This window comes from Myxococcus sp. CA051A, from assembly GCF_013336705.1.
Lineage (GTDB): Bacteria > Myxococcota > Myxococcia > Myxococcales > Myxococcaceae > Myxococcus > Myxococcus llanfairpwllgwyngyllgogerychwyrndrobwllllantysiliogogogochensis.
The window spans coordinates 1-57,671 of record NZ_JABUMS010000012.1; the positions used below are offsets into that span (position 1 = coordinate 1).

The following is a 57,671-nucleotide window of genomic DNA, read 5'->3' on the forward strand; positions in this document are numbered from 1 at the left end:
ACCAACGGCCTGGAGCGACTCCATGGCGAAGTCAAGCGCCGCATCCGCTCCGTGGGCGCCTTCCCGGACCGCGCCAGCGCACTGCGCCTCATCACCGCCGTCGCCCTCGAAGTCTCTGGCATCTGGGCTGACCGCCGCTACCTCGACATGGCCCTGCTGACTTCAAACCCAGACACCGCTGAATGAATCCGCCAAGGAGCCTTCCTCCCACGTTCCCCCCCCCCGAACCAACCACACACGATTCGGGACTTGACCGCGCACGAGGGGGCGGTGCTCTCGTAGACTTCCGCAGTTCGGGCGGTAGCGGATGAACTCCCAAATACGTTTGCGACAGCCTGGAGGCGTGGCTCAGAGCGGCCCCCGTCCACATTCAGGAGTAATGAGCAAGGTGCCGACACCAAGCGGGTGCGCGAGGCGCTGTCCGTCCCATCACCACGGAGCGCATAGGGGCTACTTGAAGGACTCCATCGCATTACGGACCTGCCTCGGCCATCCCCCGAAATGTACGTCAGAGTGGTATCCCGCCTGTAATCTTCCTGGTGCATTTCAATCCGACTCCGGGCTACTCTCGCAGGCAGAGTCGGAAAAACCTTGGGGACTCGCCAGCAAGATCAGATGGTTACCAATGCCAGAGTCGTGGGGGGCAGGCGAAGAGGTCGCACAGCACCTCGGAGGCGTGCGGAATTCCATTTACCGGTGGATTGAACGCCACGGCCTGCCCGCGCACCGAGTTGGACGCCTCTGGATGATCAAGCTTTCAGAGGTCGACGAGTGGGTCCGCGCCCAGGGGGCTGCACACGAAGAGAAGGGTGAACGTTGATGCTTCATTGCTCCCAGTGGTCCACTGCTGCTTCGAGTTCTTTGTCATCCATGCTGGCCTGCACCGGCAACGCAGGAGCAACGCGAAATGTTTGAACAGGCTTTCAAGCAGATTGACGATATTCTCTGGAAGGAGGCGGGCTGCACGACGGAACTCGACTACACCGAGCAGACCTCGTGGCTCCTGTTCCTGAAGTATCTCGACGGCTTGGAGCAAGACCGCGCTGCCGAGGCCGAGCTTGAGGGGAAGCGGTACGACTTCGTTCTCGACAAGCCGTACCGCTGGGATTCGTGGGCCGCCCCGAAGGACCGCTCCGGTAAGGTCGACCACAACAAGGCGAAGACCGGCCCGGATCTGACCGAGTTTGTCAATACGAAGCTCTTCCCCTACCTGCAACAATTTAAGGAGAAGGCGAGCAGTCCGAATACCATCGAGTACAAGATCGGGGAGATCTTCGGTGAGATAAAGAACAGAATCTCCAGCGGCTACAACCTCCGCGAGATCATCGACGTAATCGACACGCTCCGTTTCCGGTCGCAGGCCGAGAAGCACGAGTTGTCACACCTGTACGAAGCCAAGATTAAGAACATGGGCAACGCTGGGCGGAATGGTGGCGAGTACTATACGCCCCGTCCGCTCATCCGGGCCATCATCCAAGTCGTTGAGCCGAAGATCGGAGAACGCATCTACGATGGGGCTGTCGGATCCGCAGGCTTTCTTTGCGAAGCATTTGACTATTTGAAGAACTCGAAGAAGCCAGGCCTCACGATCAAGGACATGGAGACGCTCCAAGAGCGGACTTTCTACGGCAAGGAGAAGAAGAGTCTCGCCTACGTGATAGCGATCATGAACATGATCCTTCACGGGATCAACACACCGAACATCGTCCACACGAACACCCTTTCCGAGAATCTCGCTGACATCCAGGACAAGGACCGGTTCCACGTGGTCCTCGCCAACCCGCCGTTCGGCGGCAAGGAGCGGCAAGAGGTCCAGCAGAATTTCCCTATCCGCTCCGGCGAGACGGCGTTCCTGTTTCTCCAGCACTTCATTAAGACGCTGAAGGCTGGTGGACGGGCAGGCATTGTCATCAAAAACACGTTCCTTTCGAATACCGACAACGCGGCCAAGAGCCTGCGGAAACTGCTCCTCGAAACCTGCAACCTGCACACGGTGCTCGACTGCCCGAGCGGCACATTCCAGGGAGCCGGGGTCAAAACGGTCGTGCTGTTCTTCCAGAAGGGGGCACCGACCCGGAAGATCTGGTTCTACCAACTCGATCCGGGTCGCAGCCTTGGCAAGACAACCCCCCTTAACGACGATGACTTGGCGGAGTTTGTCCGGTTGCAGAAGACGTTCGCCGACTCGCCGAAGTCGTGGACCTTCGATCTCGCGACAATCGACAAGGATACGTTCGACCTCTCGGTGAAGAACCCGAACGGAGGCGAGGTCGTTGTCCACCGAAGCCCCGAGGACATTCTCGACGAGATCACCGCCTTGGATGCGGAGGGTGCCGAGGTGCTCAAGAGCATCCGGAGGCTTTTGTGAAGGCACAGTGGTCTACGCGCCCATTGGGCGAATTGTGCGACATCCTCGACAGTAAGCGAAAACCGATCACGAAGCGCGACCGTACCCCTGGTGACATCCCGTACTACGGGGCAACCGGCATTCAGGACTATGTCGCGGGGTACCTCTTCGACGAACCCCTTGTTTTGGTAGGTGAGGACGGGGCCAAGTGGGGGCCTGGCGAAAACACTGCATTCGCGGTCGAAGGCAAGTGTTGGGTCAATAATCACGCGCATGTTCTTCGACCACACCGTGCTTTTTTGCTAGATGCTTGGTTGATTCACTATCTGAACCACTTGGATCTTTCTGAGTTCGTGAGCGGTCTGACAGTTCCCAAGCTTAACCAGGGCCGCCTGTGTGAGATCCCGATTCCTGTTCCCCCCCTCCCTGAGCAGCATCGCATCGTCTCTGTCTTGGACAAAGCATTCGATGGGATTGCAAACGCCAAGGCCAACACCGAGAGGAGCCTGCAGAACGCTCGCGAACTTCTTGAATCAGCATTTGCTGCGCTCACCACCAACGCAGAGCAGGCCCAGTGGTTGAAAACGACAGTGGCAGCGCTCGCCGCCCCCAAGAGGGGAGCCATTCGCACAGGCCCGTTCGGAAGCCAGTTGCTTCACAGCGAGTTTGTAGAACAGGGTATAGCTGTTCTTGGTATCGACAATGCTGTCGCAAATGAGTTTCTCTGGGGGAAAAGCCGATTCATCACGCCAGAGAAGTACAGGCAGTTGGAGCGGTACAGAGTCTATCCGGGCGACGTCCTGATCACCATCATGGGAACGTGCGGCCGGTGCGCGGTCGTCCCTGATGACATCCCTGTTGCGATCAACACGAAGCATCTTTGTTGCATCACGCTCGACCACAGCAAGTGTCTCCCCGCTTACCTCCATGCCTATTTCCTTTACCATCCTGTCGCCCGTGAGTTTCTCCTGGCTCAAGCGGATGGAGCGATCATGGACGGGCTGAACATGGGGATCATTGAGAGACTCCCAGTGCACCTTCCGTCAATTACACGGCAGGCCAAGTTCATCTCTGATCTTGAGTCGTTTCGGCAGGATATCCGGCGCCTCGACACCCTCTACCGGCAGAAGCTCGAAGCTCTCGATGAGCTGAAGAAGTCGCTCCTACACCAAGCCTTCTCCGGAGGGATGTGATGGATCGCGTCCTTAATGAGGCCGAAACCCGAGCCGAGCACGTTGACCCAGCTTTGAGGGCTGCTGGTTGGGGTGTCGTCGAGGGAAGTCGCATCCTCCGCGAGTTCCAAATTACACAAGGTAGGCTGGAGGGCCACGGACGCCGCTCTAGGGCCGAGATTGCCGATTACGTCCTCGTCTACCGCAACAAGAAACTCGCCGTCATTGAGGCGAAGCGGTGGGCTTCCCCACTTACGGAAGGTGTTGGGCAAGCCAAGCACTACGCGAAGAAGCTCCCGGTTCGGTTCACTTACTGCACGAACGGCCAGGGTATCTACCGCATCGACATGTCCGATGGGATCGAGGGCGAGGTCGCCCGGTACCCGACGCCGGACGAGCTTTGGAACCTCACCTTCACCAAACAGAACGAGTGGAGAGACCGCTTCTCCACCGTCCCCTATGAGGACAAGGGTGGAGCCTGGGCCTCCCGGTACTACCAGGACACCGCCATCGACCGCGTATTGGAGGCCATTGCCGCCAAGAAGCCGCGCATTCTGCTCACTCTGGCGACGGGGACCGGCAAGACGGCTATCGCGTTTCAGATCGCGTGGAAGCTCTATCACAGCCGGTGGAACCTCTCCCGTGACGGTTCACGGCTGCCCCGCATTCTGTTTCTCGCCGACCGGAACATCCTCGCGGACCAAGCGTTTAATGCCTTCTCGGCCTTTCCCGAGGATGCCTTGGTGCGGATTTCGCCGGACGAGATTCGCAAGCGGAAGAAGGTGCCGAAGAATGGCAGCGTGTTCTTCACCATCTTCCAAACCTTCATGTCGGGGCCTTCGAAGGACGGCAAGCCGTCTCCCTCCTTCGGCGAATATCCACCCGACTTCTTCGACTTCATCATCATCGACGAGTGCCACCGGGGCGGAGCCAACGATGAGAGCACTTGGCGAGACATCCTGGAGTACTTCTCCCCCGCTGTGCAGCTTGGCCTCACGGCGACTCCGAAGCGGAAGGACAACGTCGATACCTATGCCTATTTCGGCGAACCGGTCTTCATCTACTCGCTCAAGGAGGGCATCAACGATGGCTTCCTCACTCCGTTCCGGGTGAAGGAGATTGCGACGACTCTCGATGAGTACGTCTACACGTCGGACGACACTGTGATTGAGGGTGAGATCGAGGCCGGCCGCCGCTACACCGAGAAGGACTTCGCCCGGCGGATCATCGAGATCAAGGAGCGGGAGCAGTACCGGGTCGAACTGTTCATGGGAATGATCGACCAAACAGAGAAGACTCTCGTGTTCTGTGCCACCCAGGACCAGGCATTAGGAGTCCGTGACCTCATCAACCAGACGAAGACCAGCAAGGAGCCGGAGTACTGCGTCCGCGTGACTGCTGCGGACGGCAAGATCGGCGACCAGCACCTTCGGGACTTCCAGGACAGTGAAAAGACGATCCCGACCGTTTTGACGACTTCGCAGAAGCTGTCGACTGGCGTGGATGCCCGCAACGTACGTAACATCGTGCTGATGCGGCCTGTGAACTCGATGATTGAGTTCAAACAGATTATCGGGCGGGGCACCCGGCTCTACCAGGGGAAGGATTACTTCACCATTTACGACTTCGTGAAGGCTCACCACCACTTCAACGATCCCGAGTGGGACGGTGAGCCTGTCGAGCCAGAACCTGGAACGGTAAGCCCAGGCCGCCAAGCGAGGGGTTACGAACACGAGCCGAATGATAATATCGGATGGGTGGAGGACAATGACATCCGCCCCACGCGGATCAAAGTGAAGCTCGCTGATGGGAAGGAACGCACCATCGACAGCATGGTGGCAACGACCTTTTGGAGTGCCGATGGCAGGCCCATGTCGGCGGTGCAGTTCCTTGAGAGCCTCTTCGGAAAGTTGCCCGAGTTGTTCAAAAGCGAGGACGAGCTGCGTGCACTCTGGAGTTCGCCGGAAACCCGCAAGGCCCTCCTCGAACAACTCGCCGAGAAGGGCTTTGGTCGTGAGCCACTTGCCGCCATGCAGAGGGTCGTATCGGCGGAGAACAGCGACATCTACGACGTGCTGGCCTTCGTTGCCTTCGCCTCGCCCCCGGTCGCACGAGAGGCCCGAGCCGCTCAGGCGGACAAGGAACTCCAGTCAAGCCTGAGCAACAAGCAACGGGCGTTCATCGCCTTCGTCCTTGAGCATTACGTGAAGGAGGGCGTCGAGCAGCTCGACGTGGAAAAGCTCGCCCCGCTTCTCCAGCTCAAATATGGCAGCATCGAGGATGCCAAAGAGAATCTCGGCCCCCCATCGGAAATCCGCCGGGTGTTTGTCGAGTTTCAGCGCTACCTGTACCAGCAGAAGAATGCGGCCTGATGAGTACCCGAGAATTTTTCGACACCAATGCGGCTACGGGGGCACGACGGCGCTGTCTCTACGCCGAATGCCCGCAGGCGTGGCAGATGGTCGCTCCATGCCGACTCGGGCTCCTGTCGTCGGTAACCGACCGACGGGCGGCGTCCGACGGGTGCACCCTTCCGTTCGCGCCGCGTGGTAGCCGCGCACGGAGTTCCTCGACGCCGAGGCCTGCGTGACTTCAGGATGAATCAGGCGCGGAGGAGGAGGACTGTTGCCAGCGGTGCGGCAGCAACTCGTCCAGACGTGACGCGGGGTGGCGTAACCGTCCGGCGAGCGACGTGGCGGGAGGCATTGCCGGGGTAGAAGTCGTGGTGGACCCTGTCTGGAATGTCGTATCCGTCCGACGGACGACGTGCTGCGGGGCGTTGTCGGGATGAGCGGGGCAGGTCATCCCTCGACGGATGAGGAAGAGAGCTGAGAAGCCGGAGTGGGTGCGCGTCGTGGAAGAGTTCGAAGCGAGCGGGCTGACGCAGCGGGAGTTCGCCGGACGCCGGGGGCTGAGGCTGAGCACCGTGCAGTCCTGGGTCTACCGCCGGCGACGTCAGGAGCGCACCGAGGCCGAGCCGCCCGTGCGTCTGATCCCAGTGCAGGTGAGCCGTGCGCCCGGACTCGAGGTGGTGATGCTGGAAGTCATTGGCGCCGCCGGAGCGCGCGTGCGTTTCGCCCCCGGCACGGACGTGGACTACGTGGCCCGACTGGTGGCGGCGCTGGAGCGCACCGCGTGCTGACACTGCCGGCCTCGGTGCGAATCCTGCTGGCCACCGGGCCGGTGGACATGCGCAAGTCCATTGATGGGCTCATGGCTCTGGTGCGCACCGCATGGGGCGAGGACGTCTACTCGGGCCACCTCTTCGCTTTCGTCAGTCGGCGCGGAGACCGGGTGAAAATCCTCACCTTCAGCCGGGGCGGCTTCGTCCTGTACTACAAGCGCCTGGAGACAGGCCGCTTCCGGCTGCCGCCGGTGGACGACGATGCACAGTCGGTGCAGTTGGACTACACGCAACTGGCGATGCTGCTGGATGGGATTGACGTGGCCGAGGTGAAGCGCCAGCCCGCCTGGTCACCCCCGGGGCGGGCAGGACGCTGAGCACCTCACGCGGGCAATGGTCCACCCGGCGGGTTGTTCCTCGCGGGTGCCCCGTCAGTTGCCACTCGACCACCATTGCCCCTGGCGCGAGGAAGCCGAGGAGCTCAAAGCGGAGGTGGGCCGTATCGGCGGGGAGCTGGGCGTCCTCAAGGGGCAGATGGCGGCCCTCCAGCGCCATGTCTTCGGCAAGAAGGCGGAGAAGTTGCCGACGATGGCAGCCGAGCTGCGCGGGGAACAGACGGGTGCGGAGGCGAAGGCAGCGCGGGACGAGGCGGCGCTGAAGAAGCGACGCGAGCGCGCGGCCCGCAGGGCCGAGGAGGCGCCCACCCGCGAGATTCGCCACGCCGTCCCAGCCGAGGAGCGCCACTGCCCCGCCTGCGGCAGCGAGGACCTGAAGCCGCTGGGTAAGGGCCGCACCACCGAGATGTACGAGTACCTGCCGGCCCGCTTCGAGCGACAGGTGCATGTGCAGGAAGTCCTCGCGTGCCAGTGCGGTGCGGGCGTGGTGACGGCACCCGCGCCCGCCAGGGTGGTGGACAGGGGCGAGTATGGCCCGGGCCTGCTGGCGCACGTGGTGGTCTCCCAGTGTGCCGACGACATGCCGCTGCACCGACTGGCGCAGCGGATGGAGCGGGGCGACGTCCCCATGAGCCGCAGCACGCTGACGGACCTCTTCCACCAGTCCGCCTCGGTGCTGCTGCCGCTGTCCGAGCATCTATTGCAGTGCATTGCCTCGGCCGAGGTGGTGTGGGCGGACGAGACGCCGCTGCATGTGCTGGACGTGAAGAAGACGAAGCGCGGCTACCTTTGGACATTCCTGACGCGCAACGAGCGAGGCGAGTGGCTCATCGGTTACCGCTTCAGCATGGGGCGCGCGGGCAAGACGCCCAAGCAGGTGCTGGGTGGCACCACGGGCGCGCTCGTGGTGGACGGGTACACTGGGTACAACGCGGTGACGCTGCCTGCAGGGCGCCTCCGCGTCGGATGTTGGGCGCATGTCCGCCGCCGCTTCTTCGACGCGCTCGCCACCGCCCCCGAGGCCCGCGAAGTCCTGGACCTCATCCTCGCGCTCTACCGGGTAGAGGCCCAGGCGCGTGACGCGGGCGTGGTACGCACCGCCGCGCACCGAGAACTCCGTCAGTACCATATCTGGCGCGACTGCGCGCCTGGCTCGAGGACGAGGCCCCACGCCACCTGCCGAAGGGCCCCCTGGGGCTGGCCATCTCCTACGCCATGAAGCAGTGGGACGCGCTGAGCCGCTTCGTCGAGGACGAGCGGTTGCCCCTCGACAACAATCGCTCGGAGGCGGCGCTCCGGAGGGCAGCCCTCGGACGTAAGAATTTTCTCTTTGTCGGCCACCAAGCCGCGGGAGAGAACCTCGCGGGCCTCTACGCGCTGGTAGCCACCTGCGAGGCCAACGGCGTCAATCCCGAGGCGTACCTGGCCGATGTCCTGCTCCGCGTGCAGTCGCATCCCAATTCGCGCATCGGTGAGTTGCTTCCTCACGAGTGGAAGCGCCAACAGACCACGGGCCCGCCCGAGTCACACCTCCAGCCCAACCTCTGAACACCCCCCGGTCGCGGCGCTCGCCGAGCACAGCACCCATCCGTCCTCAACCGCTCACGCCACGTCACTGACCGGACGGTTACAGATGGCCCCGGCCGATGTGCAAATCCTACCCGTCGATATCCAAGGGCATGCCGACCAGTTCTGCATACTGGTCGCGACCAAGCTCATTCAGTGCATTGATGATGCGGCATCCGAAGAGGTGGAATACTGGAAGCCAGAGGATGGGCGTCCAGAGAAAGCAGGGCAGTACCGCAAGGTTTCAGGACTGCGCATCGACCCGTCAAGAGTGGGCGACGCCCAAGTGTTTCGGACATGGGGATGGTCCGTTGTCCTCGTTGTCTCTGAAAGGCTCAAGGGCGCGTTGGAGCGAGTAGGGGCAACCGGAACGCTGTTCGAACCGGTCTAGCCCTCCCTCCTCGGAGCCCGCCCCAACACCGCGTCGCGTGGGGGCAGGCAGATCGCGCCAGCGGTATCCCGGGCTACGGCCCCACATCCACGTCGCGGCTGAGCCAGCCCACTCCGCCGCGTCCGTCGCGCGCCACCACGTAGACGGTGATGCGCTGGGGCGTGGCGGGCGTCTCGTACTTCGACGTCGGGTCTCCAGGCCTGTTGTCCACCGGCTCCTGCGAGCGGAACTCCTTCACCTCGCCGTCTCCCGTGGCGAACCAGCTGTAGAAGACCTGCTCCGTGCGCGGGCCGTCCTCCGCCGTGTACAGCTCCAGGCTGCCCTCCGTGAGCACCGGGCGGAAGACCACCTCCGCATCCAACGGCAAAGGCCCCGTCAGCGTGGCGTCATTCCAGAGGATGTCCGCCACCGCCGGATTCTGATTCGGCGCCGTCGTCGAGCGCACCAACACCTGCCTCACGCCCCGCTCCGTGCCCTCCGGCGTCCCCGAACCGTCCGATGCCTCGTAGCCCACGAAGAGCGGAATGCCCTTCTCCAGCGCCTCGCGCGTGCGCGGGTCATCCGGGTTCGGCGTCCCTCCTCCATTGGGATTCGCCGCGACCAGCGCCTCCTGGAGCACCACCTGCACGTTGGGGTCCTGGAGCGACAACATGCCGTCCGGCAGCGCCACACCGTTCACCCCGGGGCAACGGCCGTCGTACGGGTTGCCGTTGAAGCGACACAGCGCATACGAGACGGTGACGGGACGCGCGTCCGGCGTCACCGCCAGCGCGCTGAACGTCATCGGCCCGGGCAACGCCCCGGTGTCCGGGTCCAACACCAGCTCGGGCGGCTCCGCGCGGATGCCCAGCACCCGCACCCGGCGGATTTCACTCTGCAACTCGAAGTCGGGGCCGCAGGCAAGCAGCAGCGCGGCCAGTGTGACGAAGACTCGCGTGCGCATGCTCAGAAACTCCCCTTGGCGCCGATGACCGGGAGGATGGGCAGTCCCTCGAAGTAGGCGCTCTCGGTGTAGTTGTAGTTGTAGGCGATGCCTTCCACCGCCGCGTTGTTGTAGGCGTTCGTCAAATCCAGATAGAGGTCCAACGTCCACTTGTCGAAGACGAAAATCTTGTCCACGCGCACGTCCAACTGATTGAACGACGGCAGCCGCCGCGAGTTCACTCCCGCGAACAGCGGCAGGAACACGTCGGTGCCGTCATCCCTCACCGAGCCCACCACCGGCGTCGTCGGATTGCCCGACGCGAAGCGGAAGCGCGCCCCCACCTCCCAGCCCCTGGGCAGCTTGTACGAGGCAATGGCCGTCAGCACGTGCGTCTGGTCGTTGTCGAACAAGCGCCAGTTCGCCCCGGGCGCGTCCCGACGCTCGCTCCTGCTGAGCGTGTACGCAATCCAGCCGAACAGGCGCTCCGTCAGCGAGCGGCGGATGAGAATCTCCAGGCCATACACCCGGCCGATGCCCCCGTTCTTCAACCGCTCCGGCACCAGCTCCCCGTCCCGCTCCACCAGCGCGTCCGAGCGGCTGATGAGGTTGTCCAGGTCGTTGTAGAAGACCTCGCCGCTGACGAACCACTCCTGCCGCGGCTGCCACTCCGCGCCCACGCCGTACTGGAGCGAGCGCTTCGCCGACAGGTCCGGATTGCCGAACGCCAGGCTGGGTTCATCCTGCACCGGAGGCCCGTGGTACACGCCCGCGCCACCCTTCAGCGTCAGCGTGTCCGTCAGCGAATAGCGCACCGCGAGGCGCGGGTTGAGCGTGCGCTTCACTTCCTTCTGGTCCGTGAAGATATACCCCTCGTACCGCACGCCCGGCACCACCAGCAGCCCCTTGAACGGACGCCAACGCCCTTCAATCCACAGCGAAGGGAAGTACTGGAGGAAGTCTCCGTCGGTGGTGAGCAGGTCCTCGGTGATGAGCGGGCTGGGCGGCTCGCCCTCGCGCGGCGGACGCTGGATGCGCGCCTTGACGTTCGCGAAGTTGCTCGTCACGTCCACGCCACCCGCCAGGGTGAAGGGCTCGACCAGGGCATACTCCGCGGTGGCGCGCAGGTTCAGGTCCGTGGAGGCGATGCGCAGGTTGCGGTCGCCAATCTCGAACTCCACCAGCGTGTTGCCCACCAGCGCGTGCGTGTCCAACGTGAGCCGGTCCGCGCGGTACTGGTGACGCAGCCGCAGCTGGTTGAAGCCCGTGGTGACCTCCAGGTTGCCGTTGACGGTGGGGTCGTTGTCCGACGGCCGGTCGAACACCAGCCCCAATCTGTCGCGCGAGGTGATGCCCTGAAGCGTGAAGGTGTGGCGCGACAGCGGCTTCCACACCAGCTTGAGCTGCGCGTCGTAGTAGCGCGGCGCCACCTGGAGGCTCGGGCCGTCGCCCTCCGGAATCACGCCCAGCACGATGTCGATGTACGAACGCCGACCGCCAATCGCGAACCCCAGCGTGTCCGTAATCGGCCCTTCAATCACCGCGTTGGATTCAATGAGGCTCACGCCCACGGTGCCGTGGATGCGGTCCATCTTCGGCTCGCGGCTGTTCACGTTGATGACGCCGCCGGTGATGTCGCCGTAGTACGAGGAGAAGTTGCCGGGCAGGTAGTCCAGCGACTCCAGCAGCTCGGAGTTGTAGACGGAGGTCAGGCCGCCAAAGTGGAACAGCAGGGGGATGCGCTGGCCGTCCAGGAAGACGCCGGACTCCTGTGGGCTGGTGCCTCGAATCACGAGCGCGCCGCCGTTGAACGCGGGCCGCGCGACGCCGGGCAGGTTCTGCACCACCTTCAGCGTGTCGCCCTGCGTGCCGGGCACGCGCTGCACCTCCGCCACCTGGAGCGTGGTGCTCGTCACTTCCTTGCGCTCACGGTCGCTTCTCACCACCGTCTCGAAGGGGCTGAAGATGCGCTTCTGCACGTAGTACGTGGCGCGCGTCTCCAGGCCCTCGGACATCGTCTCCTTCGTCTTGAAGCGGTCATACCCGCCCTGCACCACCAGCACCTCGTGGGTGCCCAGGGGCACGCCCCGGAAGGAGAAGCGCCCCTCCGCGTCCGCGACGGTGGACAGGTCCAGCTCCGGCAACACGATTTCCGCGCCGTTGAGCGGCTTGCGCGTGCCGCGCTCCAGCGCCTGACCGCTGAAGTTCACCGGCGCCTCGGGCTGCGAGACACCTCCGTCCTCCGTGGGCTCGGGCGCCACGGGCCGGAAGACGAACTGGTACGCGTACTGGATGCGCACCGGCGACGGGACGTTGTCCACCTCGGCCGGGGAGAACTGGAACTGCTTCACCGCCTCCACCGCGGCCTCGTCGAAGCCGTGCCCCGCGGGCTGAGTGACTTCGACGTTCGTGACGGCGCCCGTCTCCGAGATGTCGATGAACATCACCACCGTCCCCTCCAACTGCTGGGCGGCGGCTTCGGCGGGATACGGCGCTTCCACCTGGCGCAGGAGCTCGGGTGGCTTCGTCAGCACACCGGTGGGGACTCCCGCATCGGGGTCGGCGACGCCGCCATCCGGGGCCTGGGCCAGCGCCCCGGTGGCAACGAGGAAGCAGAAGACGGTGAAGAGCGTTTTCATGAGGGAGGGGCGCACCTACGCGCGCCCTCCCGAAGCTCTCACAACTTGGGCGCGAGGACGATTTCGATGCGCCGGTTCAGGCTGCGGTTCTCCGGCGAATCATTGGCGGCGATCGGCTGGTACTGGCCGTACCCCGCCGCCGACAACGTCGTCGGGTCGACACCCGCGTCCTGGAGCGCCCGGACCACCGCCATGGCCCGCGCCAGGCTCAGCTCCCAGTTGGTGGGGAACTGACCGCCGCCCGTGGGCACGTCGTCCGTGTGGCCCTCCACTCGCACAATCTTCCCCTGCACCGTCTTGAGCGCGTCGGCGATCTTGTTCAGCGCCGCCACGCCCTCCTTGCCCACCCGCGCGGAGCCGGAGGCGAAGAGAATCTTGTCCTTGAGCTGCACCGTCATGCGGCCCTTGAGCTCGGACAGCTCGATTTTGCCTTCCGAAATCTCCGACTTGAGGCTCTGCGCCAGGTTCTCGTACTCGGAGCTCTTCTTCTCCAGCTCCTCCTTCGCCTGCGCCAGCTTCTTGGAGTTGCGCGCCAGCTCGTCATTGAGCGCGGCCAGCTGCGCGTTCTGCTCCTGCAACGCGCGGCGCTCGGCGGCGCCCGCCGTGAGGCGAGACTCGGAGGTGGTCAGCCGCGTCTCCAGCGCTGTCTTCTCCTGCTCCAGCGCGGAGATCTTCTCCTCCAGCTCCTTCACCTTGGCCTCGGCGGCCTCGCGAGCACCCTTCTCGTCGGTGAGTCCCTTGGTGAGCTGCTCCGCCTCCAGGGCCTTCGCGTCGAACTTGCCCTGCGAAACGCATCCCGTGGAGAGCGCGACGAATGCCGCCAGAATCAGCCGTGTCCGCATATGTATGGGTTCTCCCGACAACGATGGTTGGAGCACCACCTTACTGCTCGGGAGCGCCAAGGTCAGGAAGAACCCACACGGGCATTTCGCCAGCCCGGCGCCCTGGCGGGTGGGCCAGGGGGGCCACGGCGGCGCGGCCCTCAGCGCGGGAAGATGGGGTGCACGTCCAGCCAGACGGAGAAGAGCGCGTCGGCGAACGTCTTGCCGGGGATGAAGACGCCGCCGCTGGCCGCGCCGCCGATCTCCAGTCCGCCCCCGGGCGTGTAGGTGATGATGAGGTCCCCGCCCTTCTCCACGTCACGCATGGAGTCGAGCATGACGCCCAGCTGCTGGGACAAGGGCCCCTCGCGCAGCTCCGCGCTGCGGTTCAGGCCGTTGCGGAGGCTGTCCACGAGCTGCGAGCGGGTGATGTCGCGCAGGAAGCGGAAGTGCAGCCGCTTCACGGAGTTGGAGGCGATGGCCTCCGACGCGCTGCGTGGGCGGTCCTCCAGATAGAGGCTCCACACGTAGACCTTGAAGATGAAGCGCTTGTGCAGCTCCATGTGGGCGAGCTCCACCGTGCGCCCCTGGAGCGTCATCGAGTCCGGCATGCGGACCCCGCCCACCTGCTTCTGCCCTGCCTGCGCCACGCCCGTCGCCAGAACCAACCCCAGCACGAGCCACTGCGCGCTCTTCCGCCACGCCTGCTCTCTCATGCGTCCGACCCCCGCCCCGTCCGAGTACGGTGCCGGGATAGGTGCACACGCCCCCGCCCCACCGCCAGCAGATCCGTCCGTGCCCCTGTGGTCTGGTGGACGGAGAAGACCGCCGGTGAGTCCCAGCCCACGCCCGGTGTCAAACCCACGGAGGGACCGCCGGGGCACCAGGTCGGGAGCAGGAGGGGGATGTCGGGGTGATTCAGGGCCATGACGCTCGTTGGAGAACATACCAGTGCTCTCCGACGTGCGGGGCAGCAGGCTTCATGACAGGTCGGGTTCCGGGCATCCGGGCCGGCCAGGCGGGGGGGTCAGGGGGTGCCGGCGCTGGTGCGCTCGAGCAGGGCGCCGGCCCAGGTGAGGCCGCTGCCGACGACGCTGAGCACCACCGCGTCGCCCAGGGAGGCGTCGTCCCAGTGCTCGCTCAGCACGCCTGGAGCCCCGGCCGCGCCGGTGTTGCCCCGGAGGTGGACGTTGAAGCGGTGGCGGGACTCGGGCACCTCGCAGCGGCGCTGGACGGCCTCCAGCATGCGCAGGTTGGCCTGGTGGCCAATGAAGGTGACGTCCTCGTTGCCCTTGCCGGGGTGCTGGACCAGGTAGTGGGCGCGCAAATCCAGGAACGTCTCGCCCGCGCGGCGGATGGCGAACTTCTGCACCTCCGCGCCGTGCTGGGTGAAGTGGCCGATGCGCGGCACCCGCACCTTGTCCGCGCCCGACGGGTCTCCCGCCAGCCGCGTCTCGGTGATTCGCCACCGCCCGGGCACGCGAGGAGAGAGCACCGCCGCCGCCGAGCCGTCCCCCCACAGCACCGCGCTGGAGCGGTCCGTGTAGTCGACGACGCGCGTGGAGTTGTCCATGTTCACCACGAGCACGTACTCCGGCAGGCGCTCCGGCCGCATCCCCGTGAGGAAGTGCAGCTGCGTGCAGAACGAGGAGCAGGCGCTCTGGAGGTCCACCGCCGGAGCGTCGATGCCCAGCACCTGCGCCACGCGGTTGGACTCGGCGGGGATGCACTCGTCCGGACTGCAGCCGCCCGCGACGACGAGGCCGATGTCGGACGGCTTCAGCCCCGCGCGCTCGAGCGCCATCCGCGCCGCCCGCGCCCCGGTCTCCGCGTTGCTGAAGAGGGCCGCCTCTTGAGCGGCCCGCACGTCCCGGTTGCGCGTCTCCCGCAGGTACTCCAGCGGCAGCACCGTGTGACGGGAGCGGATGCCCACCCGCTCCAGAATCCACGCGTCCGAGGTCTCGAGCCCCAGCTCCTCGAGGAAGGCGTTGGTCAGGAGGTTGGGCGGATGGAAGTGGCCGAGCGCGTGCAGGAACATGTGAACCCTCTAACCACGAACCCTGCCCATTCTCTGTCAGCGCCCTGTCACGCCTTCGCCACTCCGCGGAGCAACCAGCCATTCATGCGGCGCGCCGGACCATTCCCGTCACACCTTCGACACGCCGCTGACGCGCCGTGTCGTCACTTCTTCGGCGGGGGAGGCAGGACCTTGGTGGTGAGCACGAGGCGCGAGTCGCCCTTGCCCGTGACGCGCATGCCCAGCTGGTACATCTCCGGAGTGGGGGTGAGCGTCATGGGACCCGCCAGGGAGATGCTGGTGGTCTCCGGTCCATCGGCCAGGACATTCATCGTCCCCTGGTAGGTGATCTCCATCGAGACGGGGCTCTCCTCGTCCGCCGCGAACACGAATGTGGCGGCTACGGAGAAGACACCCATGGGCCCGCGCGCATCCTGGCGAATCTCCGTGAGACGGACGCTGATGCCACGAAACGTCATCCCGTCGTCGGCCTCTCCCTTCTTCTGAAACTCCGCTTCGAACATCTTGGCGAGGCGCTCCACGCTGTCGCCGACCTTGAGCGGCTCGTCGGGAATGGCCGCGACCAGCGGGTTCTCCTTGCCCAACCCATCAAGGTCTTCGAGCACCGCCGTTTGCTCCTCCTTCTTCACCGGCTTGCCCTGGAGACTCGTCACCACGATGCGACCCTTCTTGTATTCCCCCAGGTAGGCCTTCCCATTGACGGGAGACAGCTTGCGCGTCTCCTTTCCTTCCTCCGTCGTCACCTCCACGACCTCGCCATAGGCGATCTTCGCTCGGGTGACGATGCGCCCCTTCGCCGCGAGCGGCGTGAGGACGTCCGTCTGGACCATCGTGCTCGTCCCCGAGATGGCCTCCGGCTCCATGTCCGGCGCGGTCATCGTGAAGTCCTGCTTCATCTCCACGAGCAATCGGTGCTCTTCGGCCTGCCCCACCACCGCGTCCTTCTTGGTGAAGCGCAGCGTCCTGGTCCTGCCCTGCTCCTCCCGGTCGCCCTTCACCTCGTCCCCCAGCGCGACGGACGACAGCGACACCCCCGCGACGGCGACCCACGACCACATTCGGCGCATTTGTTCCCCTCTCGCCGCAATCCTTTCATGTGCTTGCCGCCACCGTCAGCCCTGAAACCGCAGAGCGAAACGCGGCGCTGACAGGCATTGGCGCTCTCATGGGCGATGTAGAGTGCCGCGCATGAGCGCGACGGCTACGTCCCGGGTCCACTTCCGTACGTGCAACCTGTGCGAGGCCATGTGCGGCCTGCGCATCGAGCTGGAGGGCGAGAAAATCACCGCCATCCGAGGAGACGACGAGGACCCGTTCAGTCGGGGCCACGTGTGTCCCAAGGCGCTGGCGCTGAAGGACTTGCATGAGGACCCGGACCGGCTGCGCCATCCGATGCGGCGCACGGCGACGGGCTGGGAGCGCGTGTCGTGGGATGACGCGCTCGACGAGGCGGCGAAACGAATCCACGCCGTGCAGAAGGAGCACGGCCGCGACGCGGTGGCCTCGTACCTGGGCAACCCCAACGTGCACAACCTGGGCAACATGGTGTTCGGCCCGGAGCTGGTGCGCGCGCTGCGCTCACGCAACCGCTTCTCCGCCACGTCGGTGGACCAGCTCCCCCACCAGCTCGTGTCGTACTTCATGTTCGGCCACCAGCTCCTCACGCCCATCCCGGACCTGGACCGCACGCAATACCTGCTCGTCATGGGCGCCAACCCGCTCGCGTCCAACGGCAGCCTGATGACGGCGCCCGACATCCGCGCCCGGCTGCGCGCGATTCAGCAGCGCGGCGGCAAGCTCATCGTCGTGGACCCGCGCCGCACGGAGTCGGCCGCCATCGCCGACAGCCACATCTTCATCCGCCCCGGCACGGACGCGCTCGCGCTGCTGGCGCTGCTGCACGTCGTGCTCGTGGAGAACATGCCGCGCGCAAGCCACCTGGCCGCGCACCTGGAGGGCCTGGAGGCCGTGCGAGAGCTTGCGCGCGACTTCCCGCCCGAGCGGGTGGCGCCCCACACCGGAGTGCCCGCCGAAACGCTGCGCGGAATCGCCCGCGACTTCCTCTCCACCGAGCAGGCCGTCTGCTACGGGCGCATGGGCCTGTCCACCCAGCCGTTCGGCTCGCTGTGCCAGTGGCTCATCAACGTCCTCAACACGGTGACGGGCAACCTGGACCGTCAGGGCGGCGCCATGTTCACCCAGCCCGCGTTCGACGTCGTCGGCGGGCCCAAGGCGATGGCGCTCGGACGCGGCAGCTACGGCCGCTGGAAGAGCCGCGTGCGCGGACTTCCGGAGGTCGGCGGAGAGCTGCCCGCCGCCGTGCTCGCCGAGGAGATGCTCACCCCGGGCGAGGGCCGCATCCGCGCGCTCGTCACCATGGCCGGCAACCCCGTGCTCTCCACGCCCAACGGTCCGCAGTTGGAGCGTGCGCTGGAGGGCCTGGACTTCATGGTGAGCCTGGACCCGTACCTCAACGAGACGACGCGCCACGCAAACCTCATCCTCCCGCCCGTCTCCCCGCTGGAGCGCGGCCACTACGACGTGGCCTTCCACGTTCTGTCGGTGCGCAACACCGCCAAGTACTCGCCGCCCCTCTTCCAGCCCGGGCCGGAGGGACGTCAGGACTGGCAGGTCGTCCTGGCGCTCCAGCACCGCCTGGAGAACCTGCGCCGGGGCCGGCCCTCGCTGCGGCAGACCCTGAAGTACCAGGCCCTCACGCGGATGGGGCCGGAGCGAGTGCTGGATATCGGCCTGCGCATGGGGCCCTACGGTGCCCGCTTCCATCCACTGCGCGATGGCCTGTCCCTGGCGAAGCTGCGCGCGTCACCGCACGGCGTGGACCTGGGCCCGCTCCAACCGTGTCTGCTGGGCCGGCTCCAGACGAAGGACCGGCGCATCCAACTGGCGCCCGCGCCGCTGATGGCGGACGTGCGCCGCCTGCGAGAGACCTTCCCGGAGGGCGCCGCCTGTGAGCCGCGCGACGGAGAGCTGCTGCTCATCGGCCGGCGACACCTGCGCGACAACAACTCCTGGATGCACAACGTGGCGGGGCTGGTGAAGGGCAAGCCGCGCTGCACGTTGATGGTGCACCCGGAGGATGCCTCGCGGCTGGGCCTCGTCGACGGAGTGGCCGCCGTCGTCACCTCGCGCGTGGGCGAAGTGACGGTGCCGGTGGCGGTGACGGACGACGTCATGCGAGGCGTGGTGAGCCTGCCGCACGGCTACGGCCACCGCCGTCAGGGCACGGGCCAGCGCATCGCCGCCGAGCACGCGGGCATCAGTCAGAACGACCTGACGGATGACCGCGCCGTGGACCTGCTCAGCGGCAACGCCGCCTTCAACGGTACACCGGTGAAGGTGAAGCCGGCCGAGGTGCCGGGCGCACCCGCCACACCAGCGGCGTGAGCGCGCCGGCCGCGACGAAGACGAGCTGCACCAGATGGCTCAGCAGTGCCACCGACATGGCTCGCGCGGTGGTGGTGTCCAACACGCCCGCCGCCAGCGCGAAGGCGCCGTCGCTGACGCCCAGTTGCCCGGGCACCAGAGAGCCCACCGCCAGCGCGCAGAGGTAGAGACCTTGCGAGAAGAGGGCCTGCACCAGCGACGTGTCGATGCCCACCGCGTGCGTCAGCACCGCGTACTGCGCCACCTGCAGCGTGCGGCTGCCCAGGAAGGCCAGCACGGGGCCCCAGGGCAGCAGGGTGCCGTGACAGGCCGTCACACGGAACTGTTCCGTGTGGTGGGCCCAGCGCTGGGAGCGGCGCGCGAGCCACGCACAGGGCTTGCGTGCGCGCATGCACGCGCGCAGGCCGGTGGAGGCCACCACCAGCACCACGCCATGGCCCAGCATGGCCAGGGTGAAGGCGGACCAGCCCGTCAGCAGGAAGGACGCCACGGCGCAGGGAAAGGAGATGAGCCCTCCCGCCGCCAGCGAGGCCGCCTGCGACGTGGCCGCCGCCGCGGTGGCCGTGGCGCCTCCCATGTGGGGCGACAGCAGCGCCGCCTTGGTCGCCTCCGCCGCCGCGCGGCCCGCGGGCGCCATGCTGGACACCGCCGTGCCGATGAGCTGCGCGCGCGCCAGCACCTTCAGCGGGACGTGCTCCGCCCTGGCGCCATAGGAGGCGCGCGTCGCGAGCGCGTCCATGCCCTGACGTCCCAGCTCCAGCAGCGCCACCCACGGCAGCCAGGGCGCGGCGGCCAGCAGCACCCCGCCCAGCTCCTGGGGCCCTGCCTTTCGCACCAGCAGCGCCAGCATCCCCAGTCCGGCCACCGCGAAGACGGGCCGCAGCAGCCCCGTCACCTTTCGTCGCCAGGACCCCGACACCGAAGGCACCGCCATCGCGGCATCCATCGGTCGGCCGAGGGTCATTTCCCCGCGCGCGTTGCTCACCGTCGCCTCCTCACCATCCCTGCGCCCCGAGTCACCGTGGAAGGTGGACAGCCCCCCACGGGATGGCGAGGGCCGTCCGCCGCACGGCGGCCACCTCCCTCTTCCCGAGTCAGCCGGTGGACATCCGAGCCTGGTCCCCCCACCCCGGAGCACCGGTTGCCCGAGCGACGCGGAGTGCGTGCTCGGCTCCGGCGCCGAAGGTCGCTAGGGTGAGGGCCCGATTTCCCGCGCGCACACGGAGCAACACATGAAAGCGGTCCGGTTTTCGAAGTTCGGGCACCCGTTGAAAGTGGTGGAGGTGGTGGAGGAGCCCGACGCGGAGCTGAAGTCGGGTGAGGTCCGCATCGAAGTGTTGGCCGCGCCCATCAATCCCTCGGACGTGCTCACCCTCTCCGGACAGTACGGCTCGCTGCCCAAGCTGCCGGCGGTGCCGGGCAACGAGGGCGTGGGCCGCGTGGTGGAGGTGAAGGACTCCTCGGCGGTGAAGGTGGGAGACGTCGTCTTCCTGCCGCTGGGCTCGGGGACATGGCGCACCCACCTGGTCGCCCCCGCCGAGGGACTGACGCCGGTGCCCAAGGGCACGGACGTGAAGCAGGCGTCCATGCTGTTCGTCAACCCGCCCACCGCGGACATCATGCTGCGCGAGTTCGTCACCCTCCAGTCCGGAGACTGGGTGCTCCAGAACGCGGCCAACTCCGCGGTGGGCCGCTACCTCATCACCCTGGCGAAGCAGGCTGGCTACAAGACGCTCAACGTCGTGCGCCGCGAGGAGCTGGCGCCGGAGCTGCTCGCGCTGGGCGCGGATGTCGTGCTCACGGACACGGACGATTTGCCGGAGCGGGTGCGCGCGGCGACGGGCGGCGCGAAGGTGCGGCTGGCCATCGATGGCGTGGGCGGCGACTCCACGCGGCGGCTCGGCGACTCGCTCGCCACCGGTGGCACGGTGGTCAACTACGGCGTCATGAGCGGCAAGGGCCCCAAGCTGTCGGCGGCGGCCACCATCTTCAAGGACGTCACCCTGCGCGGCTTCTGGCTGGTGCTGTGGTTGAAGCGCGCCGAGCGCGAGCACCAGCGCGAGACCTACGCCCGGCTGTCGAAGCTCCTGGCGGACGGCACGCTGAAGACGGCGGTGGAAGGCACCTTCTCGCTGGACGCCATCCAGGAAGCCCTGGCGCGCGCCATGGAAGGTGGACGGGGCGGCAAGGTGCTGCTCACGCCCAACGGTCCGGTTTGATTCCAACTCGCAGCCCTGAAAGGCACACGACGATGAAACGCGTGGAAGGCAAGGTGGCACTCATCACCGGCGCGGCGGGGGGCCTTGGCAGCGCGTCCGCGCGGATGCTGGCGCGCGAGGGCGCGAAGGTCGTGGTGACGGACCGCGCGAGCCAGGAGGCGCTCGGGCGCGAAGTGGCCGCGTCCCTGGGCGAGGGCAAGGGTCTGTTCCTCCCGCTGGACGTCACCCGCGAGGAGGACTGGATTCGCGCCATCGACACGACGCTGGAGCAGTTCGGCCGGCTGGACGTGCTCGTCAACAACGCGGGCCTGGGCATCCCCAAGGACGTGGAGAACCTCTCCCTGGAGGAGTGGCGGCTGGTGCACGCGGTCAACCTGGACGGCACGTTCCTGGGCTGCAAACACGGCATCCGCGCCATGCGCCAGTGTGGCGCCAGGGGCTCCATCATCAACATCTCCTCGCTGGCGGGCCTCATCGGCGTGCCCACCCTGCCCGCCTATGGCAGCGCCAAGGGCGCCGTGCGCATGTTCACCAAGTCGGTGGCGCTGCACTGCGCGCAGCAGGGCTACGGCATCCGCTGCAACTCCATCCACCCCACCTTCGTCGAGACGACCATGGTGAAGGCGCTGATGGAAGCCAGCGGGATGCCCGACAAGGCGCGCGAGGGCATGCGGCGCAGCATCCCCCTGGGGCACCTGGGCGAGCCGGACGACATCGCCCACGCCGTCGTGTACCTCGCGTCCGACGAGTCGAAGCTGATGACGGGCTCGGAGTTCGTCCTCGACGGCGGCTCCTCCGCGCAGTAGCGGAGGCTTCGAGCCGGGTGACTGGCGGCGCTCAGTTCCAGGGCGCCGTCAGCAGCTGCGCGAAGCGCACGCTCAGCTCCGGGCGCCGCATCATCGCTTGTATCCAGGCCTGCGCCTCCGTGCTCCAGTCGGCAATCGACAGGCCGCGCGCCTCGAAGACCTCCAGCGAGTTGCCACACACGCTCATCGCCTTGAGCACCCGCGCGTACTCCAGCAGCGTGCCCAGCGTCGCCCCGGGGAGGATGACCTCCGTGTCCAGGTCCTGTGCATCCACCCGGGGGCTGGACTGGAACCACCGCTCCGGGGACATGGGCGTTCCCATCTGGGCCACCGCGCTCATCAGCCGCGCGCGGTGCGCTTCCTGCTCCTGCCGGATGCGGTCGGCCTCGAGCTGGGCCAGCTCCATCTGCCGCTGCTGGTCCCTGCGTCGGGACTCCTCCACGCGCCGCCTCAGCTCGTCCTGGCGCCGACGCTCCTCCTCGTCCCGCCGACGCTCCAGGTACTCGCCCATCATCTTCACGTCGACGTGGATGTCCTCCAGCAGGTCCCGGTGGTAGCTGGACTCGGCCTCCGCGACGGGCGCCTCGCGCACGCGCCGCTCGAAGTCCGGGAGCCACGCCATGAAGCGCTCCACGTCGGGGATGAGGAAGTCGTGCCCCTGGCGCAGCGCATTGTTGAGCGGCGCGGACGCGGAGGACACCGCGTGCGAGGTGGAGCGCGGCCACGCATCCACCCGCGCCTCCGCGGCCGCCCAGACGAAGGGGAGCCGCTCGGCCAGCGTCTGGGCGGAGACGTCACCCAACAGCCACCCCACCAGCCCCGGGAGCTGGAGCTGCGAGTCCGCGCGCCACCACGTCTCGAAGGTGGCGATGGCGTCCGGCTCCGCCGCGAGCTGGCGCTCCCACAGCTCCTGTCGCCAGGGCGTGAAGGCGGCCAGCAGCTCCGCGCGCTCGCTGGGGTGGCACTGGAAGCGCAGCCACACGGCGTCGATGAGCTCCTCACGGCCGGAGATGCCGCTCCAGGAGCGCACCGCCTTCGCCAGCGGGGCCAGCACCGCCGCGCGCGCGGGCCGCTCCCACGCCGCCATCAGCAGCCGCGCCGAGCGGCCTCGCCCCAGTTCTGGCGCCAGGCGGTCCAGCCGCCCCGGCAGCGACACCAGCAGGTCCAGCAGCTCCTTCGCGCACGCGGCGTCCCGCGCCCACGAGTGCACCAGCGTCAGCTCCTCCACATCGCCCAGCGCGAGGAGGCTCGTGAAGGCGCCCGCCCTCACCAGCTCCGCGCGCTCGGAGGAGGGCGCGACGCGGAGCGCTCGAACGGCGGCGTCATGAAACGCGCGCGCGGCCGGCGTGGCCCGGGCCTCGCGCTCCTCGGTGGCCCACTCCAGCCACCGCATCACGTTGCGCGCGGGCCACGTGCCCAGCGTGTCGCGAGCCCACGCCCCCCAGCGGGCCTGGACCTCCGGTGACAGGCGCTCGAAGGGCATGTTGCGGGCCCAGGACTGCACCGCGTCCGCGAGCGCGTCCGGCTCCCGCGCGCTGACGGCGAGCACCGCGTCCAGCACCTCCAGCGTGGGCGGTGAAGGCAGTCGTCGCAGCACATCCCGGACGAAGGCCGCGTCTCCCGTCTCGCGGAGGCGCTCGAGCAGCGCCGACGAGCCGAGCGACGCCAGCGCCCCCCGCGCCTCCGTCACCACCTCCGCGTCCTCCGAGTCCAGCGCGGCGAGCAGCCCCGGCTCGTCCTGGAGCACGAGCGCGCACTCGAAGCGGAGGTCCTCGTCCGGAGAGCGCAGCCCCTCGCGCAGCGCGAAGAGCAGGTCCACTTCGGGCGGCTTGCCGGTGGCGCGCACCCAGGCCACCGCGGCGCGCGCGGTGTGCTCCGGGAAGCCCGCGAAGATGTCGCGCGCGTGGCGCTCGATGAACTCGCGCTGCTGCCGCTGCAACCGCGTGCGGCTCCACACCCGCCAGCGAGTCAGGGCAAGCGCGGCCTCCATCGCCGCGCGTCCCTCCTGGTACAGACAGGACAGGACGGTGGAGAACATGTCCCGCGTGTCCTGTCTCAGCTGGACCTTGGCGAGCGCCGCGAGCTGGCGGACCTCGGGAGCCTGGCTGCGCTGGAACATCGCCGCCAGAAAGTCCTCGTCATCCTCATCGGAGGAGGATTCAGGGATGGGCGGCTGGGTCCACGGGAGCTGTTCGGCCCAGCGGTCCTCGGCGTCCTCCGCGAAGTCCGGCAGCGTCAGGAAGGGCTGGCACTCGCGCACGTCCGCGACGACGCGCAGCACGTCCGCCCACCGCGCGGCGTACTGGGACTCCAACTGCCAGGACAGGGAGGGCTCCAGCGCCTCCAGTCGCCCCACCACCGAGAAGCGGTCCACGCCCGCGTGCAGCAGCATGCGCGCGGCGCCGTAGTGCTCGGGCGGCACCGGGCCGCACGCGCAGCTGGGACACCGGATGCCGGGCGTGTTGAAGCGGGTGCAGCCCGGACACCGCACCCGCGTGCCACGGAGGGCACCGTTCTCCCACGGAAGGGCCATGCCCCCTGTCTACAACGTCCCGGTGCCGCCGTGCCCGCCTGGACTCACCGGCTCAGGGAGGACACCCCCCATCCGGCCGGATGAGCAGGGCATACAGCCGCCGGACGCCCGTGTTGTCCTCGGCGGTGAAGAACGCATGGTCCTGGGAGCGCGTGAAACTCCTCGGGCTGGAGGAGAGCGGCCCGGGCGCGATTTCCGTCAGGGACACCGTGGAGATGCGCACCCCGTCGCCCACCCACGGCTCCGCGCCCCGGTTGCGAATGGACGCGCCGAAGAAGAGCAGGTCCTCGAGCGTCGTCAGCTCGCTCGGGAACGAGCTGCCCGCTCCGGCCTCCAGGTCTCCGAACAGGCGCGTGCGCTGCTCCGTGCCGTCGCTGTCCCAGGGCTCCACGCCATAGACGCCGTCATTCGCGGCGAAGAAGAGCTGGTTGCCCAGCACCGCGAAGTGCTCGGGATACGAGCCCTCGGGTCCCGGGCGGATGTCCTCCACCCGCGTGGTGCCCGCGGGGGTGCCGTCGCTGCGCCACAGCTCCATGTCCTCGATGGCCATGTGCGGTGAGGCGCCGAACAGCAACTTCCCGTCCACTCCCGCCAGCTCTCCCACCATCCCGAACTGGCCCAGCATCACCGGCGTCGCGCCCGCGTCCGTCACCATCAACGTCCCGCTCCTGCCGTGGGAGCCGCCGCCTCCGTGCACGCCGCCCTCGACGAAGAACAGCTTGCGGCCCACGGGCGTCAGCGGACTCGGGATGCCCTGGTCGCTCGGCGTGCGGAACACCTCCACGGCGCCGGGGCCGCCCTCCGTGCGCATCAACAACGTGAAGGTGCTGAGCGCCGAGCGCAGGAAATACAGCGCGCCATCTCCTCCCTGGGTGAGCTGGGACGGAGACGAGTCCTCGGTCCCCACCTCCAGGTCCTCCACCAGGAACGTGCCCGCGGACGTGCCGTCGCTGCGCCACAGCTCGCGCCCGTGCACCGGGTCTCCCGCCGTGAAGTAGAGCAGCCCCTTGAACGCGAACAACTCGGTCGGGAACGAGCCCACCGCGCCGGGCCAGATGTCCTTCACGCGTCGGGTGCCGTCAGTGGTGCCATCCGTCGCGAACAACTCGCGCCCCGCCACCGGGTCCGTGGCGGCGAAGAACACCTGAGTCCCCACCCGCGTGAACCACCGGGGGTCCGAGCTCCCGCTTCCGACAACGAGGTCCTTCAGCAGTCGGGTCCCCGCTCCCGGCACGCCGTTGCTCACCCACGGCTCGCGACCTCGCACGCCGTCGTCCACGCTGAACACCAGGCCCGTCGGGCCGGGGGCCAGGGGTGGCGAGAACGGTGTCTCCTCCACCGCCGTGACACCCAGCGACACGGCGGTCCGCGAGCAGGCCTCCCAGGTGCTCACGAGCGGGGATGCGGCCTCCCCCGCTGGCTCCGACGAGCCCGGAGCAGAGGAACAACTCGCGAGCAGACACACCATCCCCAGGAAACGACGCCGGTACCTCATCGGGACTTCTCCTCCATCCGCGCGAGCCGACCGCGGGCGCCCTTTGAGGACACCGACGTCGAGACCTCCGCGCGAGCGTGAGACGAAGCCAATTCGCGCCGCGAGACAACGACCCTCCGGTGGGGGCGCCACGTCGCCCAAGCGGCACTGTTCGAGACGCGAGAACAGCTATGCACTTTGCGCCGCGCCCCTACGTTCTGCCTCCGCCATTGGAAAGCACTCACCGGAGCGCTCATGAAGCCCATCGGCCTCACCCTCTCGCCACGCGCGCATGCGGTCTGGTTCCTCGGCCTCGTGCTGCTGGCGACTTCAGCCCGCGCGCAGACCCCCGCGCAGGTCGGTCGCTGGTCCAGTGTCATGAACTGGCCCATCACCGCCACCCACCTCAGTCTGCTTCCCGACGGCAAGGTGATGTTCTTCGGCGAGTTCGAGGAGGGCGACCTGCCTCCCATGCGCTGGGACCCCACCACGGGGGCGCTCTCCACGTTTGCCTCCCCCGGCTACAACATCTTCTGCTCAGGCCACTCCTTCCTCTCGAACGGGAAGATGCTCGTCTCGGGGGGACACATCGCGAGCCACGTGGGGCTCGATGACGCGAGCCTCTTCGACTTCGCCACCAACACCTGGACGCGCCTGCCGGACATGAACAACGGGCGCTGGTACCCCACCAACACGACCCTCTCCAACGGAGACGTGGTGGTCACCTCCGGAGAAATCGCGGGGCCCGGCGACATCAACCAGATTCCCCAGCGCTTCATCGCGGGCACCAGCACCTGGAGGACGCTGACCAGCGCGCAGAAGAACTTCCCCTACTACCCGAAGATGTTCCTCGCACCCAACGGGCGGCTCTTCTACGCGGGCTCCCTGCGCCTCTCGCTGTGGTTGGACCCCAACGGCAATGGCGCCTGGACCAACGGGCCGCAGAGCCTCTTCGGCGGCCGCAACTACGGCCCCGCCGTGTACATGGACGGCAAGGTGCTCATCATCGGCGGCAGCGAGCCGCCCACCGCCACCATGGAACAGATAGACCTCACCGCCGCCACGCCCGCCTGGCAGTACCGGGCCGCGATGAGCATCCGACGACGCCAGCACAACGCGGTGCTCCTGCCGGACGGCACCGTGCTCGTCCTCGGTGGCAGCAGCGGTCCCGGCTTCGACTCGGCCGACTTCCCCGTCTATCACGCGGAGGTCTACAACCCGGCCACCAACACCTGGACCTCGCTGGCGAGCAACGTCCGCTACCGCGGCTATCACTCCACCGCCCTGCTGCTGCCGGACGGACGCGTGCTGTCCGCGGGAGGACGGCTCGAGCGCACCGCGGAAATCTACTCTCCGCCCTATCTCTTCAAGGGCGCGCGCCCCGTCGTCACCGCGGCCCCCACCACCGCCCTGCCGGCGAGCACCTTCACCATCACCACGCCCGACGCGGCCAACATCTCCCGCGTGTCCCTCATCGCGCTCAGCTCGGTGACGCACACGTTCGACATGAACCAGCGGCTGCTCACGCTCAACTTCACACGCAACACGGGCAGTCTCACCGTCACCACGCCCGCCAACCGCAACCTCGCGCCGCCCGGCTACTACCAGCTCTTCATCGTGAACAACGCGGGCGTGCCCTCGTATGGCCGCAGGCTGCGCATCCCTCCGCCCTGATTCATGGAAGGATGCACATCGCATGAAGAGCGACTGCCCCATCTGCCCACAACCTGCCCCCACGCTGCGCGTCATCGACCTGCGAGGTGTCTCCGTCGACACCTGCACCCGCTGTCACGGCCACTGGCTGGACGCGGGTGAGTTGGAACGGCTGGCACCGGGCTGGAGGACGGAGGCCGTCCTGGCGGCCCTGCCGACGGCGACCCGGCGTTGTCGCCACACGCGACACCATGTTTCAGTGACACATGAGCTGTGCGGGCTGTGTGGCGCACCCGCCGCGCGCTGTCCGTCCTGCGCGGAGTTCCTCTCCCAGGTCCGCACGGAGGTGTGCTCCGTCGACCTGTGTGGGAGCTGCCATGGCCTGTGGCTGGATGCGAATGAACTCAAGGCGTTGATCGACTGGCACCAGCGCTCCAAGCGTTCACTCGTGGTGGGCGCGGCGGTGGTGGGCACGGCGGCGGCAGCGGCTGCGGCGGCGGCGGCGCTGTCCCAGGTGACGGCGGGCAGCCCCGAGCGCTCCCGGGCCGCCGAGGTCCTGACGGCCTCACTGGAGCGGGCGGGAGACGCGGCGGACGTGGTGGAAGTCGGAGAGATGCTGGTCGTCACGGTGGAGGCGGCCAGCGAGGGCCTGGGCTCCGCCGCCGGGGCGGCCGTGGAGGGAGCGAATGTGGTGGGAGAAGCGGTGGGTGGGTTGCTGGAGGTGGTGGCGGGGTTGTTCCATTGACCCACCTGCACATGGCTTCTGAATCCCCTATGCTCGTGACAGGCCCGTGAGACCCGCCGGATTGTGACGGGGGGAGTGCCGAAGATGAGCCAAGTGAGCACGAAGAGCATTCCAGCGGATGACCGTCGTCTGTTTCCCCGTCTCCAGGCGCCGCTGTATGCGCGCCCGGCCCGGCTGAAATTCGGCGACAAGCGGCAGGTGCTCGACGCGAGCCTGGGAGGCGTGCGCATCTACTCCGACGAGCAGTACGCCGAGGGCGCCCAGCTCGAAGTGGACCTGTTTCCGGGAGACGGCTCCACGCTGGAATGTCGCGCGCGCGTGGCGTGGCTGCGCAAGCTCCCCAAGGACGCGGTGGCCCGGTTCGAAGTAGGCCTCGCGTTCACGGACGTCTCCCCGGAGACGCTGGAGCGTCTCAAGTCCGTGCTCGTCGCCGAAGAAGACTGAGCCCCTGAAGGCTCACGTCCGTCCGGCGACGTCGTCCCACAGGGCGCGCAGCTCCTGTTCCAGTCCGGGCACGGAGGAGGCGCGCAGGCTGCCTCCGCCGCGAAAGAGCGACAGCCCCTCGAAGAAGGCCATCAGCAGGGCCGCGCGTCGCTCCCGTCGGGCGGGCGTGAGGTCGGGCGCGAGCTCGCGCAAAAGCTCGACGATGCCCTCGCGATAGCCCGCGTAGAAGACGCCCAGCGCTTCGGCCACCATGGTGTCCCGCGCGGCCAGGGCCCACAGCTCCGCGAAGAGCTGGAAGTGTTGGGGCGACTCCTGGTCCTCCAGCAGGGCCTCCAGCGCGTGCCGTGAGCGCTTCACCGGGTCCTGCCCTCCCCCTTCCATGCGCTCGCGCACCCGGCGGATGGCGGTCTCCAGGTAGCGCGCGAGCAGCGCTCGCACCACGTCCTGCTTGGTGGGGAAGTAGTACTGGAGATTGCCCAGGCGCAGCCCCGCGCGCTGGGCCACGCCGCGCAGGCTCAGCCCCGCGTAGCCGTCCTCCACCAGCACCTCCATGGCCGCGTCCAGGATGCTCTCCACGCGCTCGTGGCCCTTGGCATGGACCGCCGTGCCCTCTCGCGGTTTCGCGGAGGGGAGCTTCCCGGGGGACTTGCTCACGCGTGGGGGCATCAGGCCGCCTTCCTCGTCGGCACCTCGGCGGACGACGCTACCTCATCGAGCCGCACGGTGACGCCGCACGCGCGCAGCGTGGCCAGCATCTGCTCGGGCCTCGGCTCGTGCTCCGGGAACCACACGCCGGAGGACGGAGGAGGCGCGCCATCCAGGCCCAGGAGTCGCTCGACGCCGAGCAGCGCGCCCACCGCAGTCAGGTGCGCCTGACCCTTCGGGTCCACCACCTCGATGCGGGTGCGGCCATGCTCGCCCTCGAGGTCCGCGAGCCACGCGGCCTCGCCGCCCGTGCCGCTCGTCGCCAGCAGCGCCCGGCGCAGCGGCGTCAGTCGGGGATGCTGGAGCAGACGCAGGATGCCCAGTCGCTGGAGCACCACCAGCGACCACGTCGCCGAGCCCGAGTCGAACCCCAACCGGGTCGCCACGCCGCGCGCGCCCAGCACCATGGGCAGCGTCGCCTGCTCGGGCGTGTCGAGCCGGAACACCCGCGTGCTCCTTCCATCCGAGAACGTCACGCGCCGCCCGTCCGTCAGGGGCAGCACCTGGCGCTCCTGGCCGCGCTCCGTCACGTCGAAGGACAGCCCCAGCCGGTCCATGTACTCCAGGGAGTCCGGCCCCGCCTCGTCCGCGAGCGCGAAGCGGATGCCCACGTCCACGTGCTCCAGCCGACCCAGGCGTCGCGCGGCCATCGCCACCAGTCGCGGCACCAGCCCCGCCATCCACGCCGAGCCCAGCATCACCGGCCCCCGAGGAGGCGTGCCCGACAGCCGCAGCACCGCGGCTCGCACCCGCGACGTCCACCGGGTGATGTCCAGCACGGGAATGCCGTCGCGCGCCGCCGACATCAGCAGGTGGTCCTCCGGGTCATTGACCAGCGACACCACGGCCCGAGGCTTCACGCCCAGCGCCGCCAGGGGCGAGGGCGCGCGGATATCCAGCGCCACACCCTCGGCTCCACCCAACTGCGCGGCCAGCTCCCGCGCGGGCTCCAGCCTCCGACCGGCGATGACGAGCGGCAACCCGGGATGACGCTCCCTCAACAGGCGGGCGAGCCGGGCGCCCACCACTCCGTAGCCCCCCACCAGCACGACACTTCCCTCGGACACCATGGCGACTCCCACGCTCGGGCACGGAGTGTTTCCGCCCCCATGGGAATCAATATAGGTCACATGACCTAAATTTCACGACAATCGCCCGGCATGCCCTTCCGGGGGTGCGGAGGGACTCGAAGCTCGCCGCACCCGCGGCGCGACGCCCGTGGCGAAGCGGGGCACGCTCCTCCTCTACGGGCCCTCGCGGGTCGCTCTGGACATGGCGTGGATGCGCGACGACATGGCGCAGCCGCTGCTCCCCTTCTTCTCCGGGGGTCTTCGAGCGCGCTCTTGCAGCCGCGAGTCGCGTACGTCGGCGGGCCGGGCGTTGTGCTCCAGCCTCGTTTGGCCCAGGCTGACCGGGTGAGTCTGGCCCCGCGGTCACCCCTCCCCGAGACATCCCGACGCGCGGGCTTCGCGCACCTCGCCTTCGAGCGCTCGGGCCCACGCACCGTGGTGAGCAAGGCGCTGGCGCACAGCCCGCTGCGCCTGCTCACCCCGCGCAACCACGGCCACGCCGCGTGGGCCTACACCAGCTCGTTCGGGGGTGGCCTCGTGGATGGAGACCACCTCTCGCTCGAGGTGGACGTGGCGCCCGGTGCCACCGCATGGCTGTCTTCCCAGGGAGCCAACCGCGTCTATCGCTCGCCCTCCGGCTGTCGCAGCGACGTGTCCGCCCGCGTGGGTGAGGACGCCCTGCTCGCCTGGGTGCCAGACCCCACCGTGTGTTTCACTGGCGCGCGATACAGCCAGACCCTCGCGTTCCAGCTCGCGCCTGGCGCATCGCTCGTCCTCGCGGACCTCGTCACCTCCGGACGCAGCGCCCGGGGCGAGCGCTGGGCGTTCTCGCACTACGCCTCCACCCTGCGCGTCCGCGTGGGCGAGCGCGCCATTATCGACGAGCGCTGGCTGTTGGACCCCAGCCACGGAACGCTCCCGGAGCGCCTGGGCCGCTTCGAGGCCATGGCCACCCTCCTCCTCGTCGGCCCCGCGCTGGCCACCGCGCGCGAGGCACTGCACGCCCGAGTCACCTCGATCCCCATCACCTCGCGCGCCTCCCTCATCCCCTCCTCCAGCCCGTTGGGCACCCACGGCCTGCTCGTGCGCGCCGCCGCCGTGTCCGTGGAGGAACTGGTGCGCACCACCCGCGACTGGCTCTCCTTCCTCCCGGCGCTGCTCGGGGACGACCCCTGGGCCCGCCGCGTCTGAGCCCCCTCCCTGGCGATGCCCGACACGTTGCACTACTGTTGACGCGTCAAGTCATGGCGCCTTCGGGCCCCTGGGAGTTGGTCTCGTGCACCTGTCCCCTCGCGACGTCGACAAGCTGTTGCTGCATCAGGCGGGCTTCCTGGCCCAGAAGCGGCTCGCCCGAGGGGTGAGGCTGAGCTACCCGGAGGCTGTCGCCCTCATCGCCACGCAGTTGCTGGAGTTCATCCGTGACGGCCGCAGCGTCGCCGAGCTGATGGACCTGGGGCGGCGATTCCTGGGGCGCGCGCAGGTGATGGAGGGCGTGCCGGAGATGCTCGCGGAGGTGCAGGTGGAGGGCACCTTCCCGGACGGCTCCAAGCTGGTGACGGTGCACCACCCGGTGGTGGCCGAGCATGGGGATTTGGAGCTGGCACTGTATGGCAGCTTCCTCCCCGTGCCTTCGCTGGAGCGTTTCAGCGCGCCGGTGTCCACGTCGGATGGAGTGCCCGGTGAGGTGCGCGTGCTGCCCGGCGACATCGAACTCAACGCGGGCCGCGACACCATCTCCCTCACCGTGACGCACCTGGGGGACCGCCCCATCCAGGTGGGCAGCCACTACCCCTTCTTCGAGACGAACCGCGCGCTCGCCTTCGACCGCGAGAAGGCCTACGGCCGGCGCCTCGACATCCCCGCGGGCACGGCGGTGCGCTTCGAGCCGGGTGAGCGCAAGACGGTGCAGTTGGTGGCCATCGCGGGCGAGCAGGTGGTGCGCGGCGGCAACGCGTTGGGCAGCGGCAAGGTGTCCGCCGAGAATCGCGAGCGCGGAATGGAAGCGGTCCGTGCGCAAGGCTTCGGCCATGAAGAGGAGCGCGAATGAGTCGGAAGATGGACCGGCGCCACTACGCGGACATGTTCGGGCCCACCACCGGAGACAAGGTGCGGCTGGGCGACACGGGGCTGTGGGCGGAGGTGGAGCGTGACGCCACCGTCTACGGAGACGAGTGCAAGTTCGGCGGAGGCAAGGTGCTGCGCGAGGGCATGGGCCAGCGCGCGGGGGCCGGCGACGCGGATGCGCTGGACGTGGTCCTCACCAACGCGCTCATCCTCGACTGGACGGGCATCTACAAGGCGGACATCGGAATCAAGGCGGGCCGCATCGTCGGCATCGGCAAGGCGGGCAACCCGGACATCATGGCCGGGGTGACGCCGGGCATGGTGGTGGGCGTCACCACCGAGGCCATCTCCGCGGAGGGGCACCTCGTCACGGCGGGCGGGCTGGACACACATATCCACTTCATCTGCCCGCAGCAGGCGGACGAGGCGCTCGCCAGCGGCATCACCACGTGGGTGGGCGGAGGCACGGGCCCCGCGACGGGGACGAAGGCGACCACGTGTACGCCGGGCATCTGGAATCTCCAGCGGATGCTCCAGGCCACGGACACGATTCCGCTCAACATCGGCCTCACGGGCAAGGGCAACACGTCCATGCCGGAGGGTCTGGTCGACCAGATTCGCGCGGGCGCCATCGGCCTGAAGCTGCACGAGGACTGGGGCACCACACCCGCGGCCATCGACACGTGCCTCACCGTGGCCGAGGACGAGGACATCCAGGTCACCATCCACACGGACACGCTCAACGAGTCGGGCTACGTGGATGACTCGCTCGCGGCAATCAAGGGCCGCACCATCCACACGTACCACTCCGAGGGCGCGGGTGGCGGCCATGCGCCGGACATCATCCGCGTGTGCGGTGTGGACAACGTGTTGCCCTCGTCCACCAACCCCACGCGGCCGTACACGGTGAACACGCTGGACGAGCACCTCGACATGCTCATGGTCTGCCATCACCTGGACCGTGAGATTCCCGAGGACGTGGCCTTCGCCGAGAGCCGCATCCGGGGCGAGACGATTGCCGCCGAGGACATCCTTCATGACCTGGGCGCCATCAGCATCATGTCCTCGGACAGCCAGGCCATGGGGCGCGTGGGCGAGGTCATCTGTCGTACGTGGCAGACGGCGCACAAGATGCGCGAGCAGCGTGGACGGCTGAGTCAGGAAGCCGGCGACAACGACAACCTGCGCATCCGGCGGTACGTGGCGAAGTACACCATCAACCCGGCCATCGCCCATGGGCTGTCGCACGAGGTCGGTTCGGTGGAGGTGGGGAAGCTCGCGGACCTGGTGCTGTGGCGGCCGGCCTTCTTCGGCATCCGTCCGGAGCTGGTCATCAAGGGCGGCTTCATCGCGTGGGGACAAATGGGGGACGCGAACGCCTCCATTCCGACGCCACAGCCGTATTTGATGCGGCCCATGTTCGGGGCGCGAGGACGCGCGCTCGGGGCCACCAGCGTGGTGTTCGTCTCTCCGCGTGCGTTGGCGGAAGGGACGACGCGCGAGCTGGGGTTGATGAAGCGGGTGGTCGCGGTGAAGCGGTGTCGGGGGTTGAGCAAGCGGGACATGCGGCTCAACGACGCGCTGCCGGTCATCACGGTGGACCCGGAGACGTACGAGGTGCGGGCGGACGGAGAGCTGTTGCGGTGTGAGGCCGCGGTGAAGCTGCCGCTGGCGCAGCGCTACTCGTTGTTCTGACCGGGAGCCGCGCGCCATGGGCTCTTCCTGGAAGGTGCTTCAGCTCGCGGACTCGGGGTTTCCCACGGGAGGCTTCGCGCACTCGGGGGGACTGGAGGCGGCGGTGCAGGCGGGCGAGGTGCGTGGGGCGCCGGAGCTGCGCCGCTTCGCGCGGGAGCTGCTGTGGCAGGCGGGGTACGGGGCACTTCCGTTGTTGAGCGCGGCGCATCGCGAGCCGTCGCGATTGCCGGAGCTGGACGCGCGCACGGAGGCGTTCCTCACGAGCCATGTGGCGCACCGGGCGAGCCGCACACAGGGGCGAGCATTCCTGGACACGTGCGCGCGCATCTTCCCGGGGCCGGTGGGGCCGCTGCGTGAGGCAGCGCGGGCGGCGGGGCTGGGCTTCCACCATGCGCCGGTGTTCGGGGCGGTGTTGAACGTGCTGGAGGTGGAGCTGTCGGAGGCGCAGCGGCTGCATCTGTCGCTGACGTTGAGAGGCACGCTGTCGGCGGCGGTGCGGCTGGGCATCATCGGCACGCACGAGTCGCACCAGCTCCAGCATCAGGCGACGTCATTGTTGGACACGGTGTTGGAGCGATGCGCGGGGCTGGGGTTGGAGGAGCTGGCGCAGCCCTCACCGCTGTTGGACTTGCTGGGTTCCACGCACGACCGGCTCTATTCGAGACTCTTCCTGTCCTGAGGTGAAGCGCACATGCACGACGATGACCACCGCGGCCATGGCCATGACGACGAGCACGACCACACGCATGAGGAGTGGGACCATCCGGGCCACTTCGAGGAGCGGGAGGAGCCGAAGAAGCGTGACTACCAGTCGCGGGCCTTCACCATCGGCATCGGTGGGCCGGTGGGGAGTGGGAAGACGGCGCTGGTGCTGGCGCTGTGCCGCAGGCTGCGCGAGCGCTACCGGCTGGGCGTGGTGACGAATGACATCTTCACGAAGGAGGACGCGGAGTTCCTGGTCCGCAACCACGCGCTGTCTCCGGAGCGAATCAAGGCGGTGGAGACGGGAGGGTGTCCGCACGCGGCGATTCGCGAGGACATCAGCCACAACCTGCTGGCGCTGGAGCAGTTGATGGAGGAGCTGACGCCGGAGCTGCTGATTGTGGAGAGCGGTGGCGACAACCTGGCGGCGCAGTACAGCCGGGAGCTGGCGGACTACACGGTGTATGTCATTGATGTTGCGGGCGGGGACAAGGTGCCGCGCAAGGGTGGGCCGGGCATCACCCAGTCGGACCTGCTCATCATCAACAAGACGGACCTGGCGCCGCACGTGGGCGCGGACCTGGGTGTGATGGAGCGCGACGCGAAGAAGATGCGCGGCAGCGGGCCGTTCGTCTTCACCCAAGTCACGAAGGACGTGGGCCTGGACGAAGTCATCGAGCACCTGCTCACGGCGTGGAAGCAGCGCACCGGCGCCCGCGCACCCTGACCGCCTCGCGGTCTTCAACGGTGCCTCCCACTGTCATTGATTGGGAGGCGCTGTCGCTGCGACTCACATCAGGGTGTCGCCATCCACTTGGAGAATCACCGGACGATTCTCACGGTCCGCGGGGTCATAGGCCACATCCAACACCGTGCCGGGCACCAGCCGGAGGATGAGCTCACGCCCGTGCACCAAACGCACCTGCTCCACGAGCCAGTCCTTGCCCGGCTCCCCTTCGTGCATCAGGAGCCGCAGGTGCATGGTGGCCTCGTCGCCCGCGAACATGGAATCGTATGTGACTTCGCGCAACGTGGCCTTCACCCGTCGGCCATGGGTGAGGATCCAGTTCCGCCGGTGTCGCTGCTGCCGGACCTTTCTGATGGCCAGCGCCCCAACAGCGATGACCAGCAAACTCGAGCCGGCCCAGGCCCACGGATGAGGATGATCAAACATGGCGCCCCTTCGAATGATGCGCCAGGGATACTCCCACCCACGCCATCAACACCGCCAGGACAAAGCGCCGCGCGTGGTGACTCGGCCCGATGGGCGACCCATTTCATGCGGAAACCCCAAGGACGATGGGTCCCCATGACGCGCGACCTGGGCCATATCGGTCCCAGCAGGCCACCTCGTTCCGGACCTCACACCCATGACCTCTCCTTCGCCTCTCGTTCACCTCGCGCGATGTGCCCTGCTCGGAACGCTGCTCTTGCTCACGGCCTGTGGCGACGAGGAGGACCCGTCCCCCGGTGACGCTGACGACGCGGGAGTCCAGGGGCGCGACGCGGGGCGCGATGGTGGGATGGATGCGGGGGGCGACGCCGGAACCGACGCGGGTCCTCCCATCGAGGTGCCCTCGATTCCCGCGCAGACGGTGACGCTGGGCGGGCAGACCTACGTTGCCTACCAACGCGCCGGAGACACGTTCCGCATCGTCTGTCAGGTCCCCTGCCCCATCGAGGAGCCGTACATCTTCGCCCGCTACGAGGGCTTCCGCGCGGTGAAGGACGACCTGCTGTCACTTACGGGCGTCGATGTGGTGCCGAAGATGACGCCGGTGGATATCCACCTCGCCTCGGACAGCGTGTGCGGGAGTCCAGGGAACCGCGCGGGCGCGGCGTTCATGAACACCACACCGGAGGGCCCCGGGCCCGGGTCGAACGTCTGCCTCTGGGAGCTGGAGGCTTCACACGTGCAGCCCCCCAGCGTCCCGCGTCCTTTGACGGTGGAGAACGCGCTGGCCCGCGAGAACCAGGTGCTGGTGGCACACGAGTACGCGCACGTCGTGTTCTTCCTGCGCCATGAGCTCTCGCACGAATGGTTCGTGCGCGCGATCTCCTACCGCGTCGGAGGAGAAGCGCGGAGCCTGTGTGATGCGACGAACGAGCTGCTCGCGCCCACGGCCTGGAACCTGTGCCAGCAGCATGGGCTCGACTATCCGCATCTCGCGGAGAGCGTGCGACGAATCGACACACTGTGGTCGAGCGGACAAGGCGTGGAGGTGCTCTACCCGGGCGTTCCGCTCGCCACGTCCATGTATCAGTACCACCGCATCCTGGATGGGCTCGCGGGCGAGGACACCTTCACCGGCCTGACGGATGCGGGCGAGCTGCGTCCAAATCAGTGCGGTGACTCCGCGCGCTTCACACCGGCAGGGGGAATCGTCTCCATGTACGGAGGGCGGGTTCGCTGGGAGCTTCCATCAGGGGCCGTGGCCTCGGAGCTTCAAGTCGAGCCTGGAAGCTGGCGCTCGGGCATGGTGGTGCCCTCCGGATGGTCGACGTTCGCTGGGGCGCACAACTACTCCTTCATGCCGGGCGAGCAGCCGCTCCAGAAGCCGGTCCGTCTGACCGTGCGCTACGAGCCGAGCCTCATGCCCGCTGGCGCTTCCGAGGCTTCCCTCACGCTCTACTGGAAGCCCGACACGAGCTTCGCGCAAGAGGTCCCTGGCGCACAGGTGGACGCGGTGACTCATACCGTGAGCGGCAGCGTGTCGCGGTTGGGTCGCTACATCGTCGCGCCGCGCTGACTTGAAGTTCGGGTGTTACGCTCCCGGGCATCATGTCTTCGACCACGACGGGCTTCTGGGGCCCGAGCACTTCGACGGTGGACTGGTGCGAGACGAACTACCAGCACCTGTTCCACATCGGAGAGCTGTTCAACTCGGCGTCCAGTCTCATGCTGGTCCTCACGGGCGTGCTGGGCGTCGTGCTGCACCGACGCGTGCTTGAGCGGCGGTTCCTCCTCGCCTTCGCGTTGCTCGCGTTGGTGGGCGTGGGCAGCACGGCGTTCCACATGACGCTGCGCCGCGAGCACCAGATGTTGGACGAATTGCCGATGCTCTATCTGGCCATCGTCATCGTCTACATCCTGCTGGAGGACCGGCCGCGGCAACGGTTCGGGAGTTGGTTCCCGTGGGCGTTGTTCGGGCACGCGCTGCTCGTGACGTACCTGACGGCGTTCACCCGGGGCGCGGTGCAGTTCTTCCTCTTCCAGGTGAGCTTCGCGTCACTGGAGTTCTTCGCGCTGGGCCGGACGTACTTCCTCCAGCGACGCAGTCCTGACGCAGGCACGAAGCGGCTGTTCCAGCTCGGCATCGGGGCCTATGCGCTCGCGATTGTCTTGTGGGTGAGCGACATCCAGTTCTGCCCCACGCTCAACGAGACACTGCCCGCGCGAGGCATCCCCAATCCCCAGTTCCACGCGTGGTGGCACGTGCTCGTGGCCTTCGGATTCAACGCGCTCCTGCTCGTCATCGCGCGGGAGCGGTTGAGGACGCTGGGGAAGGAGTCCCAGCTTCGGGCCGTGCTCGGAGTGATTCCGCGAGTGCTGTTGCCCTCGCGGCTCGGTGAGCAGGTGACACCGCCCTCGTCACGGGATGGAGCAAATCCCACCTGACGAAAAGGAGCGCGCCTTGAGTGAGGTCGCGGTAGCACGCGCACCGCATCGCGACCCCGCACCGCTACTTCTTCTTCGGAGCCGGAGGCGCGGGAGCCGGCGCGGGCTTCGCAGGCGCCTGCGTCTGGATGCGCTTCACCACCTCATCCATGAGGTCGTTCGGAATCGGAATGGACAGGTTGTACTGGGCAATCTTCCAGGTGCCGCCATCCTTCACCAGCACACCACTGCCCCGGCTGGGTCCCAGGTTCGGCGTGTCCAGCGTCTCGTCGAACCACGCGACCGCGCCGTCCTTCGACACGGTGATGTGGCGGGAGACCGCCTTGAAACTCCACGCCTTGCCCTTGGAGAAGTACGGCTTTGACCAGGCGCGGAACTCGTCGCGCGACCACCGCTCCGTGGCGTCCGTGCCCATGTAGACGGCGTCCGGCGTGAAGTACCCGAAGTAGCGCGCTTCGTCCGCCTGGGCGGCGGCCTTGTGCCAGTCATCCAGCACGGTGGTGATAGCGGCCTTGGGGTCCGTGGCGGTTCCCGTCACGGGAGCGGAGGCGAGCACGAACAACAACAGGGAGACAGTGGACACGCGAGGCGACCTCGTTGAAGAGAAGTTCGCGGTATGAAGCGGCACGGCCCACCCCCAGGTCAATACTCCGGGCCGGCCAGAAAGGCGTGAGTCGCGTGGTCCTCGAGAGCTTCCAGGTCGGTGAGGGGGATGTGCCCACGGTGCTGTTGCACGGTTTCCTTGGCACGGGACGCAACCTGCGCTCCCTGGCGATGGCGTGGAGCGCCGCGGACCCTCGGCGCCGCTTCCTGATGCCGGACCTCACCGGCCACGGCGCCTCTCCCGTCCCACCCCCGAGCGCCGACCTCTACACCCTCGCCCGCGACGTGCTCGACACCGCCCGCGCCCAGGGCTTCACCGGCGCGCTCGACTGGGTGGGCCACTCGCTGGGCGGACGTGTCTCCCTCGCCGCCAGCCTCCACGTCCCCGAGGCCGTCTCCCGCGTGTCGCTGCTCGACATCGCCCCCGGCCCCGTACCCTACGACTTGTCCGACAGCGGCATGGTGCTGGGCATCCTCCTCCAGGCCCCACCCCGCGCGCCGAACCGCAAGGAGATGCGGGCGACGCTCACCGCCAAGGGACTGTCTGATGGACTCGCGGACTGGCTGGTGATGAACTTGGTGGCGGACGGCGACGGCGTGCGCTGGCGCTTCGACCGACAGGCCCTCGCGGAGCTGCACTCGCGCGTGAATGGCACGGACCTGTGGGCCGCGGTGGAGCGCAAGGACCGCCCCCCCATGCGCTGCATCCGGGGAGGCCGCTCGCGCTACGTCTCCGACGCGGAGGCCGCTCGCCTGGAGGCCGCGGGCTGCCCGGTGGCGACGCTCCCGGGCGCGGGCCACTTCGTCCACGTGGACGCGGCGAAGGAGCTGCTGGAGTGGTTGCTGCGCGACTGACGCCCGCGCGTCAGATGCGCACGCCCAGGAACAGGCCGGGCCACATGCGCGTGCCCGTGGGCCCGCGCCCCGTCTGCCACTGCGGCATCCACGTCATCCCCTTGTCCGGGTTGTCGTCCGGCGGCTTGTAGGCATTGAGCGACACACCGCCGAAGAGGGCGAAGCGCCGCTTCAGCTCCCAGCCCACGCTGCCGCGCAGGCGATAGAGGTTGTTCTCCGTGCCGTCACCGAAGAGCTTGGGCTGCCAGCCACCGATGGAGAGGTCGATGTCCGCGTAGTAGCGGTCCGAGTCACCAAAGGGCAGATGCACGCCCACGCCCAACGACGTGACGGTGCGCCAGGAGTCGCCCTCCAGGTCCTTCATGCCGATGCTCGCGAGCACGTGCACCGTGCGGCTGCCGTACTTCACGCCCACGGACAGCGGCGTGACTTCGTCGGACCAGATTTCGAAGGCGATGCGCCCCTTGCGCACCAGGCTGAGCAGACCGATGGGCACCGACACATCATCGGCGATGTTGATGAACCCGAGCTGCACTCCGCTCACGTTGCCCGCGACGTTGATGATGCCCACCTGCGCGCCCGTCACGCTGCCGGCCAGATTGAAGACACCAATCTGCGCGCCCGTGAGGTTCTCCACCATGTTGACGCCGCCCACGAGCTGGAGCCCATGCATGTCCGCGTCCGAGCGGTTTCCCACCGCCGCGAGCTGGAACCCGGAGAACGACCGCTCCGAGTAGTTGATGATGCCCGCCAACTGCCCGCCCGTCGCTCCACCGAAGGCGAGGTTGCCACCCGCCGCCAGTTGGAACCCCAGCGCCTCGCCGCCCGTGACGTTGGCGATGCCCGCCAACTGCACGCCCTCCATCGTCCCGTCCACCCAGCCCAACCCCGCCGCCGCGCCCACCCCTCGGAGCTGGAACGAGCGAACCGCGAGCCCCCCCAGCGCCACGTTGTTGAGGCCACCACCGCCCCACAACGCACTCGTGGACAGCGGCGGCACCAGCGACAGGTTGATGGGCACGGAGGGCATGTCCTCCAGCGCCCCCTCGCGCGCGAGCGGCGCGTCCGACGACACGGTGCCTCCGCGCGCCGCCGTGCGCGTCAGCGTCACCGGAACGAAGTCACCGACGCGCAGCTCCGCGTCACCCTTCGTCCCCACCAGCAGCTCCGCCTCGAAGCGCTGCGTGGGGCGCTCCAGCGTGACGTGGTAGCGCCCGGCCTCCAGGCCCAGCGAGAGCCGTCGCCCCGCGGGCTTCTGCAGCTCCGCCACCAGCTGGTTGCCCCAGTCGCGAACGAAGAGGCGGCCCTGCACGTCCTCCGCCACCCGCAGGCGCGCGCTGGAGCCCCGCAGGTCCGTCATCACCAGGTCGCCACTGCCCGCCAACTGGATGTCATAGGCCGCGTGCTGCGGGCCACCTTGCGAGCGCTCCGTGCGCGCCAGCGTCTCGTGGAAGGCGAACTGATACGCCTCGTGCAGCGTGACTCGTCCATCTCCCGTGGTGTCCGCCGCGCCGCGAAGGCCCGTGACGAGGAAGTGCGTGAAGAAGGACGCGCCGATGGCATCCGACTCCTGCGCCACCTCATCCGCGGAGCTGGAAGCCAGATACGCATGGCCTCGCACCTGCGCGGACATGTCCGTGAGGAATGACGGACGCCGCAGTCCGCCTTTGAAGCGGGTGAGCGCACCGGAGCCGCACGAGTCGAGGATGGCGATGCGCACGTCCACCGGCACCAGGCCCATCAGCTTGCGCAGGTCGCCGTAGGTGACGCGCTCGCCGCGCGGCAACAGGCCATCCGCGTCCGAGTGGCCCGAGTAGTACACCACCAGCTCGCGCCGCACGCCGGGCACGGCCGCGCCCTCCACCAGCGTCTTGAGCCGCTCCAGCGCAGACAGGAGCGCGTCCCGGTCCGCCTCCAACAGCAGCACCCGGTCCGCGGTGGCCACGCCGCCCAGCTCTTCCAGGACGCGCGACATGGCCAGCGCGTCGGAGCCCGCATAGCGCAAGCGCTCGCGCCCGGGCCCGCCTTCACTGGAGCCGACGACGAGCGCGAAGCGGCGCAGCGCCGCGTCAGGCGCCTCCTCGAGCGGAGCGGCCCGAGAGCCCACGCCCCACGCCACCAGCACCCACGCGGCCAGCACGCTGGCCACGCGTCCCCACCCGCGCGCTGTGCTCCGTCTCATCATCCGCTTCCCACCCCGCTCCAGCCCCGGCCCGGCCTCGCGTGAGCACCGGGGGCATACCTCGGATGGCCGCCCCCTTGCGAGCCATCCTCACGACGCTAAGGCGACCAGCGGGCCTTGCGGATGAGCCAGGTGCTGCCTCCTCGCCCGTCCCGCGCCACGGCCCAGAAGGTGACCTCCTGAGCGACGCCGTCCTTCTCGGGAGGCTCCCACTCCACGCGGTGCCGCCCAGGCTCGCCGTTGAAGTCGGCGCCGCCCGTCTCCTCGTCCGGGATTTCTCCCAGCGACACATGCCAGCTGATGGACCAGGCCTCCTTGAGCGACACGGACTCCTGCCGGAACCCGGGCACCACATAGGCCTCCTCCAGGGCGGACACGTCCTCGGCCGTAATCACGAACGGCCCCTGTCCCGTCAACTCGGGCAGCGCCTCCTCCGCCCACGGCTGACCCTCCAGGCGAAGCCCTTGCAGCTCCGGCTGCTGGTTGGGCGCCATGCCGGGCACGAGCGGGCAGGAGAACACCATCAGCTTCTGCGCGTAGATGGCCTCGCTCCCCGCGCTGAGGTTCAGCACCAGCGGCATGCGCAGCCCACCGAAGCCCTCGTAGGGGTCCGCCTGCCGCACCTTGTCCAGCAGCAGCGTGCCGTCCGGCAGCGTGCTCGCACCGGGCCGGATGGGCACCACCAGTTCGCCCGCCGTCGTGGTGCCCTGCGCCAGTTGCACGCGCAGAGCGGTGTTCTCGCAGAGGAAGTCCTCCGGGTCCGCGCAGGCCCACAGGGTGTAGGAGAGGGCGCGCCCCTCGCCCGCGGGGTCCACCACCAGCGCGCGGTAGGACACCTCCTCGGTGAGGACCTCCAGCGCCTCCGCGGTGAGTTCGCACGTCGGAGCCATCAACTCCGGGCGCTCCACGGCGATGCCCAGCACGCGCAGGTCATGCACGATGGACGGCCGGTCATCGGGGTCGACACAGGCGACGGCGCCGAGCGTGAGCAACAGCGCCCCATACTTGAGCCAGGTATTCATCAGAAGCTTCCTTTCACGCCCAGCACGGGGAGGATGGGGATGCCCGGTATCTCCACCTCGTCGCGAAACCGGTAGTCATTGAAGACGAACTCGACGTTCTCCGCGTTGTAGAGGTTCTGCACGTCGAGGTAGAGCGCGAGCGTCCAGTTGTCGAAGCGCCAGCCCTTCTCCACCCGGACGTCGAGCTGATGGAACGTGGAGGTCCGCGCCGAGAGCGAGCGGCCATAGGTGGGCTCGTAGCTGTTCGAGTCCGAGTTGTAGACGTCATGCGGATGCACCAGCGGCGTCGTCGGTCGACCGGTGGTGAGGCGGAAGCGTCCGCCCAGCTCCCAGCCATTGCCCAGCACGTAGTTGGCCACCAGCGTGAGGATGTGCGTCTGGTCCCAGATGCTCAGACCGTAGGTGGCCTCGCTGATGCCTGGAGGACCGTCGTCGCCGAAGGCACCGTCGACCCGGGGCTTGGCGCCCGCGCGACCGTCCTCCGCGTGGCTGAGCGTATACGACAGCCAGCCGTACCACTTGTCCGTCGCGGCGGCGCGGTCCTTCTTCACCATCAACTCCACGCCATAGGCCTTGCCGATGCCCGCGTTGACGAAGCGGTCCTGCGTGAAGCTCCCCTCGTCGGTGGCGCGGACATCACCCGGCGCCACCACGTTCTCGAAGCGGCGGTTGAAGAAGCCGGTGACGTCCACGTTCCACACGTCCCCCAGCTTCTGCTCCACACCGAGGCTCGACTGGAACGCGCGCTGGTAGCCCAGCAGCGGATTGCCGTAGGGGGAGAAGATGAATTGGAAGGTGTCCGCCGGCTGGCTGTAGAGGCCGAGCGAGCCCTTGAGCGAGGTCCGCTCGGTGGCCGCGTAGCGGACCCACAGCCGAGGGTCCAAGAGCAGGTTGCGCGTGCCACCCACCTTCTGGAGGTTGCCACGCACGCCCGGCGTCACGGTGAGCGGGCCCCACTTGAAGTCCGCCTCGGCGAAGAGCGCGCCGTCGAAGCCGTTGATGGTGAGCTTCTCGTGAATGAGCTCCGCGACCGGGTCATTGCCCGGGAAGGGCACGTACTCGGTGCCTTCCGGAGACGGGGCCTGCACGTCCACCTTCACGTGCTCGAAGTAGACATCCAGACCGGTGCGCAGGGTGAGCGTATCGGACAGCTCCAGCGACACCACCTCGCGCGCGCCCAGCGAGTAGATGGAGTCGTTTTCGATGTACTGGCCAAAGCTGATGTCGAAGAAGTCCAGGCCCACGTACGGCGTGAAGACGGTGGTGAGCGGACCCTTGCGGTACGTCCAGTCGCCCTTCACACGGTGGAAGACGGTGTGCGTGTCCAGGGAGATGTCGCGGTTCTCCTCTTCACCACCGGACACCAGGCGCAGCTTGTCGTCGCTGCCGAAGGCCATGATGTAGCCGGTGCTGCGCGCGGCCCCAGGCTCCGGCGTGGAGCCGCGCGGCGCGCCGAAGTCCACTCGCAGCTGGTAGTCCCAGTACACGGGGACGATGGAGAGCGTGCTGCCCTCGTCGTCCGGCAGCACCGCGGGCAGCAGCGTGTCGATGTACGAGCGCCGCGCGGAGGCCGCCACGCTGATGCCCTCGGTGATGGGCGCCTCCACGAAGAAGCCCGCGTCGAGCAGGTCCACCTTCACGGAGCCATGCACCGTGTCCGCGGCGCCCTTGCGCGTGGCCACGTCCACCACACCGCCCACCGCGCGGCCATACTGACTGCCGTAGCCACCCGGGAAGAAGTCGAGCGAGTCGATGAACTCGGCGTTGACCACCGACGGTCCACCGAGCAGGTGGAAGAGGTTGGGGATGCGCACGCCGTCCATCAGCGTCGCCGTCTGGCCCGGGTTGGAGCCGCGCACCAGCAAGTCACCCGAGATGAAGGGCGCGCGCGCCACGCCCGGCAGCGTCTGGAGGACGCGGATGGGGTCACCAAACGTCCCTGGCGTCTTCTGCGCCTCCTCGCGCGTCACCGTGCGGCGGACGACTTCCTTCTTCGGCCGCTCGGAGCGCACCACTGTCTCGAAGGCGCTGCCGGCCGGAGCCAGATAGAAGTTCACCTCCGTCGTCTCGTTCGCCTTCAGCGTCTCCTTCGTCTGGTAGAGCTGATGGCCGGAGGCGATGACGCGCACGGCGCACTCGCCCGGGGGGACCTCCAGGGTGAAGCGGCCGTCCGCGTCGGACACGGCCTCGGCGGCGTCCGCGTCGTCACCGCAGCGCACGGTGGCGCCGGCCACGCGTGAGCGGCTGCCTCGGGAGATGAGCTGACCGGTGAGCGTCGCCTTGGGCGCCTCGGGCTCGGCGGCGACCTGGCCCTCCGTCGGCGGGGGCGCGTTGAGGGTGAAGTGGTAGACGTACTCCACCTGCACCGGCGCGGGCACGCCGTCGACCTCGGCGGGCGAGAAGCGGAACTGGCGCACGGCGGCGATGGCCGCCTCGTCGAAGCCGTGCCCCGCGAGCTCCGCGGACTGCACGTCCGTCACCGCGCCATCCTCGGCGATGGTGATGATGAGGCGCACGGAGGCGGTGAGGCCCTGCGCGAGCGCCTCGGCGGGGTACTGGGCTTGGACCTGCTGCACCAGCTCCGGGGGCTTGGTGATGGTGGGCTGCGCGGCCGGAGGCGACTCGGCGGCGGGGGCTCCAGGTTGAGGTGCCTGGGCGAGCGCCGGAGTCGCCACCCAGAGGGAGGCGGCGGCGAGCGCGACGCGGGCTTTCACGTTCGAGGACATGGGGCTTTCAGGGACAGGGGCGTGAAGAGAGTCGGGCTCCCGACGGCAGAGGGGCGGAGTGAAGGCGTGCAGGAGGAGCCGGCGGGCATGGACGGGCCGTGGATGTGAATGGGGCCCACCGGTGCACTCCCCCGCTCCGACCCTCTCCCGGCGGGAGCGGATGTTCAATCGAGCAGGAACGTATAGGCGTACTTCATCTCCGTGGACACTGCTTCGCCTCCCTTGAAGGCGGGACGGAAGCGGAAGCGGAGGATGGCGGTGCGCGCGGCTTCTTCCAGACCGTGCCCGGGCCCATTCAGCACGCGCGCATTCACCACGCGGCCTTCGGTGTCGATGGTGATGGACAGCGTCACCGTGCCCTCGATTCCCGCGCGGCGTGCCTCATCCGGGTAGGGAATCTTCACCTCGCTGGCGAGCTGCGGCTCACGGTCCACCTGGTAGATGGGCGTGTACTTGGGCGCGCTGTACGCCTTCACCTCTTGCGGCGCCTTGGCCTTCTCGGCGTTGCGACCATAGAGGGTATTGCCCACCGGCGCCGCGAAACCTCCCGCGCTCGTGGTGGAGGACATGGAGATGCCGACCACCAGGGGCGCGGGCTTCGCGCTCGGCGGCGGGGTTTCATTGGGCGGGGGCGGCGCATCCACGGGAGGCGGAGGCAGCGGCCTGGGCGCCTCGGCGACCTTGATGGGCGGGGGCTTCACGCGGACCTTGGGCGGCGGCGGAGGCTCCGGCTTCGGCTCCTCCACCACGGGCGGCGGGGGCGGAGGCGGCTTCGTCACCTCCACCATGACCAACTCCACGGGACGCTGCGGCGCGGGACGCTCCGGCGGGCGGGTGTGCAACACCACCAGCCCCAGCCCGTGCAGCAGGAACGAGCCGGTGACGAAGCCCATGAACAATCCGCTGCCGCCTCGTCGGGGCAGGACACCACTTTCGAGCACGCTCGTACTCATGGCCTTCGCGTCAGCCCCGCGGCGCGGGCGCGACGTCCTTCTCGATGTTGAGCGCGAACTTGGCGATGCCGTGACCCTTCACGGTGTCGATGAGCCGCATCACCTGGCCGTACGCGATGCTCTGGTCGGCGCTGATGATGGCGCGAGTGTCCTTGTCCTTGGCGACGGCCTCGGACACCTTGGTGGACAGCTCGGCTTCGCTCACTGGAGCGCCGTCGAAGTAGAGCTTGCCCTCCTTGTCGAGCACCACGTTGACGAGCCCCTGCACCGTCTCGCCGCCATTGGCCGCGCGGGGCAGGTCCACTTCCACCGTCTCGCGGACGATGAAGTTGGCCGTCACCATGAAGATGATGAGCAGCACCAACACGATGTCCACCAACGGGGTGACGTTGATGCCAGTGATTTCCTCGTCGTCCTGCTGCGAGCCGCCGGCCATGACTAGCGGACCTCCGCGCGCAGGCTGCCGACCAGGGCGTGGCCCAGGGCGTTGGCGCGGCTGGTGAGCGTCTTGAGCTGGCGGTTGAAGATGTTGAAGGCGACGACGGCGGGAATCGCGACGGCCAGGCCCACCGCCGTGGCGACAAGCGCTTCCGAGATGCCGCCCATGACGGTCTGCTGAATCGCCGCGCCCTTCACGCCCGCGGAGCCCAAATCGTGGAACGCCTTGATGATGCCGAGCACCGTGCCGAACAGGCCGATGAAGGGCGCGTTGTTGCCGAGCGTGCCGAGGAAGGAGAGGAAGCGCTCGTACTGGGGGCGCTCGCGAGCCATGGTGGAGGCAATCACCTGCTCAACGGAGTCGGCGCCTTGCTCGGCGGAGGCGAGGCCCTCGCGGATGATGGCGGCCTCCATGCCTCGGCGTCCCTGGATGGCCACGCGCACCGCTTCGAGCTCGCCGCGCGCCAGTCGCACCGCGAGCGACTCCGAGTCCGGGAGGCGATTCCGGGCGAAGTACACCGTGCGCTCCAACATGATGGCGATGGAGAGCACGGAGAGGACGACCAGGATCCACAGCACCCACTCGGCGGACGTCAGTGTGACACCGAGCAGCTTGCTGCTGAGCCAGCCGAGATTCTCGGCTGGGACCTGGGCGATGACCGCGATGGACGACATGGTGTTCGTTCCCCTCTCGAAATGCGTTGGCGCGAACGGAACACCGCGGGTTCCGGAAAGTGTTACCGGGTTTATTTTTCGGAGCGGGCCGCTGTGCGCGGGTGTAGGCCTGGGCGGACGTCCTCGACGCGCTGGGAGTGCGGGGCGACAATGCGGGCCATGCAAGGCAAGAGCGTGGTGGTCACCGGTGCTTCCATGGGCATCGGCGAGGAGCTGTCGGTGGCGCTCGCGGCGCGGGGCGCGAATCTGGTGCTGGCCGCGCGGAGTGAGGACGCCCTCCAGCGGGTGAAGCAGCGGTGCGAGGCGGCGGGCGGGAAGGCCATCGCGGTCGCCACGGACGTGGGGGACCCGGAGGCGTGTCGGCGGATGGTGGACCGCGCGGTGGAGGCGTACGGCGGCGTGGACGTGCTCGTCAACAACGCGGGCATCTCCATGGACGCGCGGTTCGAGGACATCACGGACCTGACGCTCTTCGAGCGGCTGATGCGCATCAACTACCTGGGCGCGGTGTACTGCACGCACCATGCGCTGCCACACCTGAAGGCACGGCGCGGGTTGTTGGTGGCGGTGTCGTCACTGACGGGGAAGACGGGCGTGCCCGCGCGCTCGGGCTATGCGGCGAGCAAGCACGCGATGAATGGGTTCTTCGACTCGCTGCGCGTGGAGTTGATGGGGACGGGCGTGGACGTGACGGTGGTGTGCCCGGGCTTCGTGGCGACGAACGTGCGCGCCAACGCGCTGGGCAAGGACGGCAAGCCGCTGCAGGTGAGCGCGCACGACGAGACGGAAGGCAACATGGACGTGGGCACGTGCGTGTCCATCATCCTGAAGGCCATGGATCAACGTGAGCGCGAGGTGGTGATGACCACCAAGGGCAAGGTGGGTCAGTACCTGAAGCTGTTCACCCCGGGCTTCCTGGACCGCATCGTGTTCAAGGCGATTCAGGAACGGCGGAAGTGAGCGGGGCTACGGGCTGAAGGAGAGGGCTCATCCAGTGGCAAGGACGGCCGCCCTGAGAGGGAGCGTCCCTGCGTCTAGGCCGTGATTCGACTTCCATGACGCATCGTGTCACACTGCGCGTGGAGGTACTGAATGACGACTTCGGAAGGGCCTGAAACCCCAGACTCCGAGCCTGGGTTCCCGGTGGTCTCGTCCTCTCCCGCCGAAGCGGCGCTCCCTGCTCCGCCCAAGCCTCGCGTGGGCAAGGTGGACGTCGCGCTCGGCGTGCTCAACGGCGTGCTGGGCGACTACCTCCACCGACAGAACAACGCGCTCGCCACGCCCATGGGCCTCTACCACGAGGGCCGTCCCCTCCCCGTCGAGCGCGAGGCCCTGCGCGCCGCCCATCCCCAGTCGACAGGACGCGTGGCCCTCTGGGTCCACGGACTCGCCGTCACCGAGGCTGTCTGGGCCTTCCCCACAGAGCCCACCACCGACTACGGCACCCTCCTGGAGCGCGACGCGGGCTTCACCCCTCTCTACCTCCGCTACAACACCGGCCTGCACATCTCCGACAACGGCGAGGCCCTCGCGAACCTCCTGCAACGCCTCATCGCCGAGTTCCCCGTCCCCATCACCGAACTCGTCCTCGTCGGCTACAGCATGGGCGGCCTCGTCCTGCGCAGCGCCTGTCACATCGCCTCCGAGAGCTGCCTGTCCTGGCTCTCCCACGTGCGCCGCTCGTACTCCATCGGCGTGCCCCACTTCGGCAGCCCCCTGGAGCGCATGGGCACCGTCGTCGCCCAGGTGCTCCGCGCCGTGCCCAATCCCTACACGCGTCTGGTCGCCGATGTCGTCGACCTGCGCAGCAGCGGCGTGAAGGACCTGGGCGTCGCGCGACTGCGCCGACAGGACTGGGAAGACACCGCGTCCCCATGCAAGCCCTTGCTCCCTCCGCCGGGTATCGCCCACCACCTCATCGTCGGGGCGCTCGGCCAGCAGGGACAGTGGCTGTCCGCCATGTTCGGTGACGGCGTCGTCTCCCTGGCGAGCGCTTCCGGCCGCACCGGCCCGCGTGATACGAGCCCGCTGTTCCCGCCGGAAAACGTCAAGGTGGTCGCAGGTATCGACCACGTCACCCTCGCCCACCACGCGGATGTCTACGCGCGGCTCCGCGAATCGCTCGCAGTGGAGGCCTCATGACTCGCCTACGTGGTGTGAAGGACCTGGTACACGATGCCGTCGAGCAGGGCGCCATGGCGGTGGAGCGCATCCACCGCTCCAGCGCCGCGAAGCCCTTCGAGGTGCTGCGGTTGATTCCCACGCTCGACGCACCCGTGGGCGCCCTGCAATCCCTCCATGACGCCGCCCTCTCCGGCACGTATGGAATGGTCCGCTGGGTCAACCGCGCCGTCGACGGGACGCTGGACGTCGCCCTGGACCTCTTCGAGCAACGCCAGCTCTCCCAGACGGAACTTCAGGGTCCGTCGAGCACCGACAACATCCTCGGCAGCACGTCGAAGAACGCGTAGTTCCAGCAGCTGAAGTTGTGGCCGCCGTCGCAGCCGAACGGCTTCTGCCCCGGCAGGGGGCGGCCATACATCTCGTAGTGGTGCGGCACCCCCGCGCCGTTGAGCGCGTGGTGGAAGCGGTCCGTCGATGCTCCCGGAACACGCTCCAGCACATCTCCATCCCACGTGCCCGAACCCGCGTAGAGCGCCACCGCCACGCCCCGTAGCCCCGCCGCGCGCCCCAGCGGATTGTTCATGTTCCACGCCTGGTCGAACGGCCAGAACGGCGAGCCAAACGGGCCGTCCGAGTTCTGGAGCCACCGCGTGGCCTCCTCGGTGATGAGCGCGCGGATGCCCGAGTCCCCCAGGTCCAGCGCCCCGGAGAAGCTGGCCACATAGGCGAACAGGTCCGGCCGCCGCGCCGCGTAGCTGATGGCCCCAAAGCCTCCCATCGACAGGCCGGCAATCGCCCGCCCCTTCTTGTACGCGAGCGTGCGCAGGTTCTGGTCCACCCACGGAATCAACTGGTTCAGGTGGAACTCCTCCCACGCCTGATTCACCCCGCGAGGAAAGACCCAGTTCGTGTACCAACCCACCTTGCCACCGTCCGGCATGATGGTGATGACCGGCATGTTCTCCGTAATCGCATACGCCGCACCGAACTCCACCCACTGCGCGGAGTTCGCTCCAGCGCCTCCATGCAGCAGGTACACGACGGGATAGCGCAAGCCCGGGTTCTGCTCGTAGCCCGTGGGCAACAACACACGGACATGGTGACGCGGGTCATAGACGGCGTTGAGCGAGACGAGCGCCGTGGAAATCTCCACGTCGATGAGCCGGTCCGTGATGGGCCGCACCGCATGCACGGTGATGCCATGGCCCGAGCCGAAGAACGGAGCCAGACTCGCCTCCAGCGTGGAGACCGCCGCGTCTTCCTCCGCATGAGCCATCTGGGGCGCGCCGCCCACCCAGACGGCGACCAGGGCAAGCGCGCTCACCACCGTGGAACGCCAGGACACCGCCGAGCAACGGACAGGGGGGACTGCCTTGTCTTTGGACATACGCCCACCACTAGGGATTCAACTCAAATCGCGCAAGTCCCCAGGAATGACAAATCAACCCGAGCCATGACAGCCATTGCGGCGCCGTCATAAATTGCCGCCCAGACCCGGCCTCTCGAGCCGGGCATGACGCGGGCGCTCAGGAACCGCCGCCCCCATCACTCGCGCCGCCCCGCCGCTCCACGCGCGTCAACAGGCCGGAGAGGCCCTCGAAGCTGGCATTGCCCACCTGGTGCAGTCCGAAGCCCCAGAGGAACGCCGTCATGCCCGCGCCGAAGCCTCCCCACGTCGGAGAGAAGACGTTGAGGAGCTGGAGTCCCAGCACCACCGCCACGCCCGTCAGCAGCACCAGCAGCGCCAGCTCCACCAGCCACAGATGACGCGGCGAAGGCAGCGGCATGCCCTCCAGCGCGCCGAGCCCACCCGCGGAATCCGCGTCGTCATCGCCCGGAGCCTCCGGCAGCGACGGCAGGCTGCCTCCCGTGGGCGCGCTGGCCGAGGGCACCTCTGGCGCGGAGGCCGCATTGGCCAACAGCGACTCCCTCCCCGCGGGAATCCCCATCCTGCCGCTCATGCTGGCGCTCTGTGGACTCGGGTAGCTCTGGAGCGCCAGCCGCGCCTTGTCCGCCTTGTAGTCCGCGTCCTGCAGCGTCTCCGGCGTCAGCGCCAGCTGAGCCTCGTTCAGCAGCGAGTCGATGTGCCCCAGCTCATGCAGCTCGGAATCCGCGGTGGCCTCGCTTCGCTTGCGCGCCACCTCCTCGCGCAGCCCGTCGATGCGCTTGCGCACCTGGCCCGTCTGCGCGTGATGAAGGATGTCGCGTGCCTCGCGGTACTTCGCGGCGGCCTCGTGTGGAGACTCCGCCGCCAGCGCCAGCATCGCCTCGCGCAGCTTCGCCTCCGCGTTGTCCAGCTCCGCCTTCTGCGCATCGCTGGCCGTGCTCCGCGCCTCCTCCAGTGCTCCACGAAGCTCCAGCAGGAGCCGCCGCACGTAGTGCGCATACGCGCCCTGGTACAACCGGAAGCCGTCGTCCACGCTGACATCCGCACGGGCCCGCGCCTGCTTCAGCCGCTCCTTCACGTCCGTGGTGAGCTCGCGCCACTCCTCCAGCGAGAAGCCCCGGGGATTGCGCGGCGAGGCCACCGCCAGCGACAGCTCCGCGCAGAGGACGTCGAAGTAGGAGCGACGGGCCATCTCGAACTGCTGCCGCGCGGTCGCCAGGTCTCCCTGGTCCAGCCGCGCGCGCACGTCCTGGAGCAGCGGCAACAGCTCGTACATCAGCCGGAAGCCCAGGCTGTCATCCCCCAGCTTCTGCGCCAGCGCGCGCGCCTGCGTCTCCAGCTCCGCCAGCTTCGCCTTCAGCCCCGCCCGCGCCAGCTCCTCCACGTTCTGCCCGCGCAGCGCCTTGAGCTGTTCCTCCAGTCGCTCCGTCGGCACCTTCCCGATGCGAAGCGACGTCTCCGCCTCGTCCAGCAGCGTGCTCGCCTGCGCAGGCCGCAACTCCCGGGGCAGCGCCTGGAGCTCGCGCGTCCCGGTGCACCACGCCTCATACAGCCGCAGCTCCGGCTCCACTCGGGCCAGCTCCGCCTCCGCCACCCGGCCTCCTCGCAACGGCCCACGAATCCGGGAGACGAGCGAGTCGATGCGCGCGCGCACCTCCAGCCCCACCCGCCGGGTCTCCTCGTCCTGACCATTGAGCAGCACCGCCGCGCGCCGCCGCAGCGCCTGCGCCCGCTGGAGCTGCTGCGCCCGGGGCCGGATGTTCTGCGTGTACAGGCGCACGCCGTACGACGACACCGCGCCCGCCGCGATGAGCAACGCTCCCCACAGCCACGGCGTCCTCACCCAGACGGTGAAGGGCTGCTCCACCGCCACTCCCTGCGGCACCGCCATCCGCACCGTGCCCGTGTACTCGCCCGGCCCGTCCAACCCACGCAGGTGCAACAACAGCGTGCCGCTGCCATTCGCCGGCACCAGCACCGAGTCGACCGCGGCCGACAGCTCCAGGTCCTTGCCGCCCTTCCCGCCGCCCTCCAGCGAGAAGCTGGCGCCGTCGAAGCGCGGCTGCACCAGCGTCGCCCCCAGGTCCGGGGCCTTGTGCTGGAGCTGGAGCAACCGGGGCGCGGCCACCTTCCCCGTCACGCCCGCCGTCTCCTTGAAGGGCAGCCGCACCGTCGCATCCACCGTGCCCAGGCCCCAGCCCGACGAGGCCACCGCGGGCGACGTCGCCACGAACTGCACCACCGGCACCGCCTGCGTCCGCGTGACGATGAGCGCCGTCGTCTCGCGCCCACCCGCATGCACCAGCACCAGTTGCCCCGTGTAGTCCCCCGCCGTCGGCAGCTTTCCGCTCACCTCCAGGTGCAGCGGGGCCCTCGCGGAGATGGACGGCGAGTTGGACACCGCCGTGCCCGCGTCCTCGGAGCCTGCCTCGCGCACGACGGCCGTCAGCGTCACCTGGGAGCCGTCACTTGCCTGCAGTGGGTCCACCAGCACCGTCACGCCGCCGGGGAGCGCCTCCTCCACGCCCGCGTCACCCGGAGGCGGCGACAGCAGGTCCACACGCAGCACCGTCCGGAAGTCCTCGGACGTCGTGCGCAGCTTCACCTCGTTGCTGGCCGTGGCGCCGGCCACGCGCAGCCGCGTCTGCGCCAGCGCGACGCTCGACGCAGTGAGCACCACGAGCAACACCAGGCGCGGGAGGCCCTGACCACGGCGGCGGCAACGGGCATCGAGGACGAACATCCACCGACGATAACAGGCGCGTCCCCCGCCTCCAGTTCACACCCTCACTCCCAGCCCAGGAGCGCCTTCACCTCCGGGGACAGGCCGCGGCGGATGGTGTCCGTGGGAATGCCCTCGTTGTGTCCCGTGGCGGACGGCAGGCGCGGTCCTCCGCTGTGATGCAACGCGGCCAGCCGCAAGTCCTGGGTGAAACACGGCGCGCCCGAGGACCCCGGGCTCGTGGAGGTCCGATAGGACACACGCGTGCGTGACGCGTTGACGGACAGGAACTCGTCCAGCACCACGCTCATCGGCTGTCCCTCCGGGTGCTGGACGATGAGCGCCAGGCTTCCCACGACGAAGGGCACCTCCTCCTCGGGCAGCTCCAGCCAGCCCCGGGGCTCGCCCTCCACCCGCTCGTCGCCCGGCGCGCCCTCCACCTGGAGGAAGGCGTAGTCCAATTCGTCCACCGTCGCCTCGCGGGGCCGGGGGTGCATCAGGTCCGCGGGACTGTACGAACTGCGCGCGATGCACCGCTTCACCGCGTAGCGTGTCCCCGGCTGGAGCAACGTCCGGTCCGGCAACACCTTGTGGTCGAAGCGCACGCGCAGCGACTCCAGGAGCCGGTTCTCGATGACGTGGAAGTTGGTGAGCACCACGTCGCGCGACACCAGGAACCCCGTGCCCAGGGACGCGCCCAACACCGGCTCCACCCGGCACACGCGCCGCTCTATCGCGGCCAGTCTCCGGCGCCACCCATCCGCGCCGCCGGCCTCGCTCCAGGCACCGACGATGCGCTCCAGGCTGCGCCGCGGAATGCTCCGCTGCACCGAGGCGAGATAGCCCTGCATGAAGCGATGCAGCCGCGGATGGCGCGGATGGGCACCGTGCATGCCCGTCACGAGCTCCCGCGTCCAGCCTTCCGACTCCGCGCGATGGATGAGTCCCGACGCCCGCTCCCTCGGGCCGCCCGTGGGAACGAGCGCTTCCAAATCCCGGTGGCACACCGAGGCCACCACCCGGCGAAGGTCCTCCACCGAGGGAAACGCCCCCAGCATCGCCAACAGCAACTCGTCTCTCTCCGCGCCGTCGAGCTCCATGGTGTCACCCGTGAAGAACCACTGACGAAGCCTTCCCCGGCCTGCCGACGCTGCGATGAATCTTCTGTATTCGCCGAGCGGATTCCCAGTGGCAGCCGCCCTTCTGCCCTGATGTGCCGGGTCCAGAAGCCCGCGAGCGGACACTCGTTACCGGGCCCTCCGCAACGAGGCCCGGGTCCGAAGTCGTCGAGGACCCCGCCTCAGCGCACCGCCCACGTAGCGGGAGGTACGTAGGAGACGAGGTCCGGCCGCGCCACCACCCGCAGCGAGGAGGCGCCCGCCTGGAGCGTCCCCGCCAGCGTGGGGATGACGCGGAAGCGCACCTGGAAGGGCTCTCCCTGTCCCCGGGGCCGCAGCTTCAGCGTCACCGCGCCATCCTCCGAGGTCCACGACGCGACACTCCCCACCGCCACCAGCGCGTCCAGGCTCGCGGCGTCCACCTGCACGCCCGCGGGCAACCCGTGCCGCAGCTCCAACTCGAGGCCCGAGGGCGTGGAGGCCTGCATCGTCACCTCCACGGGCTGCCCCACCTTCGCCTCCCGGGGCGAGTCCACGGCCAGCTCCAGTCCCCCTTGCGCCTCCTGCTTCCACGGCACGGCGGCGGACAACGCCAGCGCGAAGCCCAGGCCCGGCACCGCGGGCTCCGCTCGCACCGTCCAGACATGCGCGCCTGCCGAGCCCGCCGCCGGGGCCTCCAGCGACAGCACCTCGCGCAGCGCCTTGGCGTCATAGGTGCCCTCGGCCACGGGCTTCCCGTCGCGCTCCAGCACCACGCGCACCCGAGCGGGCAGCGGCTCTTTGAAGAGCGCCACCACGGCCTTGAGCGCCAGCCGGTTCGCCCGGCCTCCGCCCCAGCCCCGCGCCGGCCCGTAGCCCGCGAGCAGCGAGGCGCCCAGGTCCGCCAGCGGCGCCTTCGCGTCACCCTCCAGGCCCAGCACCGCCAGCGCGGTGGCCTCCGCCTCCGAGGGCGCTTCCCCATTGGCCGCCACGACGCCCGACTCCACCGGCAGGTACGCGGCGCCGTCCTCGCGCTTCTTCAGCGCGTCACGCACCTGGGCCCGCAGCGAGTCCCGCAGCGCGCCCGTCACGATGCCGCTCGCCAGCAGGGACGCCGCCGTGTAGCCGTCCTTCACGTGCGCCCGGTTGCGCTCCAACGCGCCCGACGCCAGCGTGGAGAAGCGCGCCGCGCGCCGCTGCCCCCCAGGCGTCCCGGACGCCGCCGCCACCGCTCGCGCGCAATCCGCCGTCGCCACCAGCAGTCGCTGGAGCGTCCAGCCCTCACCCCCCTGGCACGTGCCGTCCGGACGCTGCGCCGCGGCCACCCAGCCCGCGAGCCGCTCGCCCAGCCGCGCCAGCACCGGGTTGTCCGGATGGAGCAGCGTTCCCTCCACCAACAACGTCGCGGACACCACGTCCGGCGTGCGCCCCAGCCGCAGCGCGCGCTGCGTCGCTTGCGCCACGAGGACCCGCACGCCTTCCGCGTCCACGAGCCCTCCCGCCGCCTCCGGCGGTGACGCCACGCGCGCGCCCTTCGGGGAGAGGGCCGCCTTCAGCACCTCGGCCGCCTGGGGCTCGCCCAGCGCCGTCAGCAGCTCCGGCGCGCGCCCGGTCAGGAGCAGCGCATAGGCCACATCCTCCGAACCCCCGCGAGCCCCCGCCGACGTCAGCTCCGAGCGCAGCACGCCCAGCCCTCCCGGATACACCTGGAGCCGCACGCGCTCACTGCCCGCCTGCGCATCCGCGGCGCCCGTGAGCGACAGCGTGCGCGGCGCCGCCAGCGTGCCGCTCCACGTCTGGACCACGGGCCGACCGGTGGGCCACACGTCCAGGGGCTTCTCCACGCTGTCCGCGTCTCCCAGCGCCGCGCGCACCGCGATGGGCCCCGGGCCCGACACGCGCACCGTCACGTACTCCACCACGCTGCCTCGCGCCGGCACGCGCACCGTGCGCGTGGCGCCCTCCACCGCCGCGCCCGTGGCCTCCACCTTCAGCGACGTCTCCACGGCCGCATCCGTCGTGTTCACCACCTGCACCGGCACGCGCACGGAGTCGCCCGCGCGCAGGAAGGCCGGCAGCACCGGGTCCACGTACGTGGGCAGCGTCCCCGCGAAGCTCGTCACCGCGCCGGCCTGGGCGCCCGTGCGCGAGTGCGCCAGCGCCAGCACGCGCCAGCGGGTGAGCCGGTCCGGCACGCGCACCGGCAGCGTCGCGGTACCGGACTCATCCGTCACCACCAGCGGCTCGAAGAGGAACGTCTCCGGGAACCACGCGCGGCTCGGCGCCCCTGGGGCCGCGGGCTTCTCCTCCAGCAACCCACCACCGCTCGGTGAGCGCT

Annotated in this window: 47 protein-coding genes and 2 pseudogenes (1 of these 49 running past the window's edge); 26 read left to right on the forward strand and 23 right to left on the reverse strand. The window is 68.6% G+C overall.

Annotated features, from left to right (window positions below; genetic code table 11):
* The 9 genes and pseudogenes from HUA74_RS30110 to HUA74_RS30150 all read left to right on the forward strand — a co-directional run.
* A partial coding sequence (locus tag HUA74_RS30110) for a transposase (protein ID WP_174454834.1) occupies positions 1-186 on the forward strand: 186 nt, incomplete at its 5' end.
* A 439-nt stretch (positions 187-625) separates the two neighbouring features.
* A complete protein-coding gene (locus HUA74_RS30115; protein ID WP_174457493.1) occupies positions 626-820 on the forward strand; it encodes a helix-turn-helix domain-containing protein in 195 nt (64 codons plus the stop codon).
* A gap of 87 nt (positions 821-907) precedes the next feature.
* Positions 908-2,368 (forward strand): N-6 DNA methylase, encoded by a 1,461-nt coding sequence (locus HUA74_RS30120; protein WP_174457306.1) that lies wholly within the window; start codon positions 908-910, stop codon positions 2,366-2,368.
* Entirely contained in the window at positions 2,365-3,540 is a 1,176-nt protein-coding gene (locus HUA74_RS30125) for a restriction endonuclease subunit S (RefSeq protein WP_174457307.1), read from the forward strand. Before HUA74_RS30120 ends, HUA74_RS30125 begins: the two co-directional genes overlap by 4 nt.
* Positions 3,540-5,891 (forward strand): EcoAI/FtnUII family type I restriction enzme subunit R, encoded by a 2,352-nt coding sequence (gene hsdR, locus HUA74_RS30130; protein WP_174457308.1) that lies wholly within the window; start codon positions 3,540-3,542, stop codon positions 5,889-5,891. Before HUA74_RS30125 ends, hsdR begins: the two co-directional genes overlap by 1 nt.
* A gap of 443 nt (positions 5,892-6,334) precedes the next feature.
* Complete coding sequence (locus tag HUA74_RS30135) at positions 6,335-6,661, forward strand: IS66 family insertion sequence element accessory protein TnpB (protein WP_174457309.1); 327 nt, start codon at positions 6,335-6,337, stop codon at positions 6,659-6,661.
* Positions 6,655-7,020: an IS66 family insertion sequence element accessory protein TnpB gene (tnpB, locus tag HUA74_RS30140; RefSeq protein ID WP_174457310.1), complete on the forward strand. Its 366-nt coding sequence runs from the start codon at positions 6,655-6,657 to the stop codon at positions 7,018-7,020. The genes HUA74_RS30135 and tnpB overlap by 7 nt, the downstream gene beginning before the upstream one ends.
* Positions 7,021-7,036: 16 nt before the next feature.
* Positions 7,037-8,586, forward strand: a pseudogene (locus HUA74_RS30145) (IS66 family transposase).
* Between the two features lie 82 nt (positions 8,587-8,668).
* Positions 8,669-8,995, forward strand: a pseudogene (locus tag HUA74_RS30150) (imm11 family protein); the annotation flags it as partial.
* 73 nt (positions 8,996-9,068) lie between these two features.
* Here HUA74_RS30150 and HUA74_RS30155 read toward each other — a convergent pair.
* The 6 genes from HUA74_RS30155 to HUA74_RS30180 all read right to left on the reverse strand — a co-directional run bounded on the left by HUA74_RS30155 (position 9,069) and on the right by HUA74_RS30180 (position 16,482).
* Complete coding sequence (locus HUA74_RS30155; RefSeq protein WP_141640981.1) at positions 9,069-9,938, reverse strand: hypothetical protein; 870 nt, start codon at positions 9,936-9,938, stop codon at positions 9,069-9,071.
* A gap of 2 nt (positions 9,939-9,940) precedes the next feature.
* Entirely contained in the window at positions 9,941-12,556 is a 2,616-nt protein-coding gene (locus HUA74_RS30160) for a TonB-dependent receptor domain-containing protein (protein ID WP_174457312.1), read from the reverse strand.
* 38 nt (positions 12,557-12,594) lie between these two features.
* Entirely contained in the window at positions 12,595-13,398 is an 804-nt protein-coding gene (locus tag HUA74_RS30165) for an OmpA family protein (RefSeq protein WP_174457313.1), read from the reverse strand.
* A gap of 140 nt (positions 13,399-13,538) precedes the next feature.
* Positions 13,539-14,093, reverse strand: coding sequence for a chalcone isomerase family protein (locus HUA74_RS30170; RefSeq protein WP_141640984.1), 555 nt, complete (start codon positions 14,091-14,093; stop codon positions 13,539-13,541).
* A gap of 311 nt (positions 14,094-14,404) precedes the next feature.
* Positions 14,405-15,415: a 3-oxoacyl-ACP synthase III family protein gene (locus HUA74_RS30175; RefSeq protein WP_174457314.1), complete on the reverse strand. Its 1,011-nt coding sequence runs from the start codon at positions 15,413-15,415 to the stop codon at positions 14,405-14,407.
* Positions 15,416-15,558: 143 nt separating this feature from the next.
* Positions 15,559-16,482: a hypothetical protein gene (locus tag HUA74_RS30180; RefSeq protein WP_174457315.1), complete on the reverse strand. Its 924-nt coding sequence runs from the start codon at positions 16,480-16,482 to the stop codon at positions 15,559-15,561.
* A gap of 121 nt (positions 16,483-16,603) precedes the next feature.
* Here HUA74_RS30180 and HUA74_RS30185 point away from each other — a divergent pair, with 121 nt between their 5' ends.
* On the forward strand, positions 16,604-18,820 hold the full coding sequence (locus HUA74_RS30185; RefSeq protein ID WP_174457316.1) for a molybdopterin oxidoreductase family protein: 2,217 nt from the start codon (positions 16,604-16,606) through the stop codon (positions 18,818-18,820).
* Here the strand turns inward: HUA74_RS30185 and HUA74_RS30190 are convergent.
* Entirely contained in the window at positions 18,753-19,754 is a 1,002-nt protein-coding gene (locus tag HUA74_RS30190) for a lysylphosphatidylglycerol synthase domain-containing protein (protein WP_254625310.1), read from the reverse strand. The genes HUA74_RS30185 and HUA74_RS30190 overlap by 68 nt on opposite strands.
* Before the next feature lie 298 nt (positions 19,755-20,052).
* Between HUA74_RS30190 and HUA74_RS46700 the strand changes: the two genes are divergently transcribed.
* Positions 20,053-21,039 (forward strand): zinc-dependent alcohol dehydrogenase family protein, encoded by a 987-nt coding sequence (locus HUA74_RS46700; protein WP_174457317.1) that lies wholly within the window; start codon positions 20,053-20,055, stop codon positions 21,037-21,039.
* A 32-nt stretch (positions 21,040-21,071) separates the two neighbouring features.
* On the forward strand, positions 21,072-21,845 hold the full coding sequence (locus HUA74_RS30200; protein WP_174457318.1) for a glucose 1-dehydrogenase: 774 nt from the start codon (positions 21,072-21,074) through the stop codon (positions 21,843-21,845).
* Positions 21,846-21,876: 31 nt separating this feature from the next.
* Here HUA74_RS30200 and HUA74_RS30205 read toward each other — a convergent pair whose 3' ends face one another.
* Together HUA74_RS30205 and HUA74_RS30210 are read right to left on the reverse strand one after the other, a co-directional pair.
* Complete coding sequence (locus HUA74_RS30205; RefSeq protein ID WP_174457319.1) at positions 21,877-24,378, reverse strand: hypothetical protein; 2,502 nt, start codon at positions 24,376-24,378, stop codon at positions 21,877-21,879.
* Between the two features lie 52 nt (positions 24,379-24,430).
* Positions 24,431-25,873, reverse strand: coding sequence for an ELWxxDGT repeat protein (locus HUA74_RS30210; protein WP_174457320.1), 1,443 nt, complete (start codon positions 25,871-25,873; stop codon positions 24,431-24,433).
* Positions 25,874-26,107: 234 nt separating this feature from the next.
* Here HUA74_RS30210 and HUA74_RS30215 point away from each other — a divergent pair, with 234 nt between their 5' ends.
* The 3 genes from HUA74_RS30215 to HUA74_RS30225 all read left to right on the forward strand — a co-directional run bounded on the left by HUA74_RS30215 (position 26,108) and on the right by HUA74_RS30225 (position 28,694).
* Positions 26,108-27,526: a galactose oxidase-like domain-containing protein gene (locus HUA74_RS30215; RefSeq protein WP_174457321.1), complete on the forward strand. Its 1,419-nt coding sequence runs from the start codon at positions 26,108-26,110 to the stop codon at positions 27,524-27,526.
* Between the two features lie 22 nt (positions 27,527-27,548).
* Positions 27,549-28,250 (forward strand): zf-TFIIB domain-containing protein, encoded by a 702-nt coding sequence (locus HUA74_RS30220; protein ID WP_174457322.1) that lies wholly within the window; start codon positions 27,549-27,551, stop codon positions 28,248-28,250.
* A gap of 84 nt (positions 28,251-28,334) precedes the next feature.
* The gene (locus tag HUA74_RS30225) at positions 28,335-28,694 is read left to right on the forward strand and encodes a PilZ domain-containing protein (RefSeq protein ID WP_141640994.1); all 360 of its coding nucleotides are present in this window, start codon (positions 28,335-28,337) and stop codon (positions 28,692-28,694) included.
* Between the two features lie 12 nt (positions 28,695-28,706).
* On the opposite strand, the gene HUA74_RS30230 is transcribed toward HUA74_RS30225, so the two are convergent.
* On the reverse strand, positions 28,707-29,360 hold the full coding sequence (locus tag HUA74_RS30230) for a TetR/AcrR family transcriptional regulator (RefSeq protein ID WP_174457323.1): 654 nt from the start codon (positions 29,358-29,360) through the stop codon (positions 28,707-28,709).
* Positions 29,360-30,469 (reverse strand): saccharopine dehydrogenase, encoded by a 1,110-nt coding sequence (locus HUA74_RS30235; RefSeq protein WP_141640996.1) that lies wholly within the window; start codon positions 30,467-30,469, stop codon positions 29,360-29,362. Before HUA74_RS30235 ends, HUA74_RS30230 begins: the two co-directional genes overlap by 1 nt.
* 345 nt (positions 30,470-30,814) lie before the next feature.
* Here HUA74_RS30235 and HUA74_RS30240 point away from each other — a divergent pair, with 345 nt between their 5' ends.
* The 5 genes from HUA74_RS30240 (at position 30,815) to ureG (ending at position 35,657) form a co-directional block, all read left to right on the forward strand.
* Complete coding sequence (locus HUA74_RS30240) at positions 30,815-31,660, forward strand: urease accessory protein UreD (protein WP_371817325.1); 846 nt, start codon at positions 30,815-30,817, stop codon at positions 31,658-31,660.
* 85 nt (positions 31,661-31,745) lie between these two features.
* Entirely contained in the window at positions 31,746-32,516 is a 771-nt protein-coding gene (gene ureA / locus HUA74_RS30245) for an urease subunit gamma (RefSeq protein ID WP_141640997.1), read from the forward strand.
* Positions 32,513-34,228 carry an urease subunit alpha gene (gene ureC, locus HUA74_RS30250; RefSeq protein WP_141640998.1) on the forward strand — a complete coding sequence of 572 codons (1,716 nt, stop codon included), beginning with the start codon at positions 32,513-32,515 and terminating at the stop codon, positions 34,226-34,228. The genes ureA and ureC overlap by 4 nt, the downstream gene beginning before the upstream one ends.
* Positions 34,229-34,244: 16 nt before the next feature.
* Positions 34,245-34,907, forward strand: coding sequence for an urease accessory protein UreF (locus tag HUA74_RS30255; protein ID WP_141640999.1), 663 nt, complete (start codon positions 34,245-34,247; stop codon positions 34,905-34,907).
* A 12-nt stretch (positions 34,908-34,919) separates the two neighbouring features.
* Entirely contained in the window at positions 34,920-35,657 is a 738-nt protein-coding gene (gene ureG / locus HUA74_RS30260) for an urease accessory protein UreG (RefSeq protein WP_174457325.1), read from the forward strand.
* A gap of 63 nt (positions 35,658-35,720) precedes the next feature.
* On the opposite strand, the gene HUA74_RS45205 is transcribed toward ureG, so the two are convergent.
* On the reverse strand, positions 35,721-36,104 hold the full coding sequence (locus HUA74_RS45205; protein ID WP_174459869.1) for a hypothetical protein: 384 nt from the start codon (positions 36,102-36,104) through the stop codon (positions 35,721-35,723).
* Positions 36,105-36,300: 196 nt separating this feature from the next.
* Between HUA74_RS45205 and HUA74_RS30270 the strand changes: the two genes are divergently transcribed.
* Together HUA74_RS30270 and HUA74_RS30275 are read left to right on the forward strand one after the other, a co-directional pair.
* A complete protein-coding gene (locus HUA74_RS30270; RefSeq protein ID WP_174457327.1) occupies positions 36,301-37,680 on the forward strand; it encodes a hypothetical protein in 1,380 nt (459 codons plus the stop codon).
* Between the two features lie 32 nt (positions 37,681-37,712).
* Positions 37,713-38,549 (forward strand): ceramidase, encoded by an 837-nt coding sequence (locus HUA74_RS30275; protein WP_174457328.1) that lies wholly within the window; start codon positions 37,713-37,715, stop codon positions 38,547-38,549.
* A 64-nt stretch (positions 38,550-38,613) separates the two neighbouring features.
* Here the strand turns inward: HUA74_RS30275 and HUA74_RS30280 are convergent, their stop codons facing one another.
* Positions 38,614-39,132 carry a nuclear transport factor 2 family protein gene (locus tag HUA74_RS30280; RefSeq protein ID WP_174457329.1) on the reverse strand — a complete coding sequence of 173 codons (519 nt, stop codon included), beginning with the start codon at positions 39,130-39,132 and terminating at the stop codon, positions 38,614-38,616.
* A 95-nt stretch (positions 39,133-39,227) separates the two neighbouring features.
* Here HUA74_RS30280 and HUA74_RS30285 point away from each other — a divergent pair, with 95 nt between their 5' ends.
* Positions 39,228-40,007, forward strand: a complete 780-nt coding sequence (locus HUA74_RS30285; protein ID WP_141641010.1) for an alpha/beta fold hydrolase — start codon at positions 39,228-39,230, stop codon at positions 40,005-40,007.
* A gap of 10 nt (positions 40,008-40,017) precedes the next feature.
* Here HUA74_RS30285 and HUA74_RS30290 read toward each other — a convergent pair whose 3' ends face one another.
* The 6 genes from HUA74_RS30290 to HUA74_RS30315 all read right to left on the reverse strand — a co-directional run bounded on the left by HUA74_RS30290 (position 40,018) and on the right by HUA74_RS30315 (position 48,003).
* Positions 40,018-42,192, reverse strand: a complete 2,175-nt coding sequence (locus HUA74_RS30290; RefSeq protein ID WP_174457330.1) for a caspase family protein — start codon at positions 42,190-42,192, stop codon at positions 40,018-40,020.
* Positions 42,193-42,287: 95 nt separating this feature from the next.
* On the reverse strand, positions 42,288-43,211 hold the full coding sequence (locus HUA74_RS30295) for a hypothetical protein (RefSeq protein WP_141643603.1): 924 nt from the start codon (positions 43,209-43,211) through the stop codon (positions 42,288-42,290).
* Positions 43,211-45,937, reverse strand: a complete 2,727-nt coding sequence (locus HUA74_RS30300) for a TonB-dependent receptor (RefSeq protein WP_174457331.1) — start codon at positions 45,935-45,937, stop codon at positions 43,211-43,213. Before HUA74_RS30300 ends, HUA74_RS30295 begins: the two co-directional genes overlap by 1 nt.
* A 164-nt stretch (positions 45,938-46,101) precedes the next feature.
* The gene (locus tag HUA74_RS30305; RefSeq protein ID WP_141643605.1) at positions 46,102-46,890 is read right to left on the reverse strand and encodes an energy transducer TonB; all 789 of its coding nucleotides are present in this window, start codon (positions 46,888-46,890) and stop codon (positions 46,102-46,104) included.
* A gap of 10 nt (positions 46,891-46,900) precedes the next feature.
* Positions 46,901-47,326, reverse strand: a complete 426-nt coding sequence (locus tag HUA74_RS30310) for a biopolymer transporter ExbD (protein ID WP_141643606.1) — start codon at positions 47,324-47,326, stop codon at positions 46,901-46,903.
* A gap of 2 nt (positions 47,327-47,328) precedes the next feature.
* The gene (locus tag HUA74_RS30315; protein ID WP_141643607.1) at positions 47,329-48,003 is read right to left on the reverse strand and encodes a MotA/TolQ/ExbB proton channel family protein; all 675 of its coding nucleotides are present in this window, start codon (positions 48,001-48,003) and stop codon (positions 47,329-47,331) included.
* A gap of 150 nt (positions 48,004-48,153) precedes the next feature.
* On the opposite strand from HUA74_RS30315, the gene HUA74_RS30320 reads away from it, so the two are divergent.
* From HUA74_RS30320 to HUA74_RS30330, 3 genes are all read left to right on the forward strand, one after another.
* Positions 48,154-48,963: an SDR family oxidoreductase gene (locus HUA74_RS30320; protein WP_174457332.1), complete on the forward strand. Its 810-nt coding sequence runs from the start codon at positions 48,154-48,156 to the stop codon at positions 48,961-48,963.
* 132 nt (positions 48,964-49,095) lie between these two features.
* Entirely contained in the window at positions 49,096-50,145 is a 1,050-nt protein-coding gene (locus HUA74_RS30325) for a triacylglycerol lipase (protein WP_254625311.1), read from the forward strand.
* Positions 50,142-50,474, forward strand: a complete 333-nt coding sequence (locus HUA74_RS30330; protein ID WP_174457333.1) for a hypothetical protein — start codon at positions 50,142-50,144, stop codon at positions 50,472-50,474. The genes HUA74_RS30325 and HUA74_RS30330 overlap by 4 nt, the downstream gene beginning before the upstream one ends.
* Here the strand turns inward: HUA74_RS30330 and HUA74_RS30335 are convergent.
* The 4 genes from HUA74_RS30335 to HUA74_RS30350 form a co-directional block, all read right to left on the reverse strand.
* Entirely contained in the window at positions 50,420-51,514 is a 1,095-nt protein-coding gene (locus HUA74_RS30335) for an alpha/beta hydrolase family protein (protein ID WP_254625312.1), read from the reverse strand. The two genes, HUA74_RS30330 and HUA74_RS30335, sit on opposite strands and share 55 nt — an antisense overlap.
* Before the next feature lie 139 nt (positions 51,515-51,653).
* Positions 51,654-54,194, reverse strand: a complete 2,541-nt coding sequence (locus HUA74_RS30340; RefSeq protein WP_371817326.1) for a hypothetical protein — start codon at positions 54,192-54,194, stop codon at positions 51,654-51,656.
* Between the two features lie 107 nt (positions 54,195-54,301).
* Complete coding sequence (locus HUA74_RS30345; protein WP_174457335.1) at positions 54,302-55,336, reverse strand: trypsin-like peptidase domain-containing protein; 1,035 nt, start codon at positions 55,334-55,336, stop codon at positions 54,302-54,304.
* Between the two features lie 200 nt (positions 55,337-55,536).
* Positions 55,537-57,671 carry the 3' portion of an alpha-2-macroglobulin family protein gene (locus HUA74_RS30350; RefSeq protein ID WP_174457336.1) on the reverse strand. The gene runs 295 nt beyond the window's last position, so only the last 2,135 of its 2,430 coding nucleotides appear in the window; the start codon falls outside the window, past its right edge — the gene reads right to left on this strand; its stop codon occupies positions 55,537-55,539.

Coding starts and splice junctions, on each gene's coding strand:
- HUA74_RS30335 (WP_254625312.1), bottom strand. CDS start 51,514: ATGTCCAAAGACAAGGCAGTCCCCCCTGTCCGTTGCTCGGCGGTGTCC.
- HUA74_RS30275 (WP_174457328.1), top strand. CDS start 37,713: ATGTCTTCGACCACGACGGGCTTCTGGGGCCCGAGCACTTCGACGGTG.
- HUA74_RS30115 (WP_174457493.1), top strand. CDS start 626: ATGCCAGAGTCGTGGGGGGCAGGCGAAGAGGTCGCACAGCACCTCGGA.
- HUA74_RS30295 (WP_141643603.1), bottom strand. CDS start 43,211: ATGAATACCTGGCTCAAGTATGGGGCGCTGTTGCTCACGCTCGGCGCC.
- HUA74_RS30320 (WP_174457332.1), top strand. CDS start 48,154: ATGCGGGCCATGCAAGGCAAGAGCGTGGTGGTCACCGGTGCTTCCATG.
- HUA74_RS46700 (WP_174457317.1), top strand. CDS start 20,053: ATGAAAGCGGTCCGGTTTTCGAAGTTCGGGCACCCGTTGAAAGTGGTG.
- HUA74_RS30345 (WP_174457335.1), bottom strand. CDS start 55,336: ATGGAGCTCGACGGCGCGGAGAGAGACGAGTTGCTGTTGGCGATGCTG.
- HUA74_RS30210 (WP_174457320.1), bottom strand. CDS start 25,873: ATGAGGTACCGGCGTCGTTTCCTGGGGATGGTGTGTCTGCTCGCGAGT.
- ureG (WP_174457325.1), top strand. CDS start 34,920: ATGCACGACGATGACCACCGCGGCCATGGCCATGACGACGAGCACGAC.
- HUA74_RS30180 (WP_174457315.1), bottom strand. CDS start 16,482: ATGCGCCGAATGTGGTCGTGGGTCGCCGTCGCGGGGGTGTCGCTGTCG.
- hsdR (WP_174457308.1), top strand. CDS start 3,540: ATGGATCGCGTCCTTAATGAGGCCGAAACCCGAGCCGAGCACGTTGAC.
- HUA74_RS30190 (WP_254625310.1), bottom strand. CDS start 19,754: ATGGCGGTGCCTTCGGTGTCGGGGTCCTGGCGACGAAAGGTGACGGGG.
- HUA74_RS30155 (WP_141640981.1), bottom strand. CDS start 9,938: ATGCGCACGCGAGTCTTCGTCACACTGGCCGCGCTGCTGCTTGCCTGC.
- HUA74_RS30305 (WP_141643605.1), bottom strand. CDS start 46,890: ATGAGTACGAGCGTGCTCGAAAGTGGTGTCCTGCCCCGACGAGGCGGC.
- HUA74_RS30300 (WP_174457331.1), bottom strand. CDS start 45,937: ATGTCCTCGAACGTGAAAGCCCGCGTCGCGCTCGCCGCCGCCTCCCTC.
- HUA74_RS30170 (WP_141640984.1), bottom strand. CDS start 14,093: ATGAGAGAGCAGGCGTGGCGGAAGAGCGCGCAGTGGCTCGTGCTGGGG.
- HUA74_RS30165 (WP_174457313.1), bottom strand. CDS start 13,398: ATGCGGACACGGCTGATTCTGGCGGCATTCGTCGCGCTCTCCACGGGA.
- HUA74_RS30325 (WP_254625311.1), top strand. CDS start 49,096: ATGACGACTTCGGAAGGGCCTGAAACCCCAGACTCCGAGCCTGGGTTC.
- HUA74_RS30255 (WP_141640999.1), top strand. CDS start 34,245: ATGGGCTCTTCCTGGAAGGTGCTTCAGCTCGCGGACTCGGGGTTTCCC.
- ureC (WP_141640998.1), top strand. CDS start 32,513: ATGAGTCGGAAGATGGACCGGCGCCACTACGCGGACATGTTCGGGCCC.
- HUA74_RS30175 (WP_174457314.1), bottom strand. CDS start 15,415: ATGTTCCTGCACGCGCTCGGCCACTTCCATCCGCCCAACCTCCTGACC.
- HUA74_RS30215 (WP_174457321.1), top strand. CDS start 26,108: ATGAAGCCCATCGGCCTCACCCTCTCGCCACGCGCGCATGCGGTCTGG.
- HUA74_RS45205 (WP_174459869.1), bottom strand. CDS start 36,104: ATGTTTGATCATCCTCATCCGTGGGCCTGGGCCGGCTCGAGTTTGCTG.
- HUA74_RS30225 (WP_141640994.1), top strand. CDS start 28,335: ATGAGCCAAGTGAGCACGAAGAGCATTCCAGCGGATGACCGTCGTCTG.
- HUA74_RS30310 (WP_141643606.1), bottom strand. CDS start 47,326: ATGGCCGGCGGCTCGCAGCAGGACGACGAGGAAATCACTGGCATCAAC.
- HUA74_RS30315 (WP_141643607.1), bottom strand. CDS start 48,003: ATGTCGTCCATCGCGGTCATCGCCCAGGTCCCAGCCGAGAATCTCGGC.
- HUA74_RS30185 (WP_174457316.1), top strand. CDS start 16,604: ATGAGCGCGACGGCTACGTCCCGGGTCCACTTCCGTACGTGCAACCTG.
- HUA74_RS30235 (WP_141640996.1), bottom strand. CDS start 30,469: ATGGTGTCCGAGGGAAGTGTCGTGCTGGTGGGGGGCTACGGAGTGGTG.
- HUA74_RS30220 (WP_174457322.1), top strand. CDS start 27,549: ATGAAGAGCGACTGCCCCATCTGCCCACAACCTGCCCCCACGCTGCGC.
- HUA74_RS30290 (WP_174457330.1), bottom strand. CDS start 42,192: ATGATGAGACGGAGCACAGCGCGCGGGTGGGGACGCGTGGCCAGCGTG.
- HUA74_RS30205 (WP_174457319.1), bottom strand. CDS start 24,378: ATGGCCCTTCCGTGGGAGAACGGTGCCCTCCGTGGCACGCGGGTGCGG.
- HUA74_RS30270 (WP_174457327.1), top strand. CDS start 36,301: ATGACCTCTCCTTCGCCTCTCGTTCACCTCGCGCGATGTGCCCTGCTC.
- HUA74_RS30330 (WP_174457333.1), top strand. CDS start 50,142: ATGACTCGCCTACGTGGTGTGAAGGACCTGGTACACGATGCCGTCGAG.
- HUA74_RS30160 (WP_174457312.1), bottom strand. CDS start 12,556: ATGAAAACGCTCTTCACCGTCTTCTGCTTCCTCGTTGCCACCGGGGCG.
- HUA74_RS30200 (WP_174457318.1), top strand. CDS start 21,072: ATGAAACGCGTGGAAGGCAAGGTGGCACTCATCACCGGCGCGGCGGGG.
- HUA74_RS30120 (WP_174457306.1), top strand. CDS start 908: ATGTTTGAACAGGCTTTCAAGCAGATTGACGATATTCTCTGGAAGGAG.
- HUA74_RS30230 (WP_174457323.1), bottom strand. CDS start 29,360: ATGCCCCCACGCGTGAGCAAGTCCCCCGGGAAGCTCCCCTCCGCGAAA.
- HUA74_RS30135 (WP_174457309.1), top strand. CDS start 6,335: ATGAGGAAGAGAGCTGAGAAGCCGGAGTGGGTGCGCGTCGTGGAAGAG.